Here is a 43,996-nt window from a genome sequence, read left to right on the forward strand (position 1 = left end):
GTGACGTAGGCGATGTAGAGACTCGAGAGCAGCAGGCCGGGAATGACCGCGCCCAGGAAGAGCTCGCCGACCGACTGCTGCGCCACGACGGCGAACAGGATAGCCAGAATCGAGGGCGGGATCAGGATGCCGAGCGTGCCGCCGCCCAGGATCGACCCGGCTGCGAGGCGGACATCGTAATGGCGTTTCAGCATGGCCGGCAGGGCGATCAGGCCCATGGTGACCTCGGTCGCGCCGATCACGCCGCACATGGCCGCGAGCACCGTGGAGGCCAGGATCGCGGCGGTCGCCAGGCCGCCCTTCAGGCCGCCCAGACACTTGTAGATCACGTCGAACAGCTGCTCGATCACGCCTGCCCGTTCGAGCACCGATGCCATGAAGATGAAGAGCGGGATGGCCGAGAGCTGGTAGTCGGTCATCAGCGGGAAGATGCGCGACGGCAGCATGTTGAGCATCGCCGCATCGCCGAACAGGAAGAGGAAGATGCAGGCCAGGCCGCCGGTGACAAAGCTGAGCGGCAGGCCCGCGATCAGCAGGATTGCGAGCGAGCCGAACATCAGGAGCGTGAGCCCCTCGATGCTGATTTCCCATCCCATCAGGCAGCGCTCCGCCGGGTCATGTCGTGGCCGGCAACGGTCGCGATGTCGCGCAGCACCCGTGCCAGTCCCTGCAGAACGAGCAACCCGGCACCGATCATGATCGAGGCCTTCACGGGCCAGTACTGGATCGCCCACTCGGTGAAGGAGACTTCCCAGACCATCGCGGAGTCGCTGAAGAAGATGTAGCCGGTCCAGAACAGGGACACCGTGAAGACGAAGAAGAAGACCGACGTGATGAGATCGAGGATCGCCCTGGTCTTACCGGAGAGACCGGCATAGACGACGTCGACCCGGACGTGGGCATTCTCGCGCAGGGCGAACGCGCCGGTCAGCAGGTACTGCATGCCGAACATCAGGAACATGCCCTCGTGCACGAAGTTCGTGGGCGAGTTGAAGACGTAGCGGCAGACGACTTCGTAGTAGTAGGCGAAGACCGCGATCAGCGCCCACCAGGCGACGAACTGTCCGACCCCGCCGTTGACCGCGCCGATAATGCGGACGTAGCCGGCACCGGGACCCGTGTAGGACGCCTCCTGCGGCGGCCTTTCGTGTTCCTCGACCTCTTCCATGAGGTGCGAGGGCATGATGCGTCCGGACTCGATCTCCCGCCGATGGCGCGCCAGCCGCGGGACCATGACGAGGTCCACAGCCAGGGCCAGAACGATGATGACTCCGGCAACCGAACTGATCATGCTCCAGGAGTCGCGTGCAGCCTGGGCATCCGCGGCGCTCCGGTCGACGGCGGCGAGCTCCTGATTCCAGCCCTCGACCGCCTCGGCCGCCTCCGAGTCACCGTCATCGGCCTTTTCTTGCGCCAGCTCCAGCCTGAACTCCGCGACCATGCGGGCGTTGCGGGCCTCCGACTCGGCGTTGCGGGCATCGTCGAGCTGAACGTTGGCATGGAGGATCAGCAGCACGAAGGGCACATAGGCCCACCACCACCGGTTTCTCAGATAGAGCCTGTGAAGCCCGAGAAACCCGCCGGTGACAAGAAACAGGTAGGCGACCGGCGTGGAAACGAGCCGCGCACCGCCCACCGCGCGTTCGCAGCGCAGCATGATGAAAGCAAAAACAGGGAACACGACCAGTCCGGACCAATAGGCCCAGTGGGGCAGGACGAAATCGATTTCTGGCATGGTCGACCGCGTGGGGTCCCGGGGCGAGGAGAAGGGAAACCGGCGTCCCCCTTGCGGTGACGCCGGTTCCGGTAACGTTGGCGATCAGAAGTCCAGCATTTGGCCTTCCATCTGATCGGACGTCACGTAGCCCAAGCTGCCCGACATCATGTAGTCGAGCTGGATCCTGAAGACCCGGGCGGCGTGCTTGTCCTTGTTGGCCCATTCGAACCAGCGCGGGACGGCGATCTTCGTGAACGCCTCGACATCGTCCTGGGACAGGCGCGTCACGGTCGTACCGGCCTCCTCGAACTTCTTCCAGGCCTCCTGGTCGGCCCGCTGGATCGCGGCGTGATGCAGGTCCGAATAGACATGGACCTCCATCTCGATGAACCGCTGCATCTCGGGCGAGAGCGCGTTCCAGGCATCCATCGCGACCGTGAGGTCCATGAGATCGACCGGCTGGTAGATCGACATGAAGCCCGGAGGGCCCATGGAGATGAAGTCGGTGACCTGATGGAAGCCGAGATCGTGGTTCACGGCCGGGCCGACGTAGTCGGCGACGTCGATCGTGTCCTTCTCAAGTGCCGGGAAGATCTCGCTGCCCGGGAGCAGGGTGGTCTGGGCACCGGCGTCCTGGAACACCTCGGCGACCATGCCGCCCGGCAGACGCATCTTGCGGCCCCGGAAGTCCTCGATTGAACGGATCGGCACCTTCGAATGGATGATGTTCGGGCCGTGGTGGATCGGGCCGACGTAGTACATGTCGAACTGGGCGAAGAGCTCGCGGGCGATCTCAAGGCCGCCAAGGCCGTAGTAGAAGACGTCCCACTCGTGCGGCTGGCGCAGGCCGAGCGGATAGGAGCTGAGGAACACCGAGGCCGGCATGCGGCCCGCCCAGTAGAGCGTGAAGGGGTTCATGGCTTCGAGAACGCCGTTCTTCACGGCATCGAAGAGCTGAAAGTCGCCGACAACGTCCTTGGCACCGAAGGGCTCGAAGGCGAGTTCGCCACCGGTCTTCTCGACGATCGAGTTGGACCAGGCCTTGAAGGTCTCAAGACCGATGCCGCCCGGCCAGGAGGTCTGGATGCGCCACGTGGTGGTCTGGGCCCTGGCGGTGCCGATGAACGGCGCGCCGAGCTGGCTCGAAGCGGCCGCTGTGGCCGCAATGCCGCCGGTCACGGCGGCACCGGCCAGCAGATTGCGCCGGCTGAACGCCCGCGCTGCGGCCATCGTCCTGGCCGTCTCGTTGTCCTTGGACATAACATTCGTCTCCCTCGTTAAGGATATCCGGAACCGATGCACGGAGCCCACCTTGACACCCCTGATCGGCAGTAAGGATGGTTGTTGCCCATGCTGACCAATTTTGCCACATAATTTGCCACACAAAAGATCGCGATCCGGCTCCTGACGCATGCAAGAGTCGACATCAGCGGTCGAATGCGTGCTCAAGGCGCTGACACAGCGTTTCGAGCACGGTAATGCGGGCGTGGCGCTTGTCATTGGCCGCAACCAGGGTCCAGGGCGCAACGCTGGTGCTGGTCTGCTCCACCATGTCGCCGATGGCGTGATAGTAGTCGTCCCAGCGGGCGCGGTTGCGCAGGTCCTCGTCGGTCAGCTTGTAACGCTTGTAACCCGTCGTCCTGCGCTCCTCGAAGCGTCGGTTCTGCTCGTCCCGGTCGATCGTCAGCCAGAACTTCGCGACGATGATGCCGTGGTTGGCGAGTGTCTCTTCGAAGTCGTTGATTTCGCCATAGGCCCGCATCCAGTCGTATTCCGCCGCGAATCCCTCGACGCGCTCGACAAGCACGCGGCCGTACCAGGACCGATCGAAAATGGTCATGTGCCCGTGGCGGGGGATGTGGCGCCAGAAGCGCCAGAGGTAGGGATGGAGCCGCTCTTCTTCGGTCGGTGCCGCGATGCGGACGACTCTGCAGAAGCGTGCATCGAGCGCCGCGGTGACGCGACGGATCGAGCCGCCCTTGCCGGCGGCGTCATGCCCCTCGAAGACGGCAACGAGGGCCCGCTTCCGGAAGTGTTTGTTACGTGACAGCAGGTTGAGCCGGCCCCGCAGTTCGATCAGCCGCTTTTCATAGTCCTTCTTCGGAATGCTGGCAGTGAGGTCGACGCTGTCGAGCACCTCGCGCCCATCCGCGCTGGGAATCGGTGGCGGTGCAGCCAGACCGAATTTCGGAGGTTCGCCCTCCAGACGGTCGTTCAAGGCCGCCAGCAAGGTCCGTCCAACGGTGATGTTGCGGTAGAACGCGTCGAGGCCCTCAACAACGATCCACGGCGCGTGGCCGCGATTGGTCCGTCGCAGGGCGAGTTCCGACACTGAGCGGAAAGCGTCGTACATCCTGAGCCGCTCCCAGTCCTTGTCGGTGACGCGCCAACGGTTGTGCCTGTCCTTCTCCAGCGTCTTCAGCCGACGCTTCTGCGACGTCTTCGAGAGGTGAAACCAGAACTTCATGATCAGCGCGCCTTCGGCGGCCAGCATGGTCTCGAAGCGGATGATCTCGTCGAGCTGGCGTTCGAGGTCGCCGTCGTCGCTCTTGTCGCAGACCCGGTCAATGATGGGCCGCGTGTACCAGGAACCGAAGAAGATGCCGATCTTGCCGCGCGGCGGCAGCGCCCGCCAGAACCGCCACATGTAGGGCCGCTCGTCTTCCTCGTCGGTGGCGGCACCCATGCCGTTGGTCTCTATCAGACGAGGATCCATCCATTCGTTGAGTGTGTTGACGGTCGGGCCCTTGCCGGTGCCGTCGACGCCGCCGATCAGAATAATGACGGGAAAGGCCCTGGATTCCGCCAGCTTGAACTGCGCCTTCAGCAGGGCCTCGCGCAGGGCCGGCTGCTCGGCCTTGTAGGTCTTCTTGTCGATCCGATGACCGAGTTCCGCTGCCTCGAACATTCCTGCAACTCCCGTCTGCGCGTTCGTCGACTCCCATGATGCCACAGTGACATCCTGATCCGATCGTTGCAGCGGGAGCTTGTCCCAGGGTCAAACCGATCTTGGGGTCAAACAGACGATGCGGCTCTCGTCGTTTTCGACAATCTGAATGACCGGCGTGCGGGATCGACCCCAAGGCGACCCCAGGGGGCTCGGTCATGCGCTGTTGCGTCTTCTGACGCCCGTGACGATCACAGGCAGCCTGCTCAATCGTGATGTCGGAACCCTCATGTCGGAGTGGCTGCCGGCGATCTGGTCGGCAGCATCGGCGAGGCGCTGATCGGTGCCAGTGAACCCTGCGAGAGCGCCCCGGCTGATTTCTGTGCGAACGCTCCGGGCCGATGCGGATTACAGAAGGTCGTTGCCGAGACAGGCCGTGTCGGAACGCAGGATCAGGGTCGCGGCGAGACCATGCATTTCCTCTGCGCGCAGGGTCTGCTCATCGGTCGGATCGCCAGCGGCGAGGATTTCCTCGGCCATCATCTGGAGAAGGGCGGCCTGTTCGAGATCGGCGTGTCGGACATACATGATCGTTCTCCTTTGGCTGAGACTGGTACGTCCTCGGCGTGATGTCCGATCAGTGCGATCGCGAAACACCGGTATCATCCAGTTTCGAAAAGCCTGCGTAGGGAGGGAGTGATCCCCCAACACACACAAGCACAAGGAGTTCCCATGTTCAGGAAAGTCTCTGTGATGGCTGTCGGTGCGATGATGGCTGCGACCGCCATGGTTGAGGCCGGTATGCACGGCAGCAAGGACATTGTCGACACCGCCGTGTCCGACGGCAACTTCATGACCCTGATTGCCGCGGTTGAGGCTGCCGGCCTGGTCGAGACACTGCAGGGTGACGGCCCATTCACGGTGTTCGCGCCGACCGATGAGGCCTTCGCCAGGCTGCCGGAGGGCACGGTCGAAGACTTGCTGAAGCCGGAGAACCGCGAGATGCTGGTTGCCGTGCTGACCTATCACGTTGTGCCGGGTAAGGTGATGTCGGGCGATATCGCCGGCAAGCAGATCAATGCCGCCACCGTTCAGGGTGAGGACCTCTCGATCGACGCCACCGATGGTGTCGAGGTCAACGAAGCGAAGGTGATCGTGGCCGACATCAAGACCTCCAACGGTGTCATCCACGTCATCGACACCGTTCTGATCCCCTGATCGGATCATGTCCTGATCGGATCATGTTGTTTCGCGGCACGTCGTTTCGCAGAGGGGGCGTGCACGTCGCGCCCCCATCCTGCGTTTTCCAGCCATCGGATCTCTCACATCCCGCGTAGAAGGCCCATGAGAACGATCGTCACCCTGGCCGCATCGGTCCTGATCGTCGGCTGTTCGGTCGTCGGAGACCATGGCGATCTCGAGACGCCGCCTTACGAGGTGATGGCACGCCTCACCGACGAGGCCGAAGTCCGACGCTACGGCAACCGCCTCGCCGTACAGGCCGTGGTGCCCGGCGGCGATTCCGAAGGTGCTCGCAACACGGCCTTCCGCCTCCTGTTCGATTACATCACCGGCGCCAACGAAGGCGAAACCGGGATCGCCATGACGGTGCCGGTCGAGACGGTTTCGGAGCCGACCGGGATTGCCATGACGGCGCCCGTCGAGACGGGTATCGAAGAGAACGGGTCCATGACGATGCGTTTCTTCCTGCCTGCACGCTACAACGCGCAGAACGCCCCGCGCCCGACCGACGATCGGGTCTCGATCGTCACGCTGCCAGGCCAGACAATGGCCGTGCTGACCTTTTCGGGTTCGCGGTCCGAAGCGGCCATCGACAGGCGTGAAGTCGAGCTGCTGGCACTGCTTGAGGTGCGCGGCATGACGACGACGGGAGAAACGGTCAGCTACTTCTACGACCCGCCGTGGACGCTGCCCTGGTTCCGTCGCAACGAAGTGGCGGTCGAGATCAGCCCGCCGGTCTCGTGAACCTTGGCGTCGCTGCGCAGCCTGCGTGACGGTTACAGCGCACTGATCGTCGGCGCTTCGGGTGCCATCGGGCATGGCTTTGCCGTGGCGCTGGCGAACGATCCGCGATGTAACAGGCTGGTGACAACGGCGCGCGGGGCGATCACGACCGGTGAGGGGCATAGAACTCTCGATCTCGAAAACGAAGACGACATCGCCGCACTTGCATCCGCCCTGAGACGTGACGATACGCCGCTCGATCTGGTAATCGTCGCCACCGGTATGCTTCACGACGGTGCGGACGTCATGCCGGAGAAGAGATGGCGGGAAATCGATCCGGGAACGTTGGAGCGCCTGTTCCGTATCAACACGATCGGACCGGCCATGCTCGCGAAACACCTGCTGCCGTGCCTTGCGCGGGATCGGAAGGCTGTGTTTGCCGCGTTGTCGGCCCGCGTCGGAAGCATTGGCGACAATGAGCTGGGCGGCTGGTACGGCTATCGCGCGTCGAAGGCGGCGCTCAACATGATCCTGAGCTGCGCCGCCATCGAGCTTGCACGGTCGTGGCCGCATGCGGTGTGTATCGGGCTGCATCCCGGCACTGTCGAGAGCCCCCTTTCAGAGCCCTTTCTGCGCTCGGGAAAACGCCACATTTTCCAACCTGACGACGCGACGCGACGTCTGCTTGCTGTCGTCGATCGCCTGCAGCCATCGGATTCAGGGCGGGTCTTCGCCTGGGACGGAACATCCGTCCCTCCCTGATGTACGCCAACGAAAAAGGCCAGCGGGCGATTGCACCGCTGGCCTTTCGTGAAGCCGTGGCGGATCAGCCGCCCCAGACGTCGTCGTAACGAGTCGTTCCGTCGTGCGCCGGTTGATCGCGATGGGTCGCGACGCGGCGTTGGGTGCCTTTGGTCGCATTGCGGAAGGTCATGCCGGTGATGATGAAGCCGGCGGCCACAAGGATATGGCCGACGATCAGCTCGCCGTACCAGAGCCATGCGCCGGTGGCCGCACAGAAGATTGCCGTCCACATCATGGCGAGTGTGCTCATGAGTTGAAAACGCTGGCCTGGCGGCAGCGCGCGCAGCGGGTTGACCGAGGGGTCCATCACCATGCGGTAGATACTGGGGCGGTAGATGCCGGGGCCCCCGGTCGTCGGGTCAGAGGTTCGGGTCATGATCGTTCGTCCCGGCGTGCCGTCTGGCGAATGCGGACGATGCGCTGGCCCATGGCATCGACGCCCGCAAGCGGTGTCAGGCCAAGGCCCTGACGGAGGGGCGTGCGGTAGGGCAGTGAGGTTCGGTCTTCTGTGTTGTCGCGGGTAATTGGCATGGACGCTCTCCTGATTGCTGTTGAACCTCTCATACGGACGAGAGGCGAAAGGGGATTACACAGACGGACCATGCGAGCGACGCAGCCCCCAACCCGGCGGCGACATGTCTCCGTAAGGCCTCACCTCGACGTGCCGTGGCCGTGAATTGGCAGCGTTGGGTCGACGAATACTGCATTGAGATGGAGTATCGTTTCGCCTGCAAGCCGCCTGGGTGAGCGTCCCTTCGATCGGCCTTCAGTGCACCCAAGATTCTGGGCACCCAGGATTCCGGTTTCGTCTGACCCATTTTGAGTCAGCGTCTGGTTTTCGGTGAGCCGCTGCACTGAACCGCCGTGGAGGCCGACTATACCGCGACTCGTCGGTGCGGAGGACATGGCGCGCCCGGCAGGATTCGAACCTGCGACCCCAGGATTAGGAATCCTGTGCTCTATCCTGCTGAGCTACGGGCGCTTGTGGCGGACGATACCAGAATCGCGCTGATCTCGCCACCGCACGCCCGCTCAGTCGAGCTCTGCGACGATCTCTGACCGGGACTCGACTCGAAGGCGGGTGCCGGGGTGCGGCAGAGCGCTTCGGCTTCATCACGTGACAGCGTCATGGTTCCCCCCTTGCCGCTGGACCTGCGGAAGTGTAGCCCTCGCCGCCGTTCGATTGGAGCGTTCGATGGAGTTCAGTGCCTGGCTGCAGATCGCGCTTGTGTGCGCCATGGGTGCGATATCTCCGGGACCGAGTCTTGCTGTCATGGTGCGCAACGTGCGTGCGGGCGGACGGATGCAGGGTGTCATGGCAGCCCTCGGGCACGGTCTTGGCATCACGTTCTACGCGTTTGCCGCCGTCACCGGTCTCGCCGTTGTCATGCTGGCCTGGCCGCCCCTGCAGGAGGTCGCACTCTGGTCCGGTGCCGCACTGCTTGTCTGGATCGGCCTCTCGCTTTGGCGCGTCAGCCTGAAACCGGGCGCGGGCGACGTGGGCGAGCATGCGCCGTCGCCCCCGGGCCGGCGCGGCTTCGCGGAAGGGTTCGCCATCGCCTTCATCAATCCGAAGATCGCTGCCTTCTTCTTGGCGCTCTTCAGCCCGTTCGTTGGTGAGGCGGGCCCCTGGAGTGCGAAGGTCCTGGTCGCCGTCACGGCGGGTGCGATCGACACGCTCTGGTATCTCATCGTCGCGCTGCTGCTGACTGGTTCGGGCGTGCTCCCATGGCTCCGGCGCAACGGCGTCCTGATCGACCGCATCCTCGGTACCCTGCTGTTCCTCGTCGCCTTCGGCCTGGTCCTGGACGCCCGGCTCTCCGCCGGCTGAGTCCCGCTATGGGATGAATCCTCACCCTCCCAAGACCTTCGTTCGCGGCTCCCCATCCTGTCTCCTTTCATCAGATGGCCATGGCGTCACAGCGCCAGCCGGGGAATGAGGCACCGTGAAGCCTGCTGTCGTCCGTTTCCCGGCTCACGGCACAAACGCGTCGGAAGGCATTGAGGCCGGGGTGGTCCCGCTGCTCCCATATCCTGTGGCCCATGGCGGCCAGAGATGCCTTCACGTTGTCGGGCAGGCGTTCGTCGACGAAGGTTTCGGTCGATTGGCTGTGAACCTTCGGTGCCGTCACGGCGTCGCCCAGGGCCATACCGTGCATGACGCCGCGCGCGCTGTCCGCCTCGTTGCGCCAGTCCTGCTGTCCGGCCACCTGCATCTGCCGCCTCCCTTGCGTGCTTGTCACACTGGCACGAGGCCGGGTCTCGGTCCAGGATCGGTTCCTGCGCTGACGGAGCAAGACATGGCGATCGTTCTTCTGACCCTCGTGACCCTGACCTATGCGGGCTACAACCTTTTCGTGAAGGCGTCCGGCAGCCACATGCCAGCCGAAGCGACGACGACGATTCTCGCAACACTTTGCCTGCAGGCCGGGGCTGTCACAACGGCCACGGCCTTTCTTGTCTATCTCAACCTGCAGGGTGGGCACACGTTCAAGCTCAGCCAGCCTGCCTATATCTACGCCGTCGCGGCGGGCGTCTGCATCGGCGCGGCGGAGGTCTGCTACTTCTACATCTTCGGCGGTGTCGGCGGGATCAAGCCGCTGCCGGCCAACATCGTGATCCCGACCGTGGTCACGGGCACGATCGTGATCACACTGATTGTCTCCTTCTTCATCTTCAAGGAACGGCTGACGATGATGCAGATGATCGGTACCGCGATGATCGTCGGCGGGATCGTGGTTATGTTCGCCGAGTATCGCGGAAGCGGGCATGTGTAACCCGGTTGGGTCTAAAAGGGTGTCGTAACTGGACAACTTGGACGCGTTTGGACGCCTAGACTTTTAGATTGGTTATCACGTTGACGCGTGGCGACCAGTCTATAGCCTGTAATAGTCCACAACGGATCGAGAGGCGGGTGATACGGTCAGCGGTGGTCGCCTTCTATGGACAAGAACAAGGCGAACCGAACGGCCCGGAGGCAGACGTCACCCGCACGTCCAGGTCCCCTGTCTGGGAGCCGAACACCAAGAGGGAGTCTTCTAATGTCCAATCAGGATCTTGTCGCGCAAAGCGGCATCTTCAAAGGTTTGCACAGCGGCATGGGGATCGCTGCGAAGGCCATGGTCGTGGTCTTCGTCATCTTCACGGCGCTCAACGTCGAGTTTGCCAACGGCATCTACTCGGGTGTGCGCGGTTGGATCGAATCCGCGCTCAACTGGTACTATATCAGCGCCGTCACGGTGATGCTTTTTGTCTGCTTCTATCTGATGTTCTCGAAGTTCGGGCACGTCAAGCTGGGCGACGACGACAGCAAGCCTGAATTCTCGAACTTCTCCTGGTTCGCGATGCTGTTCAGCGCGGGCGTCGGCATTGGACTGCTGTTCTTCGGTATCGCCGAGCCGATGTTCTACTTCGACAACACGGAACCCTGGGGTTATCCGAACAATCCGTTCGCCGACCAGATGGGTGCTGCTGCGGCGGAGATGAACGAGCAGCGCGCCATCGCGGCGATGCGCGTGACCTACTTCCACTGGGGGTTCCACGGCTGGGCGGTCTACGTGATGATCGGTCTGTGCCTGGCCTATTTCGGCTTCCGCAAGAAGCTGCCGCTGACCCTGCGCTCGGCGCTCTATCCGATCATCGGCGACAAGATCTACGGACCGATCGGCCATGCGGTCGACCTGCTGGCCGTGTTCGGCACGGTGTTCGGCGTGGCGACCTCGCTCGGTCTCGGCGTCAGCCAGATGGCGGCTGGTCTGAATCATCTGTTTGGCATCGATGCAGGCATTACCACCCAGGTCATCCTGATCGGTGTGATCTCCGTGGTCGCGACGCTTTCGGCGGTGTCGGGCGTCGGCAACGGCATCCGCATCATCTCCGAGTGGAACATCTGGCTCAGCGTCGCGCTGCTGGCGTTCTTCATGTTCGGCGGGCCCTTCGGCTGGCTGATGGGTTTCTTCGTGACGACCGCGGGCGACTACCTGTGGAACGTCATCCCGATGGGCTTCCAGACCTTCAACAGCTCCGGCGACGCTGCCTGGCAGGGTGGCTGGACCATCTTCTACTGGGGCTGGTGGATTTCCTGGGCGCCGTTCGTGGGCATGTTCATCGCGCGCATCAGCCGCGGCCGGACGATCCGAGAGTTCATGGTGGGCGTGATGTTCGTGCCGACCACGATTGCGTTCTTCTGGCTCTGCATCTTCGGTGGCACCGCCATGTGGATGGAGATGAACGCCGCCGGTGGCGTCGGCACGGCCGGTATCGCAGACCTCGTTCGCAACTGGAACCTGCCGGGCGCACTCTACGGCACGATCGACCAAGTCACAAACCTCGGCTGGCTCAACTGGATCATGGCCGCACTCGCGACGTTCCTTCTGGCCACCTGGTTCATCACCTCGTCGGACTCCGGCACGCTGGTCATCACCACCATGCTCAGCATGGGCGACGACAACCCGCCCGAGCGTTTCCGCATCGTGTGGGGCTTGGGCGAGGGCTTCGTCGCCGCGGTGCTGCTGATGGCAGGTGGCCTGGCGGCCTTGCAGACAGCCTCGATCGCGGCGGCGCTGCCGGTCAGTGTCATCATGCTGATGATGGCCTACGGCATCGTTAAGTCGCTCCACGAGGATCCCAGTGCTGCGCCGATTCCAGAGGAGACGTCGGCTCCGGATGGAACGCGCATGGCCCAGGATCTCCACGCCTGACGACTTTTGGTTTCGTGGGGGAGTGATCCCTCGTATGGCCCGGTGTTTGGAGGCCGTGTTCGGTCCGTCGTGCCGCTCGTCGGCATGCAGATGCCCGACAGGGAGCGCATGCGGGAGGTCGGCCTCGATGCGGCGCAGACCTTCCCGGCACTCTGGATTGAGGGCTGGGACATTGCCATGAGCGCCAAGGGACCCGTCATCTTCGAGGTCGAGGGTGACGGCAGCGTGCCCAGGTGGTGCAGCGTGTCCAGGGCAGGGGGCTGCTCGCCGCCGAATTCCTGGCCTTCCTGGAGGCGTGGAAGGCCGGGAAGCAGGCGCGCTTTGTCCGCAAGACCGGTAGCAAGCGGGGTCTTGCCAAACCGAAGAAGAGTCAACCCTTCTTCGATGGCCGCTCGACAATCTCACCGCCGGCGTCACGCCAGGCCGTGAAGCCGCCGCCCAGATGCGCGACCGGTTCGAGGCCCATGTCCTGCAGGGCCTTGGTGGCCAGTGCCGAGCGCCAGGCCGAGGCACAGTAGAAGACGAACTTCTTTCCGCTCGCGAAGACCTCCTTGTGATAGGGGCTCTCAGGGTCGACCCAGAACTCGAGCATGCCGCGGGGTGCGTGGAGCGCGCCGGGGATCATGCCTTCGCGGTCGAGTTCGCGGACGTCCCGGATGTCGACGAAGAGTACGCTTTCGTCGCCCAGCAGCCCCTTGGCGGTCTCGATATCGACCGTCTCGACCTCCGCATCGGCAGCGGCAACCATGTCCTTCACTGTGGTCTTGAGGCCCATCGCAACTCTCCTTGCCTGACGCCGGCAAACCTAGCACTGCGGGCGGTGACACGCGCCGGTTTTGTGATATAGAAGCTCCCTGGTTTCGGGAGAGAGTGTTGCGTTCGAAAGTTCTGGTTACGGGTGGTGCGGGCTTTGTCGGAAGTCATGCCTGCAAAGCCTTGGCATCGGCGGGCTACGAGCCTGTCGTGTACGACAACCTGTCGACCGGACACCGTGATCTGGTCCGGTGGGGACCGCTCGAAGAAGGCGACATTCTCGACGGCGCCCTGCTCGATACGGTGTTTTCATCGCATGAACCCATCGCCGTCCTGCACTTTGCGGCCCTCAGCGTGGTCGCCGAGTCGGTGCGTGAGCCCGAACGGTACCGTCGCAACAACGTCGAGGGTTCACAATCGCTGTTCGCCGCCATGGCGCGCCACGGAGTCGGCACGATCGTGTTCTCGAGCACGGCTGCGGTCTACGGCGAGCCCGATGTCGTTCCGATCCATGAAGATGTCGCGCTTGCGCCGATCAACCCCTACGGCGAAACGAAGCTGGCGATCGAACGGGCCCTGGCCGCGTCTGATCTCAAGTGGATGGCGCTGCGCTACTTCAACGCCGCCGGCGCCGATGCCGATGGCGAGACCGGCGAAAGTCATGAGCCGGAAACCCATCTGATTCCGATTGTCCTCGATGTCGCGCTGGGTCGCCGGAGCACGATCACGGTGTTCGGCGACGACTACGCCACGCCCGACGGTACCTGCGTGCGCGACTATATCCATGTCACCGATCTCGCCGATGCGCATGTCGCGGCGCTGCAACATCTGCTGGCCGGCGGCGACAGCCGCGCCTTGAACCTGGGCACCGGATCCGGCACGTCCGTGCGCGAGATCATCGAGATCGCGCGTACCGTCACCGGTCACGCCATTCCGGAAACCATCGGACCACGCCGTTCGGGCGATCCGCCTGTTCTGGTCTGCTCCAATCGTGCGGCCGGAGAGACGCTCGGTTGGGAGCCCGGACGCGGAATCGAAAGCCAGGTCGTCGATGCCTGGCGCTGGCAGCAGGCTCGTTTCGGCCAGGGATTCGACCGTTCGGGCCCATGCATCTGAACGGCGACATTGCGACCCGAATGCGGGGACGCCATGACCGACCTCGACCTCTGTTACATGACGGCGACCGAAACGGTTGTGCGCTATCGCAACGGCTTGCTTTCGCCGTTCGCCGCCGCCCGCACATGCACATCTCGCGCGGCGCGATGCCATGGAGCCGAAGATCAACGCCTTCATGAAGCAGGCCCAGGACATGCGGTTCACCGTGCCGTTCAACCTCACGGGTCAGCGCCCGGCGCATCGCTTCCCTGCGGGGGCACACGGTCGGGCCTGCCGGGGCCGTTCAGGACCGCTACAGCGAGCCGGTGACGTGATCATCAGCCCTTGATGATGTTCTTCTCCGGGCCGACGGGAAAGCCGGTGATGTTGCGTGCGCCGTCTTCGGTGACAACCAGGATGTCGTGCTCGCGGTAGCCGCCAGCGCCGGGTTCGCCCTCGGGGATCGTGATCATCGGTTCCATGGAGACCACCATGTTGGGCTCAAGCACGGTCTCGATGTCCTCGCGCAGTTCCAGGCCTGCTTCGCGTCCGTAGTAGTGGGACAGCACGCCGAAGCTGTGGCCGTAGCCGAAGGTGCGCTTGTCGAGCACACCGTGACGAGCATAGATCTCGTTGAGTTCCGCGGCGATGTCGCAGCACCGCATGCCCGGTTTGATCAGCGTGAGGCCGTGGTCGTAGACCTCGCAGTTGATTTCCCAGTAGCGCAGGTGGGCATCGCTGGCGTGATCGCAGAACAGCGTTCGTTCCAGCGCGACGTAGTAGCCGGCGACCATCGGGAAGCAGTTGAGCGACAGGATGTCGCCGGCTTCCATGCGGCGGGTCGTCACCGGATTATGGGCGCCGTCGGTGTTGATGCCCGACTGGAACCAGACCCAGGTGTCCCGGATTTCGCTGTCAGGATGGCGGCGCGCGATCTCTCGCACCATGGCATTGGTCCCGGCAAGCGCGATCTCGTGCTCGGCGACGCCGGGTGCGATCGCCGCCGCGCTCGCCTCGCCGCCGATGTTGGCAATGGCCGCGGCGCTCTCGATCAGGGCGATCTCCTCGTCGGACTTGATCATGCGCAGGCGCATAACGCCCGGCGCGACGTTTTCGAAGGATGCGCCTGAGAGGGCCGTCTTCAGCTTGTCGAGGTTCTCGGCACTGATGTGGTCGTGTTCGACACCGATCCGTTTCGCGTCTCCGGCGAGCTGCTGCACGGCCCGGACATAGTTGTCCCGTCGCCAGTCGGTGTAGGTCAGGTTGTCACCGCTGCGGCGCCAGGGCTGGCCGTAGTCGATGTTGGCCGCGACCGTGGTGGCCCGTTCGCCGGTGACGACGAGCGCATAGGGACGGCCGAAGCTGCAATAGAGGAAGTCCGAGTAGTAGTGGATATTGTGCATCGACGTGAAGACGACCGCGTCGAGGCCGGCCTCCGCCATGTGAGTCCGAAGCCTGGCCAGGCGGCTCGCCATCTCGACTTCGGAGAACGTGCCGCTCGCCCGTTCGCCGTTTTCGATGACAAGAAGATCCTTGAGATCGCTCATGTTGGTTCTCCCCATGAGAAAGCCGCGGATCGTCGTGACCCGCGGCTTGTGTTCGTTCGGGTTGCGTGTTCGGTCAGTTCGTGATGCCGCGCAGGCGCTCGGTGCGGCGGCGCAGCAGCTCCATGGTCACCATCAGGGCGATTGAGGTCAGGATCAGCAGGGTGGCAACCGCCATGATCGTCGGCGAGAGCATCTCGCGGATGCCTGACCACATACGTCGGGGCAGCGTGTGCTCCTCCGTGGTGGCGAGGAAGATCGCGATGACCAGCTCGTCCCAGGACGTGATGAAAGCGAAGAGACCGCCCGAGACGATACCCGGCAGGATCAGCGGCATCGTGACCTTCTGGAACGTTCGTACCGGGCTGGCGCCAAGACTCGCGGCAGCGCGCACCAGGTTGTTGTCGAAGCCGGCCAGCGTCGCCGACACGGTGATCACCACAAAGGGCACGCCGATCGTTGCATGGGCGAAGACCAGGCCCGCAAGCGAGCCGGTCAGGCCGATCTTGGCGTAGAAATAGAACATGCCCGCCGCCGTGATGACGATCGGCACAATGATCGGCGAGATCAGTACGGCGAGGATCGCCGACTTGCCCGGATACTCGGCGCGATTGAGACCGAGCGCGGCGAGTGTACCCAGGACCGAGGCGACCAGCGTCGCGAAAACACCGACCACGATGCTGTTCTTCAGGCCCAGAAGCCATTGCTGACTGGTGAAGAATTCCTCGTACCAGCGCAGCGAGAACCCGGGCATGGGATAGGTGAAGTAGGGCTCCGAATTGAAGCTGAGCGGGATGATCACCAGTATCGGGATGATCAGGAAGGCGAAGATCGCCGCGCAGATCACGCGGAAGGAAATGTACCACGCCTTGTCGAGGGGCGTTGCGTAGGACGGAAGGGCCATGTCAGTTCACCTTCAGTCTGTCGATGCCGACAAAGCGGTTGTAGATGAAGAACATCACCATGGTCAGGACCAGCAGCACCATCGAGAGTGCGGCTCCCAGACCCCAGTTCGCCAAGGTGTTCATGTTCTGCACGATCCAGTAGCTGATCATCTGATCGTTCGGACCGCCCACCAGCGCCGGTGTGATGTAATAGCCGAGCGACAGAATGAAGACGAGCAGGGTGCCGGCACCCACGCCCGGCAGACATTGCGGGAAGTAGACCTTAAGAAAAGCCTTCCAGCCCGGTGCGCCGAGCGAAGCCGCCGCGCGCATGTGCCACGGGTTGATGGTCTTCATGACCGAATACATCGGCAGGACCATGAACGGCAGAAGGATATGCACCATGGCGACATAGACGCCGAAACGGTTGCGGATCAGTTCCTGCGGCTCGTTCCAAAGGCCGATCCAGATTGCCGCGTCGTTGACCAGCCCTTCGTTCTGCAACAGCACGAGCCAGGAGGTTGTGCGCACGAGCAGGGACGTCCAGAATGGCAGCAGCACGAGAATCAGAAGCAGGTTGCTCTTGCGCGCCGGCAGCGTCGCCAGGAGGTAGGCGATCGGCAGACCGAGCAGGAAGCACAGCAGGGTCACGGCGAAGCTGATCTCGACGGTGCGGATCAGCACCTCGAAGTAGATCGCCCGGCCCTCGTCGACGCTCGTGATACTTCCTTCTTCGTCGCGCTTGAGATCGAGCGCCCAAAGCATGTAGTAGTCAGAGAGGTACGAAGAGGCATTCTTGATTGTCGCCCAGTACTGCGGATCGTTCCAATCCTCGTCGAGGTCAATGAAACCCTGATGGATCTCGTCGAGCGGCAGCAGGGCAAGCTCGTCGGAGGCGCGCGCCGTCCGCTTGAGCATCGATTTGAAGCCCGAGATATCGTAGTTCAGTCGCTTGGAAACGCGGCCGAATTCGCCACGCTCCGCCTCGGACAACTCCTCGGCGAAGATCTTCATCAGTTCGGGCGACGGAAGGCCCTGGCCATCCCATTCGCTGAATGCCTCGGCCGTTCGCGGCAGGGCCTCCGAAACCTCGGGGTCCTCAACCGACAGCGTCAGCAGAGAGATGATCGGGATGACGAACCCGACCATGATGAAGATGAACAGCGGCGCAACAAGTACGAGCGCCCAGACCTTCTTCATGCGCTCGGCGCGGCGAAGCTTGATCTTCAGGGGCACGCCATCGGCGGCCATCATGACATCGGTGTCAGCCGTGGAAGCCATCGTGCCTGTGCTCGCCTGGAGTCGGTTATCCTAAGCGAAACGGGAGGCGCAAGGTGCGCCTCCCGTCCCAACGTCGGTCTTACTGAGAACGCCAGACCTGGAAGCGCTCGAGGAGCTCTTCCTCACGGTCGGCCCACCAGATGGTATCGACCCAAAGGGCATTCGACAGGTTGGCCGGAGCCGTCGGCAGATGCTGCAGAATGTCCGGGTTGACGAGCTCAGCCGCCTCGTTGGTCGTCGGACCATAAGAGATGTATTGCGACTGACGAGCCATCACTTCCGGGCGGCTCGCGTACTCGATGAACTTCATGCCGAGGTCATACTCGGGATGACCGGCCGGGATGACCCAGAGATCGTAGTCGATGGTCTGACCATCCCAGACGATGATGAAGTTCTTACCTTCGTTAACGATGGCGTTGTAGATGCGGCCGTTCCAAGCGGTCGTCATCGCAACTTCGCCGTCAGCCAAGAGCTGCGGAGCCATCGCGCCCGAGTCCCACCAGACCACCTCGTCCTTGATTGTGTCGAGCTTGGCGAAGGCACGGTCGATCGCCTCGTCCTCGTTCTCGGTGAGATACTGATAGACATCGTCAGCAGCAACGCCGTCGGCCATCAGGGCCATCTCGAGGCTCGAGGTCACCGAGTTGGCGTAGAGGCCACGCTTGCCCGGATAGGTCTCGAGGTCGAAGAAGTCGGCAACGGTCGTCGGAGCGTTGTCGCCCGAGAACTGGTTGCCGTCATAGGCGTAGATCGTGGCCCACGAGATGGTGCCAACCGCGCAGTCCTGCGCAGCACCCGGGAGGAAACGTTCCATGCCACCCAGCATGTCCCAATCCAGCTCGGCCAGAAGGCCCTCGTCGCAGCCGCCCATGGCCGTGCCGGACTCACTGTCGATCACGTGCCACTTGTACTCGCCGGTCTCGACCTGCACGCGTATCTCGGAGAGGGTGCCGCCCCACTCGTCTTCCAGAACGATCATGTCGATTTCCTTGGCGGCGGGCTTGTAATAGGCCTCGCGCTGGCTCGCCGAGTAGGCACCGCCCCAGGAAGCCGCCGTGATCGTGTCCTGGGCCTGGGCCGGTGAGGTCGCCGACAGACCCATTAACGACACGCCCATAAGGGCCGCCGCCGATACTCCTACAAATCCCTTCATGATGATTATCTCCCTTGAAGGTTACCTGTTGTTGTGTGGTCCACGCGGGAAGCTTGCCCCGCCTCGCGCGTCCGCACAAGTCTAAAGCCGCGACCCCGCGGCTGCCACGTGGCCCGACAATCAGGCCGCGTCCAGGGCCCGGCAGTCGTTCGACCGCCAGCCGATGTTGATTTCCTGCCCCAAGTCAAAGTGCCGTGCGCCGGAGCCGCGCGGCATCTTGATCACGAAATCGTCATGGCCGCAGGCCTCCACACGGACGCGCGTGTGATCGCCCATGTAGATCTGCTCGCGCACGACGGCGGGGTAGATGTCGTCGCACTTGTCGCTGTCGGAAGGCTCGACGACGATTGCTTCGGGTCTCAGCGACAGGGTTGTCGCTTCGCCGGCCGCAGAAACATTGACTGCCTGAGCCTTCACCGTCTGACCATTCAGCAGTTCGACCGAGCATTTGTCGCCCGACACTTCCGTGATGGTGCCGCTCAGACGATTGTTCTCGCCGATAAACTGCGCCACGAACGCGTTCTTCGGCCGCTCGTAGAGCTCTTCGGGCGAGTCGAGTTGCTGGATGATGCCGTCGTTGAACACAGCAATGCGGTTCGACATCGTCAGCGCTTCACTCTGGTCATGTGTGACGTAGACGAAGGTGAGGCCGACGTTCTCGTGAATGTGCTTCATCTCGATCTGCATCTGCTCGCGCAGCTTTTTGTCGAGGGCACCGAGCGGCTCGTCCATGAGCACGATCTGAGGCTGGAACACCAGTGCGCGCGCCAGCGCCACACGCTGCTGCTGCCCGCCGGAAAGCTGGCCCGGACGACGATGTTGGAAGCCAGTGAGTTCGACCATGGCGAGCGCCGTGGCGATCTTCTCTTCCTGCTCGGGCTTCGGCACGTTGTGACACTGCAGCGGGAACGCGAGGTTCTCGTAGACCGTCATGTGCGGGAACAGGGCATAGTTCTGGAACACCATGCCGATGTCGCGCTTGTGCGGCGGCACCGTCTTCAGCGAACGACCGTCGAGGATGATGTCGCCGTGGGTCGCGGATTCGAACCCGGCCAGCATCATCAGTGTCGTGGTCTTGCCTGAACCGGATGGCCCCAAGAGCGTCAGAAACTCGCCGCGCTCGACATTCAGGTTGAGGTCTTTGACGACCAGAATCTCGCCATCATAAGTCTTTTGCACATTTTCGAAGCGCACGAGCGGCTGGTTTGTGCCCGCACGATTGTGGCCTGCATCGGTCATCTTTCTTGGTGTCCTGCCCTAGCCTCGGCGTCCTCCGGCTCCGACCGTTTTTCGGTTTCTTGTCCGGTTGCGCCAAAGTGGTTGCATCCGAGTTGGCCGACTGTCAACAAGAGTCCGCCCCCGGCTTCGTAAAACGGCCATCTTGGAAGGCCTTGCCTGATAGAATGCCGCGATCCACCTGGAGACAGTCATGAATTCCGGTAGTGCTCCCCATCCGACATTCGCCATTCTTGCCGTCGCGCTTCTGATCCGGGGCGCGTCGCCTGTTTCGGCGGACGCGCAAACAATGACATCGTTGCCGATCTCGAACGACGGTGTGGTCGAGACGGCGGCCGCGTCCGGCCTTCTTGGGCCGGACGACTTCGATGTCGTTGCCGATCCCTACGTGAGCAATGTCCTCGTCGGCATGCCGCCCAACGACGAAGAGTTCAGCATCGTCATGATCCCCGGAGACGCTGGGCCGACGCAGATCCAGGTGATCATGACACCGCCGTGGGAAGACGTCTCGGCGAGGGTGGAACTTGCCGCAGGGCTCGCCGAGCAACTCTTCACCGTGCCTGACTCGCCAGCCCCGCCTCCGCCCGTGCAGACCGGGCTGGAGCCGATGAGTCCCATGGCGGAGTGGCTATACGGACTGCTTTACGAGGCGTGGCTCGGTTGGCCCGGCTCCGAGCAGCGCCTGATCCGCGTGCGCGACGGCATTGCCGTGATCGTCGAAGGCACCCCGCCCGACAACTGGAGCATCACCTTTGCCGTCGACGACGGTTACGCCGACGCCAGTTGGCCCGGCATTGCGCCGGATGTGGAACCTGCTGGCGTCACGGCGGCGCGCGAGCTGATTCGCAGCGGCGACTACCGGGACGCCCATGATCTGCTTCTGCCGCTGGCCGAACAATCGGTTCCGCAGGCCGCTTTTCTGATGGGCGACATGTATCGCTTCGGCCGGGTCGGCGTGCCCGACATCGAAACCGCGACCGACTGGTACCTTATCGCCGGACGCTATCGCCACCCCGCGGCGGTCTGGGCGCTCGCCGCGATGCACACCGAGGGCTGGGGTTCGTTCTTCCTCAGCAATTTCAAGGTGCCGCTCCTGGTGCGGGCCTCCGAGATCGGCTCGCCCGATGCGCTCTATCTGCTCGCGGGCGCACAGCCCGGCGTCAACTACATGCGTCCGCCCGGCGTGACTTCGGCCGACCAGATCCTGCAGACCGCCCAATGGGGCATGCTGCAGGCTCAGCTCGACATTGCTGCTCGCTACGCCAATGGTGACGGTGTCGAGGCCGATCCTGTCGAGGGTCTTGCTTGGGCTATGGTTGCGGTCGAGAACACCGGGCCCGGGCTCGACTACATCCCGGCCCGTGCCCTGGTGGACGACATCAGTCGCAATCTCGACGAGGCCCAGCAGATCGCTGCCGCGGCACGTGCGGGCGAACTTGTTCCCGGTCTGCCGCCCTGGCCGCCCGAAGGCCGACTGGTTCCGGGCATGGAGGGCTACGAGGAACCCGTCGCGGTCGAACCGGCTGAATAGGTCCGGTCGCTACGCGCGCAGGCCCCTCAGCATCGCGACATAATCGTCGGGCAGACCGTGCTCGGTGGTGCCGCCGATCATCAGGTCGAGACAGGCGTCGGATGGCGGGAAGGGGCCGCCGGCCGGGCGACGCGGTAGAGGTCGGCGATATGCCAGGCACCGTCATCCCCCAGCACACGGAACGAATCGCGCCGATAGAGATCCTCGGCGACGTTTTCCAGAGCATCAAGCGCTTCGATCTCGTCGCGGCGGATCCGACAGATCGCACCCCGCCCGAGGCCGCCGTGCGTTTCGACGATGCAGCTGATGCCCCCTTCAGATTGGTCGAGTAGCAGCGAAACTGAATCGCGAAGTTGGGCAGGACTGCCTTCATCACCGTCGTTGCCGACGGGCACTGCGCGTGCATGTAACCGATGGTCAGGTTCGAGCCATAGGCGAAGTTCAGCAGTTCGTCCTCGGCGATCTCGACCGGTGACTTGATGCGGCGCAGATCCTCCAGGATATGGCCTGCGGGCTCTGTGGCGTTGAGACCGAAGCGGTCGCGCACCGCATCAAGAATGCGCAGCGGAAGCCAGAAGATGTGTTCCTCGAAGCCGATCGCGGCGTCCGTGGCATCGAAGCCTTCCAGCGTCTTGGCGACTTCGTCCTCGCCCATGAAAACGGTGATCCCGGTCGCGCATGGTCGCAGTCCCCGGTCGTTGCGTCAGCATGATCGGGGACCGGGCTCCGTTCCAACCCCGTTTGATCATAGGCATCAATGAATCTTGGTTCCGCCCGGCGGACGAATCGGCCATAATCCCTTTATTCCCAATGGTTTTGACGCGAAGGGAGGCTGCGATGCAGGCCAATGGAACCAGTGTGTCTGTGGAGGAGTTGATTGCCCGGCAGAAGCCCGGATTCACCCTGGAGCAGCCGTTCTACAAGGATCATGAGATCTTCAGGCGCGACATGACGAAGATCGTCTCCAAGCAGTGGCTGTATGTCGCCCATGTCACCGAGATCCCCAATCCCGGCGACTACCTGCTCTACAACATCAGCGACGAGTCGATCATCCTCGTCCGCAGTCGCGACAACGAGATCCGCGCCTTCTTCAATGTCTGCCGTCACCGCGGCAGCCACATCTGCCTCGAGCCCAGCGGCAATGTGAAGACGCTGACCTGCCCCTACCACGCCTGGGTCTTCGACCTACAGGGCAAGCTGATCGCCGCGCGTGCCATGCCGGAGAATTTCGACAAGTCGAAGTACCCGCTGCATGCCTGCCAGGCACGTGTCTCCAACGGCCTGATCTTCATCTGCCTCGCCAGGGAGGGCGATCCCGACGTCGCCGACTTCGCGGAGATCGCGGCCGATCTCGATCAGTTCACGAGTCTGCACCGGCTTGAGGACACCAAGATCGTGCACCGCGAGGTCTATCCGACGGACGCCAACTGGAAGCTCGTCGTCGACAACTTCATGGAGTGCTATCACTGCGCACCGTCGCACCCCGAGTACACGATGGTGAACGCCTACGTGAAGGTCGAGGACCGCGAGCATGGCGGCTACGCCGAGGCGATTGAGGCATGGGCGGAAAAGACCCGCATGCTGGGCCACCCGGTGGGCAACGACTACAACTCTGGAGAGAGCGCCAACCAGCCCCACGGCTACTGGCGCCAGCCGATCCGCGAGGGTTACGTGACCCTGTCGGAAGACGGCAAGCCCGTCGCCCCCCTGATGGGCGACCTTGAGCACTGGGACGGTGGCGAGACCGCTTTCACTTTCGGCCCGCTCAGCCACGCCTATCTCTGTGCCGACCACCTCTGCATGTTCCGCTTCACGCCGGTCACGCCGGACTTCTCCGAGGTCGTGATCACTTGGCACGTGCGCGCCGATGCCGAGGAGGGCAAGGACTACGATCTCGACCGCCTGAAATGGATGTGGGACGTCACGACGATCGAGGATACCAGGATCATCATCGACAACCAGAAGGGCGTGAACTCAAGCCGCTACGTGCCCGGACCCTATGCGCCCCAGGAGGGCGGTTCCTCGGCGCTGACCCGCTGGTACCTCAGCCGTCTGGCGTCCTGATCGCCCGGTCTTGTGATTTTGATTGACAGGTGAAGCATCCTGGCGAGAGAGTTCGCGAGACCATCTGTCAGGAGGTTCCGTCAGGAAGTTTCACCCATGACCCGTCACGGGCTTGTGTCGTTTGAAGACCTCGTCGCGCGAACCGACTCCGTCTTCGCCGATCCCATGTGCTCCTGCGCCTCCGGTCTCGACTATTGGCTGAAAGAACTGCCGTTCTTCGACACGAGCCCGATGGCCAATGTGATGGGCCATCTGGCGCTGGCCATCCCGCCACTGGAACACAGCAGCGGCGTGTCGCTCGGCGTCCTGCTGACGGCGCGGAAAAACGGGGACGGCCTGAGCTTTCGTATCGCGCAACAGCTTGAGGACGATGCTCGCTGGCAGGACCGTCGCCCTCCTATCCACGTGGCGGGCTGGATCACCACGCCGGGTCGATCGGCGTCATCACACCGCAGGCGTCTTCCACTGCCTGGGCGGCGTCGAAGGCCATATCCTCGCGGTAGCGCGGGGCGATAATCTGGACGCCCATGGTCACGCCGTCGGACGCGCCCGTCGGCGCCGCGCAGCTCGGCAGGCCGAGCATGTTGACGGCGTAGGTCAGGCGATTGGCCATGAAGATCTCGCAGGTACGCTGGACGCCCTTCTCGTCGGCGTTCTGCTCGAAGGGCGGTTCGGTTGAGACCGGGCCCACGATCACGCCGTGCTCTTCCATCAGCATCGACCAGTTGCGCAGGTCGCCGGCCCTCCGGGCGACATTCCGCATATAGTCTTGGCGGTTGCTGCCGGGTCGGTCGTTGCCGAAGAACTGATTCTGGGCGGCCTGATAGTTATCGAGCACGCCGTTGATCTTGGCGCTGCCGTATTCGCGGATCGCCGGCTCCATCAGTTCGTCGATCTCCGCCATCAGGAGCGCCATCCAAAGGCGCGCCGATTCCATGAGAGCAGGAAGCTTGATCTCGGTGACCTTGTAGCCGGCGTTCGAGAGCGCGTCGCCTGCCGTCCTGACCGCATCGGCGACCTTGGGGTCGACGCCGATACCGCCGGGATCGGTGCAGATTGCCGCTCGCGGCGTCGTATGCATGGCGGATCCCTCCAGCGGGGCGGGCACCCACCAGGGATCGCGCGGGTCGCGCTGGGCCATCGCGGCGAGCGCCAGCCGGCAGTCCGCGACATTGCGGGTGTGGGGGCCCTGCACGCTCATGAGCTGCAGTGTGGGCGGCCGTTCCTCGGTCTGAGTCGGGTTGTAGGCCGGTACGCGGCCGAGGGTGGGGCGGATGCCAACGAGGCCGCAGGCATAGGCCGGATAGCGAATCGAGCCGCCGAGATCGTTGCCATGGGCGATCGGGCCCATCCCGGCTGCGCAGGCCGACGATGCACCACCGGACGATCCACCCGGCGTGACATCCTTGTTCCAGGGGTTCAGGGTCTGCCCCCGCAGCGTGTTGTCGGTGAAGTAACGCAGCGAGAACTCAGGTGTGTTGGTACGCCCCATGGGGATGGCGCCCGCCTTGCGCAGGTTCGCGACGACCGGGGAGTCGTCGTCGGCCACAACCTTCACGAAGGCTTCCACGCCGTTGGTCGTGGCATGTCCCTTCTGGTCGACATTCTCCTTGATCGTCACCGGCACGCCGTGCAGCGGTCCCAGCGCCTCGCCGGCTTGCTGCCGAGCGTCTGCCGCCCTTGCCTCCGCCATGGCCTCGTCGTCATGGCGCACGGTGATGGCGTTGAGCTTTGGGTTGACCGCGTCGGCGCGCGCCAGATGGCTCGCCATCACCTCCTCGGCTGTCGTCTCCCCGGCCGCGATTGATGCTGCAATCCCGGTTGCAGTCTTGCGCCACCACTCGGTCATCCTGTCTTCCCTTGGTGTCTGCGCGATCATGGACTCGTGCAGTCGAGAGGCCAACGGTTCAGCGCTGTCAAAACTTATTCTTCTGACGGACATGTGGTCGCGTCTGCCTTCGCAACAAGAGGCAGCCATGGCCCAACCCTGCGTATCCAGCGGCTTCGACCCGGAGAATGCCGAACCGGTTGACCTTGCCTTCCCGAGGAGCCCCGAGGAGCCCCGATCTGCGCTACTTCGACGACCGCTCGCCCGAAGGAAAGCCGCCGCTCATCGTGCGCGAACTCAAGACGAGCGTGCTGATCAAGCCCGGCACCCGAGCGCGCACGAAACCTGGTCGACAACGGCTGGCTCCCGTTCGATATCCGGATCTGCCAGAGCTGACGGGGCGTCTCCAATTCGCCATGGAATCCTGCCAGGATTCGTGGCCTGTCGGGTGGCCGAAGATGCGACCACGCCCCAAGTCCGGTGCAGGATACCGATCCGGCAGCGGAAACGCGTGCCTGCTCGTTGCTTCATCACAGGTCCTGTCATCGCCCCGGTAAAGCCGGTCATGACGGAGAACATTGATCGGTTGCCGGATTGATTTTGCCCGGTCGTCGCAGGAACGTGGGCACCGATTAGCCGGGGCACGGCATGGAGTTCGACACCGTCATCGTGGGCGCCGGTTCCGCCGGCTGCGTCCTTGCCGACCGGCTGACGGCGGACGGGCGGCAATCCGTGCTGGTGCTGGAGGCAGGCCCGAGCGACCGGCGGTTCTGGATTCAGGTGCCGCTGGGCTATGGCAAGAGCTTCTACAATTCCGAGGTCAACTGGGCCTATACGACCGAACCGGACCCCGGCTTCGGCGGTCGGCGCGACTACTGGCCGCGCGGCAAGGTCCTGGGCGGGTCGAGCGCGATCAACGCCATGGTCTACATCCGTGGCCACCGCGCCGACTACGACGACTGGAAGGCGGCCGGCAACTCAGGCTGGGGCTGGGACGAGGTGTTGCCCCACTTCAAGGCTATCGAATGCAACGAGGCCGGCGGCGATGCCTGGCGCGGTACAGAGGGTCCGCTCCATGTCAGCGATGTTTCGGCCAGGGTCGAGGGGTACTGCCAATCCTTCATCGCGGCAGGGGAAGAGGCGGGCCTTCCGTTCAATCCCGACTTCAACGGCTCTAGCCAGGAAGGTGTCGGCCACTATCAGATCACGACCAGGAACAGCCGCCGCATGTCCGCGGCCCGGGCGTTCCTGCGGCCCGCGATGAAACGCTCCAATCTCAGGGTCGAGACCGAGGCTCACGTCCTGCGTCTCACCTTCGAGGGCAAGCGCGCCACGGGCCTGGTCTACCGCCGGCACAACCGCGAGGTGACGGTGCGGGCGCGGCGCGAGGTCATCGTGGCGGCAGGTGCGATCAACACGCCGCAGCTCCTGATGCTCTCGGGCGTCGGATCCGGGGCCGCGCTGCAGGCCCATGGCATCGACGTGGTACACGACAACGGCAATGTCGGCCGACACCTGCAGGACCACGTCGGGCTCAACTACACCTTCGGCGTCACCCATCCGACGCTCAACGAAAAGCTTTGCACGTGGCCCGCGAAGATCGCCGCCGGCATGCAGTACCTGCTCGCCGGGAGGGGCCCGCTCTCGCTCAGCATCAACCACGGCGGCGGCTTCTTTCGCACCAATGCGGCCCGCGAACGGCCCAACATGCAGCTCTACTACCAGGCCATGAGCATGATGACAGGCAAGCACGACGGTAAGCGTCCCGTGCTCAATCCCGATCCCTTTCGGGCTATTGGCCTGGGGCTTTCGGCCTGTCGTCCCACAAGCCGCGGCCACCTGGAGCTCCGGTCATCCGATCCCGACGATGCACCCGCGATCCATCCCAACGCTTACGGCACGAACCACGACATTGAGGAGATGCTGGAAGCGGTGAAGTTCCTGCGCCATCTGGCCGGTCAGCCGTCGCTCGCCGCGGTGATCACGGAGGAGCTTGAGCCGGGGCCCGGCGTGTGGACCGATGAGGAGCTGGTCGATGACATCCGCGCGCGCTCGGGCACGGTCTACCACCCCAGCTGCACCTGTCGCATGGGACCCGATCCCGCCGAGGCCGTCGTCGACAGCCGGCTGCGTGTGCACGGCATGAAAAACCTGCGCGTGGTCGACGCCTCGGTCTTCCCCAACGTCGTCTCCGGCAACACCAACGGCCCCACCATGATGACCGCCCACCGCGCGGCCGATTTCATTCTCGAAGAGACCGGAAGGACCAAACCATGAAGATCGCCAAGCTTGAGACCTTTGCCGACCCGATGGTCGCGTTTGTCCGGGTCACGACGGACTCGGGCGAGCAGGGCTGGGGCCAGGTCTCGACCTACAACGCCGATATCACGGCGCAGGTCTTCCATCGCCAAGTCGCGCCCCATGCGCTTGGCACCGACGCGCTCGACTTCGACGACACGCTCGACGTCATCACCGAGCGTGAGCACAAGTTTCCTGGCTCCTACTTGCGCCGCGCCATGGCGGGGCTAGATACCGCGCTGTGGGACATGCGCGGCAGGATGGAGGGCAAGCCCGTGGTCGAACTGCTCGGCGGGAAACCGGGCCCGCTGCGCGCCTACGCGAGTTCGATGAAGCGCGATATTACGCCCCAAGAGGAGGCCGACCGGCTCTGCGCCCTGCGCGACGAGAAGGGCTTTGATGCCTTCAAGTGGCGGGTCGCGACCGAATGCGGCCGCGATGTCGACCACTGGCCCGGCCGCACCGAGGAGATCGTGCCCACCGTGTCACGCGCGCTGGGCGACGGGATCGCCAAGCTGGTTGACGGCAACTCCGGCTTCTCGCCGGGGCGCGCCATTGAGGTCGGCAAGCTGCTGGTCGATGAGGGTATCAGCCACTTCGAGGAGCCCTGTCCGTATTGGGAGCTGGAGCAGACCAAGGAGGTCACCGACGCCCTGCCGATCGACGTCACCGGCGGCGAGCAGGACTGCGATCTTGCGACTTGGCGCCACATGATCGCTATGCGCGCGGTCGACATCATCCAGCCGGACATCATGTATCTCGGCGGCATCAACCGGACGCTGCGGGTCGCGGGAATGGCCGAGGCCGCAGGCCTGCCTGTCACGCCCCATTGTGCCAACCTCTCGCTCGTCACCATGTGCACCATGCACCTGCTGCCCGCGCTGCCGAACGCCGGGAAGTACCTCGAGTTCTCGATTGAGGAGCTCGACTACTACCCCTGGCAGAACGATCTCTTCGAAGGCGAACCCTACGCCGTCGCCAACGGCAAGGTGACGGTGCCGGACGCACCGGGCTGGGGCGTTGCGATCAAGCAGAGCTGGCTGGAGAAGGCGGCCTATCAGGTGAGCGACTTCGAGTCCTAGAGCAGAATCAATTTCATCGGGATCATATCCTGCGGGGTTCTTGAGCCCCTCAACAGTGTTCCGTCATGGCCCGGCAATCCATTCCGTGCCGTCTTCGCAAGCGGTGAGATAACGGGATGGATCACCCCATCAAGTGGGGCGATGACGGATTGCGTTGTTGTTCAGGCCGCCTCGGTGTTCAGCTCGCGGACCTGGCGGTCGAAGTTGGAGATGAACCCTTCGAGATCCTGACCGGCGTGGCGCGGAGCCATGTCCTCGGGCGCACCCGTGACCGGCAGACCCGGCAGCGGCTCGACCACGGTATCGTAGTCGGGCACGGCGAAGTAGCCAATCGAGTAACGCTCCAGATGGCGCGGCGGATGCACGCGGTGCATGGTCGAGCGCATGCGGCCGCCCGACCAGCTTTCCATCATGTTGCCGATGTTGACGACGAAGCAGCCGGGCTCCGGCACAACCTCGCGGTAGACGCCGTCGGTGCCCTCCACCTGCAGGCCACCCACGGGGCTCGGCAGCAGCACGGTGATGGCGTTGGTGTCGCGATGCGCGACGCTGGCGTCGGGCGGCGCGTCCTGAAGCTCGGGGCGCGAGTGGTAGTGCAGCAGCGAGATGTTGGTGAGCTGCTTCGTGAACATACGCGTGAAGCGGTCCTCGTCCTGCCCAAGCGCCAGCGCGAAGGCCTTGAGAAGCAGGTTGGAAACCCGGTCGACACCCTGCCAGTAGGCTTGGATGGCGCCGCGGAAGTCCTCGGGTTCGTCGGGCCAGATGTTGGGGGTACAGAGGCCGTGGCTCTCCTCGATCGCGGGATCGCCAGGGGGCAGCTCGACGCCCATGTTGAAGCCTTCGTAGGTCGTCGGCGGGGCCTCCGGGGTGTTCTGACTGAACGGCATGGTGGGGATGTAGCCGCGCAACACGCCTTCGGGGCGAACGAAGCGGCGCTTGGTCTCGTCGGGCATGGCAAAGAACCGTTTGGTCGCCGAACGGGCGTCTGCGATCACGTCGTCGGACACGCCGTGGCCGGTCACGTACAGAAAGCCCATGGTCTCGCAGTTTTGGCCGATCTGGCGCGCCACGTCCTGGCGTACGGCGAGATCGTCCGAATTGAGCGGTGAGATATCGATGATGGGGAGCATAAGCATTGCCTCCTTTCGGTTTGCTCCGCCGTGAATGCGGCGGTAGCAGAGGCCCTGGGAGAACGCCACGTGCCAGCTGGCTCAACCCCAATATCGTGATCTTGACCGGCAAGGTCAAGACGAACCACGCGCGGGAGTTATCAACATCTCCGCGCCGGGCGAGGGGCGCAGCGCCTTTTTCACCTAAATGGCATCGTGATCGGCATGGGCCATCTCTGCGAAGTCGCCTTGGGCACATTGTTCGTCTCGGGCGTGCCGTACGTGATCATCTCGGTGCTGCCCGTGCGCGCGTGGATCATCAACTCCATTCCGAAGGCGCTGAAGATGGCAACCGCCGCCGGTATCGGTCTCTTTCTCGGCGTCATCGCCATGAAAACGCCGGCATCGTGGTCGGGAATCCGGCCACGCTGGTCGGTATCAGCCCGTCACATGACCGCAGGCCCTGAACGTCCGCCGCGCAAACGCGTGCCCGGGTGCTGTCCAGTTTCCCTTGTCGGCGATCCGATCTAGCCTTGATCCATGGTTGCGCAGGTCACCACCGTCGCGCTCTCGGGCGTTGAAGCCGTGCCGGTCGAGGTCCAGGTCTCGCTGGTTCCGGGGCCGTCCCATTTCAATATTGTGGGCCTGCCCGACAAGGCCGTGGGAGAGAGCCGGGAGCGCGTGCGTTCGGCACTGACCGCAATCGGGCTGTCGTTTCCGCCGCGTCGGATCACGGTCAATCTCGCGCCCGCGGATCTCCTCAAGGAGGGCGGCCATTTCGACCTTCCGATCGCTGTCGCCCTGATGGTGGCGCTCGGCGCCGTTCCGGCCGACGCCGCCGAGGACAATGTCGTCCTGGGCGAACTTGCGCTCGACGGGCGGATCAGCCAAGTCGCCGGGGTCCTGCCCACCGCCCTGGCTGCCGGGCGGCTCGGACGCGGGCTGGTCTGTCCTGCCGCCAATGGGGCTGAGGCGGCCTGGGCGGGGGGCGTCCCGGTCGTCGCCCCCGACCATCTCGTCGGCCTGATCAACCATTGGAAAGGCACACAGGTGCTGTCGCCGCCCGAGGCCGAGATCGCTGATGAAGGTCCCGATGCGCCCGATCTCGCCGACATCAAGGGACAGGAAGCGGCCAAGCGCGCACTCGAGATCGCCGCGGCAGGAGGCCACAACCTGCTGATGATCGGGCCACCCGGTGCAGGAAAGTCGATGCTGGCCAAACGGATGCCGGGGATCCTGCCGCCGCTCACACCTGAGGAGGCGCTCGAGGTCAGTCTTGTCGCCTCGGTGGCCGGCAATCTGAAGACGGGCCGAATCAGCCGGCGCCGGCCGTTCCGCGACCCGCACCACAGCGCCAGCATGGCCGCGCTGACCGGCGGGGGTATGCGCGCCAAACCGGGCGAAGTTTCGCTTGCGCACAACGGCGTGCTCTTCCTGGACGAACTGCCGGAGTTTCAGCGCCAGGTGCTCGACGCCCTGCGCCAGCCCGCGGAATCAGGTGAGACCCTGGTGGCTCGGGCCAACCACCACGTCACCTATCCTGCGCGTTTCCAGCTGGTTGCAGCGATGAACCCATGCAAGTGCGGCTGGCTCAGCGATCCCGGTCGCGCCTGCTCGCGGGCGCCCCGCTGCGCGGCCGACTATCAGGCGCGGGTCTCGGGTCCGATGTTCGATCGCATCGATCTTCACGTTGAGGTGCCCGAGGTCGCCGCCGCCAATCTTGTCCTGCCACCGCCGTCGGAAGGTTCGGCCGAGGTTGCACGGAGAGTGGCCGCAGCCCGGGCGCTGCAGGCCGAACGTTTCGCCGACCACGCTGACGTCCGCGTGAACGCGCGGGCCGAAGGCCAGCTTCTCGACGATGTCGCCAGGCCCGATGCCGATGGCCAGGCCTTGCTGCAGCAGGCCGCCGAACGCCTGAAACTCTCGGCGCGCGGCTGGCATCGGGTCCAGCGTGTGGCGCGGACAATCGCCGATCTGGGCGGCAGTGAACACGTCGGTCGCGCCCACATCGCCGAGGCTTTGGGCTACCGAAGGATGGTGTTGCAGCAGTAAACGGTTCCCGGTGCCCCGACTAGGAACGATTTCTCGATCTGGTGCTCGCCAATGGGCCCCACGCAGCCGTGCCAGGATGTCTGCCAGACTTGGACGTTGCGGACTGCCGGCTCGTGGCGGGCGGCCTCTTCGCTCCGGTCTGGAATGCGTTGTCGGATCAGCCGTCCAGCACCAGCATCAACGACTACGACATTTTCTACTGGGATCCCGGCACCTCTTGAGAAGCCGTGGAGGCGGTGATCCGGCGCGCCGATGTGTTGTTCTCCGATCTCGGCATCCGGCCCGATGGTGCCGGCGGCCTTGATATCCGTGCGCCGTTCGGTTTCGACGAACTCTTTACCGGCGTGTTGCGCCTGAACTCCGACAACCCGAAGCCGGACCGGTTCCACGAAAAATGTGCAAGTTACCGCGAACGTTGGCCGTGGCTGACGATCGCCGAACCTATGATGGGGCGTACGCGATGGACCGTCCTGTTCTGATCCGCGATGTCGATGTCCCCTGGGATCGCTATTCGGCCTTCTCCGGCGACTTCGCCATCAAGTGCACGATCTCGCGCAGCGAGCACGGGTCGGACCTCGCTCTGGGCATCTGGGAACTGGAACCGGGGCAGTCCACGATCTGGTGGTTGTCCATCAAGGGCAATGAGGACCCCGACGTCAGCATGAGGTTCGGGCGCGCTTACGAGGCCTGGTCATGTGCTTGGGGTGTGCTTGGGGGCGGCTTCACCTTCCACTGGGTCGATCGTCATGGACGCGCCGAAAGCGGCGAGGACGGCTCCGGAGACAGCTTCTACTTCGCGCTGAACTGGCGTTATCGGGTCGAGAACAGAGGCTGCACAAAGGCCCGCTTTCTGTGGTGCATGGCCCCGGCCGCGTAGTAGCTGGCTAGAGCGGATCGTCGTCATACGGGACCACAACGTGATTCCATTCTACTTCAATAACTTAGAGCAGGGCCGGGAGCCAGAGCACGAGCCCGGGGATGGCAAAGAGCAGTGCGACCCGGATCAGCTCGATGGCGAGGAATGGCAGAAGGCCACGAAAGGTTTCGCCCAGTGGAATGTCGCGGGCCAGCCCGTGGATGACGAAGACGTTCATGCCGACGGGCGGCGTGATCAGGCCGAGTTCAACCACGACAAGTGCCAGGATGCCGAACCAGACCGCCGCCTCGGTCGGGCCCATGCCGAGATCAAGGGCCATCACGATGGGGAAGAAGACGGGCACCGTCAGAAGGATGACCGAAAGGCTGTCCATCACGCAGCCCGCCGCGAGATAGAACAGCAGCATCAGCCCGATCGTGGCGAAGGCGGGAAGACCGCTTTCGGCGAACACCGCAACAAGCTCCTGCGGCAAACGGGTGAAGGCCAGACCCGCGCTGAAAAGATCGGCACCCAGCAGGATCAGGAAGACCATGGCTGCGGTCTCGATCGTTCCCAGAAGAGCGGCCTTCAGCCCCTCCCAGCGCATGCCGCGCGCGACGGCCAGGACCGCAGTTGCGGCTGCACCCACGGCTGCACCCTCGGTCGGCGTGAACCAGCCGCGATAAATGCCACCGATCACCACAAGGAAGACGACGGGCACGATCCAGATGCTGCCGAGACTTGCCTGCCGGGCTGACCTGTCGGCTTGCTCTTCGAGAGGTGCGAGGCCGGGATCGCGCTGCACGGTCCAGCGGATCGCGAGCGTGAAACCCAGCACTGCCAACGCGCCGGGAACCAGAGCCGCAAGAAACATTGTGCCGATCAGCTGCTCTGTCAGCAGCGCGTAGATCACCAGTACGAAGCTCGGCGGAATCAGGATGCCGAGTGTGCCACCGGCCGCGAGCGTTGCGGTGGCAAGCGAGCCCGCATAGCCCGCCTGCCGCATCTCGGGCAGGGCCGCCTGGGCCATGGTGGCCGCTGTCGCGAGCGAGGACCCGCAGATCGCGCCGAAGCCTGCCGAGCCCGCGATTGAGGCCAGCGCCAGACCGCCGCGGCGATGGCCGAGATAGGCACGGGCGGCGTCGAACAGCGCGCGGTTGATGCCCGACTGCGTGGCGAACTGACCCATCAGCAGGAACAGCGGGATCACCGCATAGCTGTGAGTCGAGGCCTGAAAGAACGGCGTTGTTTGCAGGTGATAGAGCAGGGGATCGACACCGCGCTGGGCGACGTAGCCCGCACCGCCGGCCACGAGCATGGCGAGCCCGACCGGTATGCGCAGCGCCAGAAGGGCAAGCAACCCGCCGATCATGGCCAGCCCGAGGACGGTCCCGGTCACGGTGCGTCCGTCTCGGGTGGATCGTCGAGCGCATGGGTCAGGCCGACCAGAATCAAAAAGCCGAGCGAAATCACGATGGGCGGGAAGGCCCACCATACCGGAACGCCCAGGATCATCGTGCTTTCGTTGTAGCCCTTGAGCTCAAGGCCGCCGATGGCCAGGCGCCAGGCGAGCAATGCGGCGGTGGCGGCCAGCAGGACGCTGTTGACAGCATCCATTGCCCGTGTCACGCGCCGTGGCAGCCAGCGGCTGGTCAGGCTGACGACGATGTGTCCGCGTCGGGCATGGCACCAAGGCAGGCCCGCGAAGAAGGCGTTCGCCGCGCCAAGGCCGACGAGTTCGAAGTCGCCCGGGATCGCGCCCAGACCCAGATTGCGGCCGAGAATGCTGGCGACCGTCATCAGCGCCAGCGCGACCAGCACCACCCCACCCAGGAAGGCCCAGATCGCTGCGGCGCGTTCCGCCCACGTCCGGAGCGCAGTCATTCCGACCCCTTCGCTCCCCACGCCGCGGGGAGGAGGCACGTCCGGCATGGCACCTGGTTACTCGCTGTAATGCTCGACCAGGCGGACGGCGTCATCGTAGAGCGCTTTGCCGTCGTGGCCGGCGGCGTCCATCTCGGCGATCCAGGCATCGATCACGGGCTGGGTCGCCTCGCGCCAGCGCTGTTCTTCCTCGTCGGAGAGCACGACGATCTCGCCGCCTCCGTCAGCGACGATCTGGCGCGCCTCGGCTTCGTTGGCGTCCCAGGTGCCACCGGCCCAGGCCGCTGTCGCGAGACCGGCGTTGTTGTCGATCACGGTGCGCAGGTCATCGGGCAGGCGGTCGTAAACGCCCTTGTTCATCGCAAGCAGGAAGACGGCCGTGTAGAGCCCGCTTTCGATGTGATGACGGGTGAGCTCGGGCAGGCGCAGCGCCAGGGTGACCTCGTAGGGCACAAGCGCCCCTTCGACGATACCCTTGGAGACGGCCTCCGGCACCTGCGGCACCGGCATGCCGACGGGCTCGGCGCCGAGCGCAGCGAGTGCCGCGTTGATCTGACGGGTCGGGGCGCGCAGCGGCACATTCACCATGTCCTCGATCGCGGCGATCGGGGTCTCGCGGGTGTGGATCACACCGGGGGCATGGACGTGCAGCACCAGCGGATGAACCTCGGCGAACTCCTCGGTGAGGTGATCGTCATAGAAATCCATCACCGCCTGGCTCGTTGCCTCGGCGCTGCCGGTGACGAACGGCAGTTCGAAGACCTCGACCAGCGGGAAGCGGCCCGGGGTGTAGCCCGGCAGGGTCCAGACGATGTCGGCCACGCCTGTGCGGGCCTGATCGAAGAGCTGCTGGGGTTTGCCGCCCAGCGTCATCGACGGGTAGATCTCGATCCTGATCCGGCCCCCCGACTCCTCCTCGACGCGCTGCACCCAGGGTTCCAGGAACGTGACCTGGGTGTTGGACTGCGGCGGCAGGAAATGGTGGAGACGCAGGGTGACTTCGGGCGCCTCGGCAAGGACCGGGGTGCCGATCAGCGAAACGACAACCGCGAACGTGGCGATCAGACGAGTCTGCATGGCAGGAATTCCCATCGGTGTTGGGGACTGCAGCGGCGGACTTTAGGGCCTTCCACAGGCGGTGCAACCTTCCGCATGCGGCATGTGCGGTCGCTCATGGACGCACCCGGGACGCTCCGCTAGCTTCGCCGCCATGCCGGACATCACGCTTGCAACCTGGAACATCAACTCCGTGCGCCTGCGCATCGAGGCGGTGGTCGCGTATCTCAAGGATCATCAGCCCGACATCCTGTGCCTGCAGGAGATCAAGGCGACCGAGAATGTCTTTCCCTTCGAGCCGCTGCGTGAGGCGGGCTGGGAGCATATCGCAGTCGCCGGATTCAAGGGCTACAACGGTGTCGCGACGATCAGCCGCGTGCCCTTCATGAAGTCGGGCGTGACGAACTGGTGCGGTCGCGAGGACGGCCGCCACGTCTGGACCGTCTTCAAAGGCAGCGTCGAACTCCATAACTTCTATGTGCCCGCCGGCGGCGATGAGCCCGATCCCGAGATCAACGACAAATTCGCCCACAAGCTCCAGTTCCTCGACGAGATGACCGGTTGGTGCGCCGACATGGCCACGCCGCGCGCCAAACGGATCATCGTCGGTGACCTCAACATCGCACCGCTCGAGAACGACGTCTGGAACCACAAGCAACTCCTCAAGGTCGTGAGCCACACGCCCGTCGAGGTCGAGGCGATGGAACGGCTTCGCCGGGCGCACGACTGGATCGATGCCGTCCGCCATTTCAAGCCGGAGCCCGAGAAGCTCTATTCCTGGTGGAGCTATCGCGCCAAGGACTGGGCCGCCGCCGACAGGGGCCGCCGGCTGGATCATATCTGGGTCACGCCCGCGCTTCAGAAGAAGCTGAAGTCGGCGGAGATTCATCGCCACGTGCGCGGCTGGGAGCGGGCGAGCGACCATTGCCCAGTCAGTGTGACCCTGGACCTGCCGGTATGAGCGAGCAAGGCTGGCGCGTCACGCGCGACGGTGCGGTCGCGACCGTTCGCCTCGAACGGCCAGACAAGCACAACATGCTGAAGATGGATGAGGTCGATGGCCTGATCACCGATCTCGATGGGCTGGACGCCGACAGCGACCTGCGTGTCATCGTGCTGACCGGTTCGGGCGAGAAGAGCTTCTCGGCGGGTGTCGACCTGGGCGATGTCCTGACCCGGGACTGGAACGACAATCCGTTGGAGCGCTTGGCCGACCGGATCGAGACGCTCGGCCCGGTGACGGTATGCACGCTCAACGGCAGCGTCTACGGCGGCGCGACCGATCTGGCGCTGGCCTGCGATTTCCGCATTGGGGTCGAGGGCATGCGGCTTGTCATGCCGCCCGCGAAGCTGGGATTGGTGTTTCACGAGACAGGCCTGCGACGCTATGTCGAGAAGCTGGGTCCCCAGGTGGCGCGCCGGCTCTTTCTCGCCGCAGAGCAGCTCGATTCCGCTGCCCTGCGCGAGACCGGATACCTCGACGATCTCGTCCCGCGCGATAGCCTGGATGAGACGGTCGCGGGATTCGCGGCACGCATCGCAGAACTGTCGCCCCTGTCGCTTCGGATCACGAAGAAAGCGCTCAACGGCATCTGCCGCGGCAGTCTCGATTCGGCCTGGCTCAAACGGGAGACCGTGGCAGGCTTCGGCACGGAGGATGCGAAGGAAGGCTTGGCCGCGGCACGCGAGAAACGGGCTCCCGTGTTCCGGGGCCAGTGAAGGGCAGCGCCATGACAACCAGTGATTTTGACGTCTCGACCGCCGTCATGCCCGCAGAGTGACAGCCGCACGAGGCGGTCTGGCGGCGCGACAGCGGGTCGATCTTCGTCAAGGACGGCGCGGGCCGGTTGACGGCGACGTCCGCCCCGCCGCACCCATGAGTGATCCATCATAATTAGGATATTGGGCGAAATCTCAGTTTCGGCCCCCCTCTCCCGAGACCGGAAGAGGGTCGAGGTGAGGGTTGATGGTGCAACATATGGCTCCGACAGGTCCCCCTCATCCAGCTTCGACTGGGCTCGGCGTTGCCGCCCCAGGTCTGCGCATCCCTCTCCCCGGACGTGCCGGGAAGCCGTGGTCGGACGCACCCTGCTTGTCACGCCCAAACCGACTTCACAGAGGGTGCAAAAAAGTGTTGCTTGCGGCCTCAGGGAAGACCAACGTCCGCAGTCAGATTTGTCCGAGGGAGAACGGCGATGGCCGATACGACGGGCGAGCAGACCTTTACCCCCAACGATCCGCGCAAACCGTGGCTCTGGCATCCTGAATTGCCGATCGAGCTGCCGCCGCTGTTCACGTGGCCGCTGAAGCCGATCGCGTTTCTGCGCTGGTTCTGCGGCCGGGGATTCCTTCTCTCGGTCAGCTGGCTCTACTTCGGCTTGGCTGCGATCGCCTGGTACTTCACGCCCTCGCTGGAGCGCATGACGACCTTCGAGGCTGGCTGGATCGCCGAGATCTGGTTACGCAATGCCATCCTGTTCTCTGTCGTCACCGGCGGGCTGCACCTGTGGTTCCACACCTTCCGGGGCCAGGGCGACACGCACAAGTTCGATCCCAAGCCGCTCGACGTGAAGAGCAAGAAGTTCCTGTTCGGTGATCAGGTCTGGGACAACATGTTCTGGAGCATCGTGAGCGGGGTCACGCTTGTGACGGCCTATGAGGTTTTGATCTGGTGGTGCTGGGCCAACGGTTACGTCGGCTGGCTCGGTTTCGACGACAGCCCGGTCTGGTTCCTCGGCTTCTTCTTCTTCATCATCGTGTTCGAGACCGCGCACTTCTATGTCGTGCACCGTCTGTTGCACTGGAGGCCGCTCTATCGCTTCCACGACCTGCACCATAGCAACGTCAACATCGGTCCGTGGTCGGGTCTCTCCATGCACCCGGTCGAGCACGTCTTCTATCTGAGCTCGCTGCTGCTGCACGTGGCGATCGCCTCGCACCCCCTCCACATGCTGTTCCACAGCTTCTACCTCACGACCGGCGCCAGCGTCGGGCACACCGGGTTCCAGGACCTCAACGTGAAGGGCAGGAAGATGGTCGATACTGGGACGCTGTTCCATCAGCTTCACCACCGCTACTACAACTGCAACTACGGTCAGATGCTGGTGCCGCTCGACAAGTGGTTCGGCAGCTTCCACGACGGCACCGCCGAGGCCACAACCCGGATCATGAAGCAGAACCTGCGCATGAAAGCCGGCATGCCGAAGGCGGCGGCTCCGGCTTCGGGCAGCGACTGAGGCTCAGCCGCCCGCCTGTTCGATGGCGGTGCGGGCGGTTTGCTGGAAGAGCATCCTGCGCTCTTCCTCGGTCACCTCGCCGCGGTCGGCACGCTTGAGCAGGTCGACCGCGCGCTGCACGGCGGGCCGCTCCTTCACCCGCTGGCGCCAGGCCCTGACATTCGGGAAGTCATCAAGGCTGGCGGTGAGCGGCTTGGCGATCAGAACCCATGGCCAGCACTGCATGTCGGCCACTGAATAGTCCGAACCCACGATCCAGTCGCGGCCCTCCAGGCGCCGTTCCAGAACCCCGAGACAACGGTCGTACTCGTTGCGGTAGCGCCCCAGCGCGTAAGGATGCTCACCCGGCGCATAGTTCACGAAGTGCGAGAGCTGGCCCGCCATCGGGCCCTGATTGCCGGTCTGCCAGAAGAGCCACTCCAGGGTCTCTTTCTCGAGCAGCGGATCGGCCGCCATGAAGCGGCCGGTCTTGCGCGCGAGATAGAACATGATCGCGCCGGACTCGAAGACCGGCACGGGGGCGCCCGCAACGTCGTGGTCGAGAATGGCCGGCATGCGGTGGTTCGGGCTGATGCGCATGAAGTCCGCCTTGAATTGATCGCCCCTGGAGATGTTGACCGGAATCAGGTTGTAGGGCTCACCCAGCTCCTCGAGCAGGATCGCCACCTTCCAGCCGTTCGGTGTGGGCCAGTAGTAGAAGTCGATCATGGCTTTTCCTTCCGCCTCCCAACGTGTCATCCCGGCCAGGCGAAGCGCGAGCCTGGACCTCGACAGATATGTGCCGCCCTCTTGATGTCCCGGGTTTTTCTATGGTTGCCCGGAATGACATGTCAGGGGATTCACCCCGCCGCTTGCTTCACAGCCTCGCCGAACACGCCGGCATCGCGCAGTCCGGCGATCTCGTCGGCGGTGAGACCTGCCTCCGCCAGCACCTCGTCGGTGTGTTCGCCCAGGAGCGCACCGGGCTGGCGCAGTTCGAAATCGGTCTTCGAGAAGCGCGCGGCGGGTCGAGCCTGGCGCAGATTGCCGGCGACCTCGTGGCGGTGTTCGAAAATGATGCCGTTGGCCGTGATCTGCGGATGCGAGATCATGTCGCTGCGGGTCAGCACCGGCGCACAGGGAACGCCCTCGGCCTCCAGGATCTCCAGCCATTCGGTGGCGGTGCGGGTGCGCAAGGCCTCCTGAGTCAGTTCCAGCCGGTCGTTGATGTTGCGGTGGCGGTCAGTCGCCGTCTTGAAGCGCGGGTCCTCCAGCCACTCGGGCTTGTCGAGTGCACGGGTCAGCGCCAGCCATTCCTTGTCCTGCTGCACGGCGACCGAGATATAGCCGTCAGCGGTCTCGTAGATCAGGTCAATGAAGCTCTGCGCGCGCTGCTGCGGGACGTGGCGGTCGACCAAAGTCTGGCTTTCCATGTCTGAACCCCAGAGGAAGGCCACCACGCTGTCGAGCATGGAGAGCGCGATCGCTTGGCCCTCACCGGTGCGCTCGCGGTTGAAGAGCGCTGCGGTGATCGCCTGGGAAGCGACCATGCCAGTCAGCTTGTCGGGCAGGATCGTGCGGACCAGGCGCGGGCGCTCTTCGTCGGAGCCCGCCTGAATGGTCGTCAGACCCGAGAGCGCCTGGATCAGCGGGTCATAGACGGGCTTGGCGGCATAGGGGCCGGTGAAGCCGAAGCCCGTGATCGCGGTGTAGATGATCCGCGGCGAGCGCTCGCGCACGGCTGCTTCGCCGACGCCGATGCGTTTGGCCACGCCGGGCCGGAAGTTCTGTACCAGCACGTCCGCATCCTCGATCAGACGCAGCAGGGCTGCGAGTCCGCCGGGTTTCTTCAGATCGATCGTGACAGAGCGCTTGTTGCGGTTGTTGTTGAGGAACGAGGTGGCGAGCTTGCCTTCGCTCCTGGAGACGACCCGCGTGTGGTCGCCGCCCGCGGCCGGGTTCTCGACCTTGATGACATCGGCACCCTGGTCGGCAAGCACCATCGTTGTCGCCGGCCCCGACACCATGCTGGTGAGATCGATGACGCGGACACCGTGAAGCGGTCCTGGCATGGGAACTCCCGGAAATCGTCAAGGCGGCGCGGAAAGAGTGGTATCGTGCGGCATCTGATGCAAGGGTTGCCCGGGTGGCCGAGTGCATATGGCATCGTGACGGCTTGGTCTGTTTCATGGTGCGTTGGACAGTTGTAGGCTGTTTCACAATTCGGCATGGAAGCCGTTGCCTTGGGGAAGGATATGGCGTCAGAAGACAAGCCTCACGAGTCAGGTTCAGAGCAGAGTTGGTTCTCGCGGCAGCGTATCGGGTTGAAGCGTGTGACTTTTTTGATTCTCGCGCTGTTGCTGATTGGCTATGCGCTGGTTTCGGACGACGCCGGGAACGGGTCGACTGATGAAGGTACACCCTCGGAAGTTCTGCGCAGCATCGAGACGTTGAAGCAGTGGCTCAGCCAGACGGAACTCTGGCTCGGCATCGGTTTCCTGATCCTGATCGTACTCTTGCTTTCCTTCGCCCGCGGGTGGTTCTCGCGGCAGCATTTCGGGCTGAAGCGTGTGATTGTTTGGCTTCTCCTGACCGCGATGCCGCTGATTGGCTATGTTGTCTATAAGCTGGTTTCGGGCGACGCCGGGAACGGGTCGACTGATGAAGGCACACTCTCGGAAGGCCTGCGCAGCATCGAGACGCTGAAGCAGTGGCTCAGCCGCAAGGAACTCTGGATCGGCATCGTTTTGCTGATCCTGATCGTACTCTTGCCTCCCTATACGAGCTGGACCCGGCTTGTAGCCCGGCGTTTCGATGCCGATTCCGCCGTGATCGACGGGCACGACACGATGCCGGAGGACTCGCGCGATCGGGCCGAGGTCGTGGCCCGTGACCTGCGTGTGCGCGCGCGCCGTCAGCGATCTCTCTCAATGGTGTTCCTGATATTGGGCCTCTCGGTGCTGCTGGGCGGCTTCTACTTCGTCCTGTTCCTCGCCCCGATCCTCGATCTGAGCGACGAACACCAGCGCAGGCTCAACCGTATCAAGAAGGTCCCCGACGAGGTCCAGTGGGTTATCGACAACGCAAACGGTTGGTTTCATGTCCAGCCACTCGGCACCTCTCATGTCGCTGGCGTCGAGGTTCTCGATCCGGAGACAGATCTTGTCGTCGCATGGCTGCGGGACACGCCTGAGCTGGCGGTCAGCATGGACGGCTTCGAGACAACACCGGATTCCCTCGATCTCTCGAAAGTCTGCGGCTTCGGCAAAGACGAACGGATTGTCGACCTTAAGCCCATCGCCTTCGGCGTTGCCGCCATTCTGGGTAACAAAGGTACGCTCACCGTCTGCGTTCTCGAAGAAGACAAGGCCGAGCGACTCGACGCCCTCTTGCTGAGGCTCGAAGGAGCTTCGTCCTCGGAGGACGTGAAACCGCGTCTGATGGTCGCAGTGGCAGATGTTGAGACCCGAGGCACCAAAGACTCGAAAGTAACCGTACTGGTTGGGGCCTTGCACGCATCAGGCGAAGCCAATCTGGCCCGATTCAATCTACGGGAAATGAACGAAACACCGTCCTCGGAGGAAGAAAGGACAAAACCGAAAGTATCCGACGATCCTATCACGCTCTCCGCAGAGGAACTCTCGCCCATGAAGTTATCGGACGAGTGGTTCACGGCACTGGACATTCATCACGACGCAGATTCTGCAGTTCTGATGGGAAACCACGGCACACTCGCTATGGTGTCGTTCAGGAATGCGAAACCGCAAGTTCCCTACTATTTCGACAAGGTCCAGCCAACTCCCTTTTCCGACTCTGCCGCTAAACTGCGCCTCGCTAGCATCCACGATAAGCTCTACATCTATGAACCGTCGACATCCCGGCTCATGTCATCTCTCGATCCCCGAAGCGTGATCGATCTGCGATCAGAGATGGGTTTTTCAGCGAACGACGCTCTGAAAAAAGAGAATCTGGAGAAACTGGTGGAAGCGCCAGGAGGTCTTCTCGCCTTCGGCAGCCATGGATCAGCCCTCCGATTTGACCCTGAGCAGGTCGCGCTTCACACATCCAAACCCAAACCAGTCAACTTTCGGCAAGCCGAACATTTCAATGAGAATGAGGAATTGAATTACGTTTTTACATCAGACGATGGTCGGGTGATCGTTGTAACGGGCGACGAAGGTTCATTCGTTATCTCACGGGATGGTGGGGAAACGTGGTCGGCAAGCCCCCGGGTGCCGTCGATCGATGAACGTACAGATGAACGTATACGTGCCGCATCTACGCTGCCGGACGATTTCGTCTGGGGCAGCATCAGGGACAGCACCATTCTCAACGATGACCAAACGGTTGCCGCATGGGACGACGCTGGTTCGCTGGCCCTCTCGGATGACGGTGGAATGACGTGGCGCGTCACCGTGAACTTTCGGGAAGACGATAAATTCCGCGATTCCGAATGGGTGCGGGACGTTCAGTTCCTCGAAGAAGATAAAATGATCGCTGTTCGGGGCGATGAAGGTTCATTCGTTATCTCACTGGATGGCGGGGCGACGTGGTCGGCAAGCCCCCGGGTGCTGTCGACCGATGAATATATAGATGAACGTATACGTGCCGAACGCATACTGCCGGGCGAGTTCGTCTTGGACAGCATCATTCTTAACGATGGCCAAACGGTTGCCGCGTGGGACGACGCTGGTTCGCTGGCCCTCTCGGATGACGGTGGAATGACGTGGCCTGTCACCGAGAACTTTCGGGAAGACGATAAATTCCGCGATTCCGAATGGGTGGAGCACGTTCGGTTCCTCGAAGATAACATGATCGCTGTTTGGGGCCACGAAGGTTCATTCGTTATCTCACTGGATGGCGGGGCGACGTGGTCGGCAAGCCCCCGGGTGCTGTCGACCGATGAATATATAGATGAACGTATACGTGCCGAACGCATACTGCCGGGCGAGTTCGTCTTGGACAGCATCATTCTTAACGATGGCCAAACGGTTGCCGCGTG

The 43,996-nt window shown here is 63.6% G+C and carries 42 protein-coding genes and 1 tRNA gene (1 of these 43 only partly in view); 20 read left to right on the forward strand and 23 right to left on the reverse strand.

Annotated elements, in window-relative coordinates:
- From GDA49_01470 to GDA49_01490, 5 genes are all read right to left on the reverse strand, one after another.
- A protein-coding gene (locus tag GDA49_01470) for a TRAP transporter large permease subunit (GenBank protein MBC6439091.1) crosses the window boundary here: on the reverse strand, positions 1–596 show its beginning. It extends 769 nt beyond the left edge of the window; the window shows 596 of its 1,365 coding nt (coding positions 1–596); its start codon is at positions 594–596; its stop codon lies off the left edge, out of view.
- Positions 596–1,735, reverse strand: coding sequence for a TRAP transporter small permease subunit (locus GDA49_01475; protein MBC6439092.1), 1,140 nt, complete (start codon positions 1,733–1,735; stop codon positions 596–598). The genes GDA49_01470 and GDA49_01475 overlap by 1 nt, the downstream gene beginning before the upstream one ends.
- A gap of 84 nt (positions 1,736–1,819) precedes the next feature.
- Positions 1,820–2,947 carry a TRAP transporter substrate-binding protein DctP gene (gene dctP, locus GDA49_01480; GenBank protein ID MBC6439093.1) on the reverse strand — a complete coding sequence of 376 codons (1,128 nt, stop codon included), beginning with the start codon at positions 2,945–2,947 and terminating at the stop codon, positions 1,820–1,822.
- A gap of 196 nt (positions 2,948–3,143) precedes the next feature.
- The gene (gene pap / locus GDA49_01485) at positions 3,144–4,625 is read right to left on the reverse strand and encodes a polyphosphate:AMP phosphotransferase (protein ID MBC6439094.1); all 1,482 of its coding nucleotides are present in this window, start codon (positions 4,623–4,625) and stop codon (positions 3,144–3,146) included.
- A 387-nt stretch (positions 4,626–5,012) separates the two neighbouring features.
- Positions 5,013–5,192 (reverse strand): hypothetical protein, encoded by a 180-nt coding sequence (locus GDA49_01490; GenBank protein ID MBC6439095.1) that lies wholly within the window; start codon positions 5,190–5,192, stop codon positions 5,013–5,015.
- A gap of 144 nt (positions 5,193–5,336) precedes the next feature.
- On the opposite strand from GDA49_01490, the gene GDA49_01495 reads away from it, so the two are divergent.
- The 3 genes from GDA49_01495 to GDA49_01505 all read left to right on the forward strand — a co-directional run bounded on the left by GDA49_01495 (position 5,337) and on the right by GDA49_01505 (position 7,331).
- Positions 5,337–5,822, forward strand: a complete 486-nt coding sequence (locus GDA49_01495; GenBank protein MBC6439096.1) for a fasciclin domain-containing protein — start codon at positions 5,337–5,339, stop codon at positions 5,820–5,822.
- A gap of 126 nt (positions 5,823–5,948) precedes the next feature.
- Positions 5,949–6,590: a heme-binding protein gene (locus GDA49_01500; GenBank protein ID MBC6439097.1), complete on the forward strand. Its 642-nt coding sequence runs from the start codon at positions 5,949–5,951 to the stop codon at positions 6,588–6,590.
- Between the two features lie 3 nt (positions 6,591–6,593).
- Positions 6,594–7,331, forward strand: coding sequence for an SDR family oxidoreductase (locus GDA49_01505; protein MBC6439098.1), 738 nt, complete (start codon positions 6,594–6,596; stop codon positions 7,329–7,331).
- 64 nt (positions 7,332–7,395) lie between these two features.
- Here the strand turns inward: GDA49_01505 and GDA49_01510 are convergent, their stop codons facing one another.
- The 3 genes from GDA49_01510 to GDA49_01520 form a co-directional block, all read right to left on the reverse strand.
- A complete protein-coding gene (locus GDA49_01510) occupies positions 7,396–7,749 on the reverse strand; it encodes a hypothetical protein (GenBank protein MBC6439099.1) in 354 nt (117 codons plus the stop codon).
- Positions 7,746–7,904 carry a hypothetical protein gene (locus GDA49_01515; GenBank protein MBC6439100.1) on the reverse strand — a complete coding sequence of 53 codons (159 nt, stop codon included), beginning with the start codon at positions 7,902–7,904 and terminating at the stop codon, positions 7,746–7,748. The genes GDA49_01510 and GDA49_01515 overlap by 4 nt, the downstream gene beginning before the upstream one ends.
- Before the next feature lie 374 nt (positions 7,905–8,278).
- Positions 8,279–8,355: transfer RNA gene (locus tag GDA49_01520), tRNA-Arg, on the reverse strand.
- 213 nt (positions 8,356–8,568) lie between these two features.
- Here GDA49_01520 and GDA49_01525 point away from each other — a divergent pair.
- Entirely contained in the window at positions 8,569–9,204 is a 636-nt protein-coding gene (locus tag GDA49_01525) for a LysE family translocator (GenBank protein ID MBC6439101.1), read from the forward strand.
- Between the two features lie 70 nt (positions 9,205–9,274).
- On the opposite strand, the gene GDA49_01530 is transcribed toward GDA49_01525, so the two are convergent.
- Positions 9,275–9,589, reverse strand: coding sequence for a gamma-glutamyltransferase (locus tag GDA49_01530; GenBank protein MBC6439102.1), 315 nt, complete (start codon positions 9,587–9,589; stop codon positions 9,275–9,277).
- Between the two features lie 84 nt (positions 9,590–9,673).
- Here GDA49_01530 and GDA49_01535 point away from each other — a divergent pair, with 84 nt between their 5' ends.
- Positions 9,674–10,150 (forward strand): EamA family transporter, encoded by a 477-nt coding sequence (locus tag GDA49_01535; GenBank protein ID MBC6439103.1) that lies wholly within the window; start codon positions 9,674–9,676, stop codon positions 10,148–10,150.
- Positions 10,151–10,414: 264 nt separating this feature from the next.
- A complete protein-coding gene (locus tag GDA49_01540; GenBank protein MBC6439104.1) occupies positions 10,415–12,073 on the forward strand; it encodes a BCCT family transporter in 1,659 nt (552 codons plus the stop codon).
- Between the two features lie 370 nt (positions 12,074–12,443).
- Here GDA49_01540 and GDA49_01545 read toward each other — a convergent pair whose 3' ends face one another.
- Positions 12,444–12,848: a rhodanese-like domain-containing protein gene (locus GDA49_01545; GenBank protein ID MBC6439105.1), complete on the reverse strand. Its 405-nt coding sequence runs from the start codon at positions 12,846–12,848 to the stop codon at positions 12,444–12,446.
- Positions 12,849–12,946: 98 nt separating this feature from the next.
- Here GDA49_01545 and galE point away from each other — a divergent pair, with 98 nt between their 5' ends.
- Positions 12,947–13,942, forward strand: coding sequence for a UDP-glucose 4-epimerase GalE (galE, locus tag GDA49_01550; GenBank protein MBC6439106.1), 996 nt, complete (start codon positions 12,947–12,949; stop codon positions 13,940–13,942).
- Between the two features lie 317 nt (positions 13,943–14,259).
- Here the strand turns inward: galE and GDA49_01555 are convergent, their stop codons facing one another.
- The 5 genes from GDA49_01555 to GDA49_01575 all read right to left on the reverse strand — a co-directional run bounded on the left by GDA49_01555 (position 14,260) and on the right by GDA49_01575 (position 20,022).
- Positions 14,260–15,468 (reverse strand): M24 family metallopeptidase, encoded by a 1,209-nt coding sequence (locus GDA49_01555; GenBank protein MBC6439107.1) that lies wholly within the window; start codon positions 15,466–15,468, stop codon positions 14,260–14,262.
- 73 nt (positions 15,469–15,541) lie between these two features.
- Positions 15,542–16,369: an ABC transporter permease gene (locus tag GDA49_01560; protein ID MBC6439108.1), complete on the reverse strand. Its 828-nt coding sequence runs from the start codon at positions 16,367–16,369 to the stop codon at positions 15,542–15,544.
- A 1-nt stretch (position 16,370) separates the two neighbouring features.
- Positions 16,371–17,630: an ABC transporter permease gene (locus GDA49_01565; GenBank protein MBC6439109.1), complete on the reverse strand. Its 1,260-nt coding sequence runs from the start codon at positions 17,628–17,630 to the stop codon at positions 16,371–16,373.
- Positions 17,631–17,709: 79 nt separating this feature from the next.
- The gene (locus GDA49_01570; protein MBC6439110.1) at positions 17,710–18,732 is read right to left on the reverse strand and encodes an ABC transporter substrate-binding protein; all 1,023 of its coding nucleotides are present in this window, start codon (positions 18,730–18,732) and stop codon (positions 17,710–17,712) included.
- Positions 18,733–18,903: 171 nt separating this feature from the next.
- A complete protein-coding gene (locus tag GDA49_01575) occupies positions 18,904–20,022 on the reverse strand; it encodes an ABC transporter ATP-binding protein (GenBank protein ID MBC6439111.1) in 1,119 nt (372 codons plus the stop codon).
- Between the two features lie 190 nt (positions 20,023–20,212).
- Between GDA49_01575 and GDA49_01580 the strand changes: the two genes are divergently transcribed.
- Positions 20,213–21,550, forward strand: a complete 1,338-nt coding sequence (locus tag GDA49_01580) for a sel1 repeat family protein (GenBank protein MBC6439112.1) — start codon at positions 20,213–20,215, stop codon at positions 21,548–21,550.
- Positions 21,551–21,630: 80 nt separating this feature from the next.
- Here the strand turns inward: GDA49_01580 and GDA49_01585 are convergent, their stop codons facing one another.
- On the reverse strand, positions 21,631–21,945 hold the full coding sequence (locus GDA49_01585; GenBank protein MBC6439113.1) for a gamma-glutamylcyclotransferase: 315 nt from the start codon (positions 21,943–21,945) through the stop codon (positions 21,631–21,633).
- Positions 21,946–22,387: 442 nt separating this feature from the next.
- Between GDA49_01585 and GDA49_01590 the strand changes: the two genes are divergently transcribed.
- Positions 22,388–23,614, forward strand: a complete 1,227-nt coding sequence (locus GDA49_01590; protein ID MBC6439114.1) for an aromatic ring-hydroxylating dioxygenase subunit alpha — start codon at positions 22,388–22,390, stop codon at positions 23,612–23,614.
- 418 nt (positions 23,615–24,032) lie between these two features.
- Here GDA49_01590 and GDA49_01595 read toward each other — a convergent pair whose 3' ends face one another.
- Positions 24,033–25,463: an amidase gene (locus GDA49_01595; GenBank protein ID MBC6439115.1), complete on the reverse strand. Its 1,431-nt coding sequence runs from the start codon at positions 25,461–25,463 to the stop codon at positions 24,033–24,035.
- 627 nt (positions 25,464–26,090) lie between these two features.
- On the opposite strand from GDA49_01595, the gene GDA49_01600 reads away from it, so the two are divergent.
- A complete protein-coding gene (locus GDA49_01600) occupies positions 26,091–27,719 on the forward strand; it encodes a GMC family oxidoreductase N-terminal domain-containing protein (protein MBC6439116.1) in 1,629 nt (542 codons plus the stop codon).
- Positions 27,716–28,822 (forward strand): mandelate racemase/muconate lactonizing enzyme family protein, encoded by a 1,107-nt coding sequence (locus GDA49_01605; protein MBC6439117.1) that lies wholly within the window; start codon positions 27,716–27,718, stop codon positions 28,820–28,822. The genes GDA49_01600 and GDA49_01605 overlap by 4 nt, the downstream gene beginning before the upstream one ends.
- 161 nt (positions 28,823–28,983) lie before the next feature.
- Here the strand turns inward: GDA49_01605 and GDA49_01610 are convergent, their stop codons facing one another.
- A complete protein-coding gene (locus GDA49_01610) occupies positions 28,984–29,952 on the reverse strand; it encodes an isopenicillin N synthase family oxygenase (protein ID MBC6439118.1) in 969 nt (322 codons plus the stop codon).
- A gap of 228 nt (positions 29,953–30,180) precedes the next feature.
- Here GDA49_01610 and GDA49_01615 point away from each other — a divergent pair, with 228 nt between their 5' ends.
- The 5 genes from GDA49_01615 (at position 30,181) to GDA49_01635 (ending at position 32,860) form a co-directional block, all read left to right on the forward strand.
- Positions 30,181–30,462 carry a hypothetical protein gene (locus GDA49_01615; GenBank protein MBC6439119.1) on the forward strand — a complete coding sequence of 94 codons (282 nt, stop codon included), beginning with the start codon at positions 30,181–30,183 and terminating at the stop codon, positions 30,460–30,462.
- A gap of 9 nt (positions 30,463–30,471) precedes the next feature.
- Positions 30,472–31,983 (forward strand): YifB family Mg chelatase-like AAA ATPase, encoded by a 1,512-nt coding sequence (locus GDA49_01620; GenBank protein MBC6439120.1) that lies wholly within the window; start codon positions 30,472–30,474, stop codon positions 31,981–31,983.
- 89 nt (positions 31,984–32,072) lie between these two features.
- Complete coding sequence (locus tag GDA49_01625) at positions 32,073–32,204, forward strand: nucleotidyltransferase family protein (GenBank protein MBC6439121.1); 132 nt, start codon at positions 32,073–32,075, stop codon at positions 32,202–32,204.
- A gap of 6 nt (positions 32,205–32,210) precedes the next feature.
- Complete coding sequence (locus GDA49_01630) at positions 32,211–32,462, forward strand: nucleotidyltransferase family protein (protein MBC6439122.1); 252 nt, start codon at positions 32,211–32,213, stop codon at positions 32,460–32,462.
- Complete coding sequence (locus tag GDA49_01635) at positions 32,444–32,860, forward strand: hypothetical protein (GenBank protein ID MBC6439123.1); 417 nt, start codon at positions 32,444–32,446, stop codon at positions 32,858–32,860. Before GDA49_01630 ends, GDA49_01635 begins: the two co-directional genes overlap by 19 nt.
- Before the next feature lie 64 nt (positions 32,861–32,924).
- Here the strand turns inward: GDA49_01635 and GDA49_01640 are convergent, their stop codons facing one another.
- Genes GDA49_01640 through GDA49_01650 form a run of 3 tightly spaced genes read right to left on the reverse strand, consistent with a single transcriptional unit; the run spans position 32,925 to position 35,800 of the window.
- The gene (locus GDA49_01640; protein MBC6439124.1) at positions 32,925–34,238 is read right to left on the reverse strand and encodes a TRAP transporter large permease; all 1,314 of its coding nucleotides are present in this window, start codon (positions 34,236–34,238) and stop codon (positions 32,925–32,927) included.
- Positions 34,235–34,723, reverse strand: a complete 489-nt coding sequence (locus tag GDA49_01645; protein MBC6439125.1) for a TRAP transporter small permease — start codon at positions 34,721–34,723, stop codon at positions 34,235–34,237. The genes GDA49_01640 and GDA49_01645 overlap by 4 nt, the downstream gene beginning before the upstream one ends.
- Positions 34,724–34,780: 57 nt before the next feature.
- Entirely contained in the window at positions 34,781–35,800 is a 1,020-nt protein-coding gene (locus GDA49_01650; GenBank protein ID MBC6439126.1) for a TRAP transporter substrate-binding protein, read from the reverse strand.
- A gap of 133 nt (positions 35,801–35,933) precedes the next feature.
- Here GDA49_01650 and xth point away from each other — a divergent pair, with 133 nt between their 5' ends.
- From xth to GDA49_01665, 3 genes are all read left to right on the forward strand, one after another.
- The gene (gene xth, locus GDA49_01655) at positions 35,934–36,740 is read left to right on the forward strand and encodes an exodeoxyribonuclease III (GenBank protein MBC6439127.1); all 807 of its coding nucleotides are present in this window, start codon (positions 35,934–35,936) and stop codon (positions 36,738–36,740) included.
- Entirely contained in the window at positions 36,737–37,498 is a 762-nt protein-coding gene (locus GDA49_01660; GenBank protein MBC6439128.1) for an enoyl-CoA hydratase/isomerase family protein, read from the forward strand. Before xth ends, GDA49_01660 begins: the two co-directional genes overlap by 4 nt.
- A gap of 476 nt (positions 37,499–37,974) precedes the next feature.
- Positions 37,975–39,015 carry a sterol desaturase family protein gene (locus tag GDA49_01665; GenBank protein ID MBC6439129.1) on the forward strand — a complete coding sequence of 347 codons (1,041 nt, stop codon included), beginning with the start codon at positions 37,975–37,977 and terminating at the stop codon, positions 39,013–39,015.
- A gap of 3 nt (positions 39,016–39,018) precedes the next feature.
- Here the strand turns inward: GDA49_01665 and GDA49_01670 are convergent, their stop codons facing one another.
- Both GDA49_01670 and GDA49_01675 read right to left on the reverse strand, forming a co-directional pair.
- A complete protein-coding gene (locus GDA49_01670; protein MBC6439130.1) occupies positions 39,019–39,723 on the reverse strand; it encodes a glutathione S-transferase family protein in 705 nt (234 codons plus the stop codon).
- Positions 39,724–39,854: 131 nt separating this feature from the next.
- Positions 39,855–41,066: a CoA transferase gene (locus GDA49_01675; protein MBC6439131.1), complete on the reverse strand. Its 1,212-nt coding sequence runs from the start codon at positions 41,064–41,066 to the stop codon at positions 39,855–39,857.
- A 156-nt stretch (positions 41,067–41,222) separates the two neighbouring features.
- On the opposite strand from GDA49_01675, the gene GDA49_01680 reads away from it, so the two are divergent.
- Positions 41,223–43,996: hypothetical protein (locus tag GDA49_01680; GenBank protein MBC6439132.1), on the forward strand; the 2,774-nt coding region annotated here is incomplete at its 3' end.

The organism is Rhodospirillales bacterium (genome assembly GCA_014323865.1).
Taxonomy (GTDB): Bacteria; Pseudomonadota; Alphaproteobacteria; order SP197; family SP197; genus SP197.

What these genes read in the sequence shown, in the direction of transcription:
- GDA49_01475 (MBC6439092.1), bottom strand. Translation starts at nt 1,735, where the DNA reads ATGCCAGAAATCGATTTCGTCCTGCCCCACTGGGCCTATTGGTCCGGA.
- dctP (MBC6439093.1), bottom strand. Translation starts at nt 2,947, where the DNA reads ATGGCCGCAGCGCGGGCGTTCAGCCGGCGCAATCTGCTGGCCGGTGCC.
- pap (MBC6439094.1), bottom strand. Translation starts at nt 4,625, where the DNA reads ATGTTCGAGGCAGCGGAACTCGGTCATCGGATCGACAAGAAGACCTAC.
- GDA49_01490 (MBC6439095.1), bottom strand. Translation starts at nt 5,192, where the DNA reads ATGTATGTCCGACACGCCGATCTCGAACAGGCCGCCCTTCTCCAGATG.
- GDA49_01495 (MBC6439096.1), top strand. Translation starts at nt 5,337, where the DNA reads ATGTTCAGGAAAGTCTCTGTGATGGCTGTCGGTGCGATGATGGCTGCG.
- GDA49_01500 (MBC6439097.1), top strand. Translation starts at nt 5,949, where the DNA reads ATGAGAACGATCGTCACCCTGGCCGCATCGGTCCTGATCGTCGGCTGT.
- GDA49_01510 (MBC6439099.1), bottom strand. Translation starts at nt 7,749, where the DNA reads ATGACCCGAACCTCTGACCCGACGACCGGGGGCCCCGGCATCTACCGC.
- GDA49_01515 (MBC6439100.1), bottom strand. Translation starts at nt 7,904, where the DNA reads ATGCCAATTACCCGCGACAACACAGAAGACCGAACCTCACTGCCCTAC.
- GDA49_01525 (MBC6439101.1), top strand. Translation starts at nt 8,569, where the DNA reads ATGGAGTTCAGTGCCTGGCTGCAGATCGCGCTTGTGTGCGCCATGGGT.
- GDA49_01530 (MBC6439102.1), bottom strand. Translation starts at nt 9,589, where the DNA reads ATGCAGGTGGCCGGACAGCAGGACTGGCGCAACGAGGCGGACAGCGCG.
- GDA49_01535 (MBC6439103.1), top strand. Translation starts at nt 9,674, where the DNA reads ATGGCGATCGTTCTTCTGACCCTCGTGACCCTGACCTATGCGGGCTAC.
- GDA49_01540 (MBC6439104.1), top strand. Translation starts at nt 10,415, where the DNA reads ATGTCCAATCAGGATCTTGTCGCGCAAAGCGGCATCTTCAAAGGTTTG.
- GDA49_01545 (MBC6439105.1), bottom strand. Translation starts at nt 12,848, where the DNA reads ATGGGCCTCAAGACCACAGTGAAGGACATGGTTGCCGCTGCCGATGCG.
- GDA49_01555 (MBC6439107.1), bottom strand. Translation starts at nt 15,468, where the DNA reads ATGAGCGATCTCAAGGATCTTCTTGTCATCGAAAACGGCGAACGGGCG.
- GDA49_01560 (MBC6439108.1), bottom strand. Translation starts at nt 16,369, where the DNA reads ATGGCCCTTCCGTCCTACGCAACGCCCCTCGACAAGGCGTGGTACATT.
- GDA49_01565 (MBC6439109.1), bottom strand. Translation starts at nt 17,630, where the DNA reads ATGGCTTCCACGGCTGACACCGATGTCATGATGGCCGCCGATGGCGTG.
- GDA49_01570 (MBC6439110.1), bottom strand. Translation starts at nt 18,732, where the DNA reads ATGGGTCTGTCGGCGACCTCACCGGCCCAGGCCCAGGACACGATCACG.
- GDA49_01575 (MBC6439111.1), bottom strand. Translation starts at nt 20,022, where the DNA reads ATGACCGATGCAGGCCACAATCGTGCGGGCACAAACCAGCCGCTCGTG.
- GDA49_01580 (MBC6439112.1), top strand. Translation starts at nt 20,213, where the DNA reads ATGAATTCCGGTAGTGCTCCCCATCCGACATTCGCCATTCTTGCCGTC.
- GDA49_01590 (MBC6439114.1), top strand. Translation starts at nt 22,388, where the DNA reads ATGCAGGCCAATGGAACCAGTGTGTCTGTGGAGGAGTTGATTGCCCGG.
- GDA49_01595 (MBC6439115.1), bottom strand. Translation starts at nt 25,463, where the DNA reads ATGACCGAGTGGTGGCGCAAGACTGCAACCGGGATTGCAGCATCAATC.
- GDA49_01600 (MBC6439116.1), top strand. Translation starts at nt 26,091, where the DNA reads ATGGAGTTCGACACCGTCATCGTGGGCGCCGGTTCCGCCGGCTGCGTC.
- GDA49_01605 (MBC6439117.1), top strand. Translation starts at nt 27,716, where the DNA reads ATGAAGATCGCCAAGCTTGAGACCTTTGCCGACCCGATGGTCGCGTTT.
- GDA49_01610 (MBC6439118.1), bottom strand. Translation starts at nt 29,952, where the DNA reads ATGCTCCCCATCATCGATATCTCACCGCTCAATTCGGACGATCTCGCC.
- GDA49_01620 (MBC6439120.1), top strand. Translation starts at nt 30,472, where the DNA reads ATGGTTGCGCAGGTCACCACCGTCGCGCTCTCGGGCGTTGAAGCCGTG.
- GDA49_01635 (MBC6439123.1), top strand. Translation starts at nt 32,444, where the DNA reads ATGGACCGTCCTGTTCTGATCCGCGATGTCGATGTCCCCTGGGATCGC.
- GDA49_01645 (MBC6439125.1), bottom strand. Translation starts at nt 34,723, where the DNA reads ATGACTGCGCTCCGGACGTGGGCGGAACGCGCCGCAGCGATCTGGGCC.
- GDA49_01650 (MBC6439126.1), bottom strand. Translation starts at nt 35,800, where the DNA reads ATGCAGACTCGTCTGATCGCCACGTTCGCGGTTGTCGTTTCGCTGATC.
- xth (MBC6439127.1), top strand. Translation starts at nt 35,934, where the DNA reads ATGCCGGACATCACGCTTGCAACCTGGAACATCAACTCCGTGCGCCTG.
- GDA49_01660 (MBC6439128.1), top strand. Translation starts at nt 36,737, where the DNA reads ATGAGCGAGCAAGGCTGGCGCGTCACGCGCGACGGTGCGGTCGCGACC.
- GDA49_01665 (MBC6439129.1), top strand. Translation starts at nt 37,975, where the DNA reads ATGGCCGATACGACGGGCGAGCAGACCTTTACCCCCAACGATCCGCGC.
- GDA49_01670 (MBC6439130.1), bottom strand. Translation starts at nt 39,723, where the DNA reads ATGATCGACTTCTACTACTGGCCCACACCGAACGGCTGGAAGGTGGCG.
- GDA49_01675 (MBC6439131.1), bottom strand. Translation starts at nt 41,066, where the DNA reads ATGCCAGGACCGCTTCACGGTGTCCGCGTCATCGATCTCACCAGCATG.